General features: G+C 64.0%; 53 protein-coding genes and 2 pseudogenes (2 of these 55 only partly in view). 13 read left to right on the plus strand and 42 right to left on the minus strand.

What is annotated here, in order from left to right:
- Window positions 1-343, minus strand: partial view of a TetR/AcrR family transcriptional regulator C-terminal domain-containing protein gene (locus AC1RDS_RS09780; RefSeq protein WP_492226883.1) — the 5' portion only. 296 nt of this gene lie to the left of the window's left edge; 343 of the gene's 639 nt are visible here — the first part of the coding sequence; it begins with the start codon at window positions 341-343; its stop codon lies off the left edge, out of view.
- A gap of 99 nt (window positions 344-442) precedes the next feature.
- Between AC1RDS_RS09780 and AC1RDS_RS09785 the strand changes: the two genes are divergently transcribed.
- The 5 genes from AC1RDS_RS09785 (at window position 443) to AC1RDS_RS09805 (ending at window position 6,981) form a co-directional block, all read left to right on the plus strand.
- Window positions 443-1,924 carry an efflux transporter outer membrane subunit gene (locus tag AC1RDS_RS09785; RefSeq protein WP_492226884.1) on the plus strand — a complete coding sequence of 494 codons (1,482 nt, stop codon included), beginning with the start codon at window positions 443-445 and terminating at the stop codon, window positions 1,922-1,924.
- Between the two features lie 42 nt (window positions 1,925-1,966).
- Entirely contained in the window at window positions 1,967-3,148 is a 1,182-nt protein-coding gene (locus tag AC1RDS_RS09790; RefSeq protein WP_492226885.1) for an HlyD family secretion protein, read from the plus strand.
- 14 nt (window positions 3,149-3,162) lie between these two features.
- Complete coding sequence (locus AC1RDS_RS09795) at window positions 3,163-4,725, plus strand: DHA2 family efflux MFS transporter permease subunit (protein WP_492226886.1); 1,563 nt, start codon at window positions 3,163-3,165, stop codon at window positions 4,723-4,725.
- Between the two features lie 19 nt (window positions 4,726-4,744).
- Window positions 4,745-5,188, plus strand: coding sequence for a universal stress protein (locus AC1RDS_RS09800; RefSeq protein WP_492226887.1), 444 nt, complete (start codon window positions 4,745-4,747; stop codon window positions 5,186-5,188).
- A gap of 77 nt (window positions 5,189-5,265) precedes the next feature.
- On the plus strand, window positions 5,266-6,981 hold the full coding sequence (locus AC1RDS_RS09805) for an NAD(P)/FAD-dependent oxidoreductase (protein WP_492226888.1): 1,716 nt from the start codon (window positions 5,266-5,268) through the stop codon (window positions 6,979-6,981).
- A 69-nt stretch (window positions 6,982-7,050) separates the two neighbouring features.
- Here AC1RDS_RS09805 and htpX read toward each other — a convergent pair whose 3' ends face one another.
- The 9 genes from htpX to AC1RDS_RS09850 form a co-directional block, all read right to left on the minus strand.
- Entirely contained in the window at window positions 7,051-7,932 is an 882-nt protein-coding gene (gene htpX / locus AC1RDS_RS09810) for a protease HtpX (RefSeq protein ID WP_092697620.1), read from the minus strand.
- A gap of 72 nt (window positions 7,933-8,004) precedes the next feature.
- Entirely contained in the window at window positions 8,005-8,787 is a 783-nt protein-coding gene (locus AC1RDS_RS09815) for a DUF3025 domain-containing protein (protein WP_287877163.1), read from the minus strand.
- Window positions 8,772-9,824, minus strand: a complete 1,053-nt coding sequence (gene pyrC / locus AC1RDS_RS09820) for a dihydroorotase (protein WP_492226889.1) — start codon at window positions 9,822-9,824, stop codon at window positions 8,772-8,774. The genes AC1RDS_RS09815 and pyrC overlap by 16 nt, the downstream gene beginning before the upstream one ends.
- Before the next feature lie 72 nt (window positions 9,825-9,896).
- The gene (locus tag AC1RDS_RS09825; RefSeq protein ID WP_026436664.1) at window positions 9,897-10,088 is read right to left on the minus strand and encodes a DUF7706 family protein; all 192 of its coding nucleotides are present in this window, start codon (window positions 10,086-10,088) and stop codon (window positions 9,897-9,899) included.
- 164 nt (window positions 10,089-10,252) lie between these two features.
- Window positions 10,253-10,990: an amino acid ABC transporter ATP-binding protein gene (locus tag AC1RDS_RS09830; RefSeq protein WP_092697618.1), complete on the minus strand. Its 738-nt coding sequence runs from the start codon at window positions 10,988-10,990 to the stop codon at window positions 10,253-10,255.
- A 151-nt stretch (window positions 10,991-11,141) separates the two neighbouring features.
- Window positions 11,142-11,807 (minus strand): amino acid ABC transporter permease, encoded by a 666-nt coding sequence (locus AC1RDS_RS09835; RefSeq protein ID WP_092697617.1) that lies wholly within the window; start codon window positions 11,805-11,807, stop codon window positions 11,142-11,144.
- A 1-nt stretch (window position 11,808) separates the two neighbouring features.
- Window positions 11,809-12,564 (minus strand): amino acid ABC transporter permease, encoded by a 756-nt coding sequence (locus AC1RDS_RS09840; protein WP_092697616.1) that lies wholly within the window; start codon window positions 12,562-12,564, stop codon window positions 11,809-11,811.
- A gap of 108 nt (window positions 12,565-12,672) precedes the next feature.
- A complete protein-coding gene (locus AC1RDS_RS09845; protein WP_092697615.1) occupies window positions 12,673-13,572 on the minus strand; it encodes an amino acid ABC transporter substrate-binding protein in 900 nt (299 codons plus the stop codon).
- Between the two features lie 369 nt (window positions 13,573-13,941).
- The gene (locus tag AC1RDS_RS09850) at window positions 13,942-14,877 is read right to left on the minus strand and encodes a LysR family transcriptional regulator (protein ID WP_092697614.1); all 936 of its coding nucleotides are present in this window, start codon (window positions 14,875-14,877) and stop codon (window positions 13,942-13,944) included.
- Window positions 14,878-15,061: 184 nt separating this feature from the next.
- Here AC1RDS_RS09850 and AC1RDS_RS09855 point away from each other — a divergent pair, with 184 nt between their 5' ends.
- The 7 genes from AC1RDS_RS09855 (at window position 15,062) to dld (ending at window position 23,886) form a co-directional block, all read left to right on the plus strand.
- Window positions 15,062-15,619: a TRAP transporter small permease gene (locus tag AC1RDS_RS09855; RefSeq protein ID WP_092697613.1), complete on the plus strand. Its 558-nt coding sequence runs from the start codon at window positions 15,062-15,064 to the stop codon at window positions 15,617-15,619.
- Entirely contained in the window at window positions 15,616-16,914 is a 1,299-nt protein-coding gene (locus AC1RDS_RS09860) for a TRAP transporter large permease (protein ID WP_287877168.1), read from the plus strand. The genes AC1RDS_RS09855 and AC1RDS_RS09860 overlap by 4 nt, the downstream gene beginning before the upstream one ends.
- Before the next feature lie 21 nt (window positions 16,915-16,935).
- On the plus strand, window positions 16,936-17,970 hold the full coding sequence (locus tag AC1RDS_RS09865; RefSeq protein WP_492226890.1) for a DctP family TRAP transporter solute-binding subunit: 1,035 nt from the start codon (window positions 16,936-16,938) through the stop codon (window positions 17,968-17,970).
- 503 nt (window positions 17,971-18,473) lie between these two features.
- Window positions 18,474-20,165 (plus strand): L-lactate permease, encoded by a 1,692-nt coding sequence (gene lldP / locus AC1RDS_RS09870; protein WP_492226891.1) that lies wholly within the window; start codon window positions 18,474-18,476, stop codon window positions 20,163-20,165.
- A 22-nt stretch (window positions 20,166-20,187) separates the two neighbouring features.
- Window positions 20,188-20,985, plus strand: coding sequence for a transcriptional regulator LldR (lldR, locus tag AC1RDS_RS09875; protein WP_092697609.1), 798 nt, complete (start codon window positions 20,188-20,190; stop codon window positions 20,983-20,985).
- Between the two features lie 10 nt (window positions 20,986-20,995).
- Window positions 20,996-22,135 carry an FMN-dependent L-lactate dehydrogenase LldD gene (gene lldD, locus AC1RDS_RS09880; RefSeq protein WP_492226892.1) on the plus strand — a complete coding sequence of 380 codons (1,140 nt, stop codon included), beginning with the start codon at window positions 20,996-20,998 and terminating at the stop codon, window positions 22,133-22,135.
- Window positions 22,132-23,886, plus strand: coding sequence for a D-lactate dehydrogenase (gene dld / locus AC1RDS_RS09885; RefSeq protein WP_092697607.1), 1,755 nt, complete (start codon window positions 22,132-22,134; stop codon window positions 23,884-23,886). The genes lldD and dld overlap by 4 nt, the downstream gene beginning before the upstream one ends.
- A gap of 20 nt (window positions 23,887-23,906) precedes the next feature.
- On the opposite strand, the pseudogene AC1RDS_RS09890 reads toward dld, so the two are convergent.
- The 8 genes and pseudogenes from AC1RDS_RS09890 to AC1RDS_RS09925 form a co-directional block, all read right to left on the minus strand.
- A pseudogene (locus AC1RDS_RS09890) lies at window positions 23,907-24,026 on the minus strand (nucleotide pyrophosphohydrolase); the annotation flags it as partial.
- 101 nt (window positions 24,027-24,127) lie between these two features.
- Window positions 24,128-24,558 (minus strand): annotated as a pseudogene (locus AC1RDS_RS09895) (IS1595-like element ISAte2 family transposase); the annotation flags it as partial.
- Window positions 24,559-24,607: 49 nt separating this feature from the next.
- Complete coding sequence (locus AC1RDS_RS09900; protein ID WP_287877176.1) at window positions 24,608-25,501, minus strand: LysR family transcriptional regulator; 894 nt, start codon at window positions 25,499-25,501, stop codon at window positions 24,608-24,610.
- Between the two features lie 74 nt (window positions 25,502-25,575).
- Entirely contained in the window at window positions 25,576-26,553 is a 978-nt protein-coding gene (locus tag AC1RDS_RS09905; RefSeq protein WP_092697605.1) for an NAD(P)H-dependent flavin oxidoreductase, read from the minus strand.
- Between the two features lie 47 nt (window positions 26,554-26,600).
- A complete protein-coding gene (locus tag AC1RDS_RS09910; RefSeq protein WP_492226893.1) occupies window positions 26,601-27,593 on the minus strand; it encodes a Bug family tripartite tricarboxylate transporter substrate binding protein in 993 nt (330 codons plus the stop codon).
- Window positions 27,594-27,648: 55 nt separating this feature from the next.
- The gene (locus AC1RDS_RS09915; RefSeq protein ID WP_348683305.1) at window positions 27,649-28,110 is read right to left on the minus strand and encodes a MaoC/PaaZ C-terminal domain-containing protein; all 462 of its coding nucleotides are present in this window, start codon (window positions 28,108-28,110) and stop codon (window positions 27,649-27,651) included.
- Window positions 28,107-29,738: an AMP-binding protein gene (locus AC1RDS_RS09920; RefSeq protein ID WP_348683303.1), complete on the minus strand. Its 1,632-nt coding sequence runs from the start codon at window positions 29,736-29,738 to the stop codon at window positions 28,107-28,109. Before AC1RDS_RS09920 ends, AC1RDS_RS09915 begins: the two co-directional genes overlap by 4 nt.
- A 190-nt stretch (window positions 29,739-29,928) precedes the next feature.
- The gene (locus AC1RDS_RS09925; RefSeq protein WP_492226894.1) at window positions 29,929-31,743 is read right to left on the minus strand and encodes an ABCB family ABC transporter ATP-binding protein/permease; all 1,815 of its coding nucleotides are present in this window, start codon (window positions 31,741-31,743) and stop codon (window positions 29,929-29,931) included.
- Between the two features lie 43 nt (window positions 31,744-31,786).
- Here AC1RDS_RS09925 and AC1RDS_RS09930 point away from each other — a divergent pair, with 43 nt between their 5' ends.
- Complete coding sequence (locus AC1RDS_RS09930) at window positions 31,787-32,212, plus strand: acyl-CoA thioesterase (RefSeq protein WP_348683300.1); 426 nt, start codon at window positions 31,787-31,789, stop codon at window positions 32,210-32,212.
- A gap of 11 nt (window positions 32,213-32,223) precedes the next feature.
- Here AC1RDS_RS09930 and AC1RDS_RS09935 read toward each other — a convergent pair whose 3' ends face one another.
- From AC1RDS_RS09935 to AC1RDS_RS10050, 24 genes are all read right to left on the minus strand, one after another.
- Window positions 32,224-32,766: a bactofilin family protein gene (locus AC1RDS_RS09935; protein ID WP_092697599.1), complete on the minus strand. Its 543-nt coding sequence runs from the start codon at window positions 32,764-32,766 to the stop codon at window positions 32,224-32,226.
- Between the two features lie 137 nt (window positions 32,767-32,903).
- Entirely contained in the window at window positions 32,904-33,386 is a 483-nt protein-coding gene (locus tag AC1RDS_RS09940; RefSeq protein ID WP_092697598.1) for a thioesterase family protein, read from the minus strand.
- A gap of 34 nt (window positions 33,387-33,420) precedes the next feature.
- Window positions 33,421-34,197: an enoyl-CoA hydratase gene (locus AC1RDS_RS09945; RefSeq protein ID WP_092697597.1), complete on the minus strand. Its 777-nt coding sequence runs from the start codon at window positions 34,195-34,197 to the stop codon at window positions 33,421-33,423.
- 51 nt (window positions 34,198-34,248) lie between these two features.
- On the minus strand, window positions 34,249-35,073 hold the full coding sequence (locus AC1RDS_RS09950) for an acyl-CoA thioesterase (protein WP_092697596.1): 825 nt from the start codon (window positions 35,071-35,073) through the stop codon (window positions 34,249-34,251).
- Window positions 35,074-35,553: 480 nt separating this feature from the next.
- Complete coding sequence (locus AC1RDS_RS09955; RefSeq protein ID WP_092697595.1) at window positions 35,554-36,753, minus strand: acetyl-CoA C-acyltransferase; 1,200 nt, start codon at window positions 36,751-36,753, stop codon at window positions 35,554-35,556.
- A gap of 12 nt (window positions 36,754-36,765) precedes the next feature.
- Complete coding sequence (locus AC1RDS_RS09960) at window positions 36,766-37,272, minus strand: DUF4442 domain-containing protein (RefSeq protein ID WP_092697594.1); 507 nt, start codon at window positions 37,270-37,272, stop codon at window positions 36,766-36,768.
- 8 nt (window positions 37,273-37,280) lie between these two features.
- Window positions 37,281-39,701, minus strand: a complete 2,421-nt coding sequence (locus AC1RDS_RS09965; protein ID WP_492226895.1) for a 3-hydroxyacyl-CoA dehydrogenase/enoyl-CoA hydratase family protein — start codon at window positions 39,699-39,701, stop codon at window positions 37,281-37,283.
- Window positions 39,702-39,813: 112 nt separating this feature from the next.
- A complete protein-coding gene (locus AC1RDS_RS09970; protein WP_034712593.1) occupies window positions 39,814-40,248 on the minus strand; it encodes a DUF2147 domain-containing protein in 435 nt (144 codons plus the stop codon).
- Between the two features lie 45 nt (window positions 40,249-40,293).
- Complete coding sequence (locus AC1RDS_RS09975) at window positions 40,294-42,090, minus strand: acyl-CoA dehydrogenase C-terminal domain-containing protein (protein WP_026436710.1); 1,797 nt, start codon at window positions 42,088-42,090, stop codon at window positions 40,294-40,296.
- A 4-nt stretch (window positions 42,091-42,094) separates the two neighbouring features.
- Window positions 42,095-42,799 carry a TetR/AcrR family transcriptional regulator gene (locus AC1RDS_RS09980; RefSeq protein ID WP_026436711.1) on the minus strand — a complete coding sequence of 235 codons (705 nt, stop codon included), beginning with the start codon at window positions 42,797-42,799 and terminating at the stop codon, window positions 42,095-42,097.
- A 170-nt stretch (window positions 42,800-42,969) separates the two neighbouring features.
- A complete protein-coding gene (slmA, locus tag AC1RDS_RS09985) occupies window positions 42,970-43,638 on the minus strand; it encodes a nucleoid occlusion factor SlmA (RefSeq protein ID WP_092697589.1) in 669 nt (222 codons plus the stop codon).
- Between the two features lie 182 nt (window positions 43,639-43,820).
- Window positions 43,821-45,266, minus strand: a complete 1,446-nt coding sequence (locus AC1RDS_RS09990) for a sensor histidine kinase (protein ID WP_492226896.1) — start codon at window positions 45,264-45,266, stop codon at window positions 43,821-43,823.
- A gap of 38 nt (window positions 45,267-45,304) precedes the next feature.
- Window positions 45,305-45,997: a response regulator transcription factor gene (locus AC1RDS_RS09995; protein ID WP_092697587.1), complete on the minus strand. Its 693-nt coding sequence runs from the start codon at window positions 45,995-45,997 to the stop codon at window positions 45,305-45,307.
- Window positions 45,998-46,152: 155 nt separating this feature from the next.
- Window positions 46,153-47,061: an acetylglutamate kinase gene (argB, locus tag AC1RDS_RS10000; protein ID WP_092697586.1), complete on the minus strand. Its 909-nt coding sequence runs from the start codon at window positions 47,059-47,061 to the stop codon at window positions 46,153-46,155.
- Window positions 47,062-47,121: 60 nt separating this feature from the next.
- The gene (locus AC1RDS_RS10005; RefSeq protein WP_492226897.1) at window positions 47,122-48,267 is read right to left on the minus strand and encodes a hypothetical protein; all 1,146 of its coding nucleotides are present in this window, start codon (window positions 48,265-48,267) and stop codon (window positions 47,122-47,124) included.
- A gap of 3 nt (window positions 48,268-48,270) precedes the next feature.
- Complete coding sequence (locus tag AC1RDS_RS10010; protein ID WP_492226898.1) at window positions 48,271-50,286, minus strand: polysaccharide biosynthesis protein; 2,016 nt, start codon at window positions 50,284-50,286, stop codon at window positions 48,271-48,273.
- 11 nt (window positions 50,287-50,297) lie between these two features.
- Window positions 50,298-50,873, minus strand: a complete 576-nt coding sequence (locus tag AC1RDS_RS10015) for a NeuD/PglB/VioB family sugar acetyltransferase (RefSeq protein ID WP_348688839.1) — start codon at window positions 50,871-50,873, stop codon at window positions 50,298-50,300.
- Window positions 50,874-50,886: 13 nt separating this feature from the next.
- The gene (locus tag AC1RDS_RS10020) at window positions 50,887-51,447 is read right to left on the minus strand and encodes a sugar transferase (protein ID WP_492226925.1); all 561 of its coding nucleotides are present in this window, start codon (window positions 51,445-51,447) and stop codon (window positions 50,887-50,889) included.
- 18 nt (window positions 51,448-51,465) lie between these two features.
- A complete protein-coding gene (locus tag AC1RDS_RS10025; protein ID WP_492226899.1) occupies window positions 51,466-52,518 on the minus strand; it encodes a WaaS/CpsH family glycosyltransferase in 1,053 nt (350 codons plus the stop codon).
- Window positions 52,508-53,104, minus strand: coding sequence for a serine O-acetyltransferase (locus AC1RDS_RS10030; protein WP_492226900.1), 597 nt, complete (start codon window positions 53,102-53,104; stop codon window positions 52,508-52,510). Before AC1RDS_RS10030 ends, AC1RDS_RS10025 begins: the two co-directional genes overlap by 11 nt.
- Window positions 53,101-54,258 (minus strand): NAD-dependent epimerase/dehydratase family protein, encoded by a 1,158-nt coding sequence (locus tag AC1RDS_RS10035; protein WP_492226901.1) that lies wholly within the window; start codon window positions 54,256-54,258, stop codon window positions 53,101-53,103. Before AC1RDS_RS10035 ends, AC1RDS_RS10030 begins: the two co-directional genes overlap by 4 nt.
- 24 nt (window positions 54,259-54,282) lie before the next feature.
- Window positions 54,283-55,515: a glycosyl transferase gene (locus AC1RDS_RS10040; RefSeq protein WP_492226902.1), complete on the minus strand. Its 1,233-nt coding sequence runs from the start codon at window positions 55,513-55,515 to the stop codon at window positions 54,283-54,285.
- Between the two features lie 37 nt (window positions 55,516-55,552).
- Window positions 55,553-56,719 (minus strand): O-antigen polymerase, encoded by a 1,167-nt coding sequence (locus AC1RDS_RS10045; protein WP_492226903.1) that lies wholly within the window; start codon window positions 56,717-56,719, stop codon window positions 55,553-55,555.
- Window positions 56,706-56,843 carry the 3' portion of a flippase gene (locus tag AC1RDS_RS10050; RefSeq protein ID WP_492226904.1) on the minus strand. The gene runs 1,146 nt beyond the window's last position, so 138 of the gene's 1,284 nt are visible here — the last part of the coding sequence; its start codon lies off the right edge, out of view — the gene reads right to left on this strand; its stop codon occupies window positions 56,706-56,708. The genes AC1RDS_RS10045 and AC1RDS_RS10050 overlap by 14 nt, the downstream gene beginning before the upstream one ends.

The following is a 56,843-nucleotide window of genomic DNA, read 5'->3' on the forward strand; positions in this document are numbered from 1 at the left end:
AGCGCCCAGCCTCGGCCACGATCAGGCGGCGCACGGCCTGCACCTGGGGCGAATACAGCAGCGTAAGCAGCCCCCGTCCAAACTTCTCCAGCGCCTCGGTCATGTCCTGCAGGGTGGGGTCGAGTGCTTCCAGCGTGGCCTGGAATTCGGCCTCGGTGGCACCGAACACCACGGCCAAAAACAGCTCTTCCTTCGACGCGAAGTAGTTGTACAGCGTGGCCTTGGAATAACCCAGGCGCTCGCAGATGGCCGACATCGTGGCCCGCTCGAACCCCGTTTCCTGAAAAACCTCGGCGGCGGTCTCCAGGATGGCCTGCCGTCTTGTCTCGGTTTTGGCGCGCATGTCAACCTCTTTATTTTTGAACCAATGGGTTCAGTTTATCTTGATTTCACCAAAAACCAAAGCTAAACTAAACCGATCAGTTCATTTAATGGAGTATGGATGCTTCACCACAGCACGCAGTCCGCGCGCCCCTCGCGTCGGCTGACCTGGCCCCTCACCACGCTGGGCGCCGCCCTGTTTCTGGCCGGATGTGCCCAGTTGCCCGACCTGGGCGCCACGCCCCAGCCCCAATCGGCCGACGCTTTCCAGTCCACCGCCTCCCTGCAGGCGCCCAGCGCCCTATGGCCCGCCGAGCAGTGGTGGTCGGCCTACGGCGACGCCCAGCTCAACGCGCTGATCGACGAGGCGCTGGCCGACGCGCCCGACCTGGCTGCCGCCGCGGCGCGGCTGCAACGGGTGGACGCCGTGATGCAGATCACGGGTTCTGCCAACCAACCGCAGGTCAGCGCCAATGCGTCCGTCACCGGCGACAAACTCAGCTACAACCACCTGATCCCCCGCTCGCCCGCCACCGAGGGCCTGAACGACTATGGCCGCGCCACGCTGGATGTGCGCTGGGAGCTCGATTTCTGGGGCAAGAACCGCGCCGCGCTGGCCGCCGCCACGTCGGACGTCGAGGCCAGCCGCGCCGAGCTGGCGCAGGCGCGCCTGTGGCTGGCTACGGGCGTGGCCGCCAATTACGCCGAACTGAGCCGCCTGTATGCCAACCGTGACACCGCCGCCCGCGCGGTGGAGATTCGCCGCAAGACCGCCAGCCTGTTTGCCCAGCGCTTTGACAACGGCCTGGAAACGCGCGGCGGCCTGCGCAATGCCGACGCCCGCCGCGCCGTGACCGAAGGCGAGCTGCTGGCCATCGACGAGCAGATCGCGCTGCAGCGCAACCGCCTGGCCGCCCTGCTGGGCGCGGGCCCCGACCGGGGCCTGGCGCTGCAGCGGCCCACCCTGGTGCTGAACCGCGCTTTTGGCCTGCCCGCCGAGCTGTCGGCCGACCTGCTGGGCCGCCGCCCCGACGTGGTGGCCACGCGCCTGCGGGCCGAGGCCCAGGCCCGCCGCATCGACCAGAAGAAGGCCGAGTTCTACCCCAACGTGAACCTGTCGGCGCTGATCGGCGTGCAGTCGCTGGGGCTGGACATGCTGGCCAAGGGCGGCTCGGGCATCGCAAGCTTCGGCCCGGCGATTTCGCTGCCGATCTTCAGCGGCGGCCGCCTGCAGGGCGAGCTGCGCGGCGCGCACGCCGGTTATGCCGAAGCCGTGGCCCAGTACAACGCCACCGTGGCGCGCGCGCTGCAGGACGTGGCCGACAACGCGGTCAGCCAAAAGGCCCTGGGCCAGCGCCTCATCAAGGCGCAAGAGGCCGTGGACGCCGCCACCGAGGCGCACCGCGTGGCCAGCAACCGCTACGAAGGCGGCCTGGCGACCTACCTGGAAGTGCTGACGGCCGAAGACGGCCTGCTGGGCGCCCTCAGCGCCCAGACCAACCTGCGCTCGGCTTCGCTCACGCTGGACATCGGCCTGCAACGGGCCCTGGGTGGCGGCTACCAGGCGGCCCGGGCCAACACCCTGGCCAGCGCCCCAAAGTAAGCCTCGCCCGGCCACCCCAAAAACATCGAACAAGGAATTCCCATGTCTGACAACCACACCAGCTCTGCCGCCGACACCCTCGTCAAAAAGCGCCGCAACGCCCGCCTTGCCGCCCTGGGCGGCGTGGTGGTGCTGGCCGCCATTGGCTCCACCGCCTACTGGAAGCTGTACGCCTCGCATTTCGTATCGACCGACAACGCCTACGCGGCGGCCGAAGTCGCGCAGATCACCCCCGCCGTGGGCGGCACCGTGCTGGAAGTGAAGGTGAGCGACACCGACGCCGTCCAGCAAGGCGATGTGCTGCTGGTCATCGACCCCACCGACGCACAACTGGCCGTGGCCCAGGCCACGGCGGAACTCGACCGCGCCACGCGCCGCGTGAAGAGCCTCATGGCCAACGACACCAACCTCAGCGCGCAGATCAGCGCCCGCGAGGCCGATGCCCAGCGCGCCAGCGCCCAGCTGGCCGCCGCGCAGGCCGACTTCGAGCGCGCCAAGATCGATCTGCAGCGCCGCCAGGCGCTGGTGGCCTCGGGCTCGGTCTCGGGTGACGAGCTGACGCGCGCCAAGAATGGCTTTGATGCCGCCACCGCCCAACTGGCCGCCGCCAAGGCCGCCGCCGCGCAGGTCACGGCCAACCAGCGCTCTGCCGTGGCCGCCAAGGAGGCCAATGCCGCGCTGATCAGCCAGAGCACCGTGGACACCAACCCCGAAGTGCTTGCGGCCCGGGCGCGCCTGGACCAGGCCAAGGTCGATCTGGCGCGCACCGTGATCCGCGCGCCGCTCGACGGCGTGGTGGCCAAGCGCATGGTGCAGCTGGGCCAGCGCGTGCAGCCCGGCATGCCGCTGATGGCGGTGGTGCCCGTCAATGACATCTACGTGGACGCCAACTTCAAGGAGGTGCAGCTGGAAAAAGTGCGCGTGGGCCAGAGCGTGAAGCTGCACGCCGACATCTACGGCAAGGGCGTGACCTACCAGGGCGTGGTCGAAGGTTTCTCGGGCGGCTCGGGCTCGGCCTTCTCGGCCATTCCGGCGCAGAACGCCACGGGCAACTGGATCAAGGTGGTGCAGCGCCTGCCGGTGCGCGTGAAGCTCGATCCAGCCCAGCTGCAGGCCAACCCGCTGAAGGTGGGCCTGTCGATGCATGCTGAAATCGACACCCGCACGGGCGGCCAGCAAGCCGCTGCCGCCGCCCAAGCCCCCCGCACCGCCGCAGCGAACTGAGCGGGACCGCCACCATGAGTCAAGCGACGACGGCGCCCGACGCGCCGGCCCCCCTGGCCCACGACGGTGTGGCGCCCCTGAAGGGCCCGATGCTGGCCGTGGCCGCCCTGATGCTGGCTGCTGCCAACTTCATCGCGGTCCTCAACATGACCATCGCCAACGTGGCGGTGCCCAACATTGCCGGCGCGCTCGGTGCCGCCGCCAGCCAGGGCACCTGGGTCATCACCTCGTTCGCCGTGGGCGAGGCCATCACGGTGCCGCTGACCGGCTGGTTTGCGGCGCGCTTCGGCCCCGTGCGCGTGTTCGTGGTGTCGATGGTCCTGTTCGGCATCTTCTCCATCCTGTGCGGCCTGTCCACCTCGATCGGCATGCTGGTGGTGGCGCGCGTGTTCCAGGGCCTGAGCGGCGGCCCGCTGATGCCGCTGTCGCAAACGCTGATGCTGCGCATCTTCCCCAAGGACAAGGCCGGGGCCGCCATCGGCATCTGGTCGATGACGACGCTGGTGGCGCCCGTGGTCGGCCCCATCCTGGGCGGCTGGCTGGTCGATGACTTCACCTGGAACTGGGTGTTTTTGATCAACGCCCCCATTGCCATCGGTTTTGGCCTGGGCGCCTGGAAGCTGCTCCAGCACATGCAGGATGCCCCCGTGCGCAACCCGTTCGACAAGGTGGGCCTGGTGCTGCTGCTGGTGTGGGTGGTGGCGCTGCAGCTGGTGCTGGACGAGGGCAAGAACCTCGACTGGTTCGCCTCCGGCGAGATCGTGGCGCTGACCATCATCGCCGTGGTGGGCTTTGCCGCCTTCCTGATCTGGGAGCTGCACGAAAAGCACCCGGTGGTGGACTTGCGCGTGTTCCGCCACCGGGGCTTCAACGCTGCCGTCACCACCGTCAGCGTGGCCTATGCCGCCTTCTTCGGCGTCAGCGTGCTCACGCCGCTGTGGCTGCAGAGCTTCATGGGCTATACCGCCACCACGGCGGGCCTGGCCACCGCCTGGACGGGCGTCACCGCGCTGCTGGTCGCGCCCATCGTGGCGTCGAGCAAGCGCGACCCGCGCGCGCTGGTGTTCTTTGGCGTGCTCTGGATGGGCCTGGTGACGCTGTGGCGCACGCTGGCCAACAGCGACATGGCGTTCTGGGACATTGCCATTCCGCTGGCCGTGATGGGCTTTGCGCTGCCGTTCTTCTTCATCCCGACCACGGGCATCGCCCTGGGCAGCGTGGACGAGCGCGAGATGGACTCGGCCGCTGGCCTGATGAACTTTTTGCGCACGCTCTCGGGGGCGTTCGCCACCTCGGTGGTGACCACCGTGTGGGCCAACCAGACCACGCGCAACCACGCCGAACTGGTGGGCCTGACCGACCGCGATGGCAGTGTGCAGGCCCTGCTGCAACAGTCGGGTGCGCCGCCCGAAGTGGCCACACAGGTGGTGGACTATCTCATCGTGTCGCAAAGCGGCATGCTGTCCACCAACCAGGTGATGACGGGCATTGCGGTGATGTTCGTCATCGCCGCCTGCATCATCTGGATCGCACCCAAACCCACGCGCGTCATCGAACCGGGCGCCGGTGGGCATTGACCTCAGAAAGGAGCAAACCATGTTCAAACACATTCTGGTTCCCACCGATGGTTCGGAACTTTCTTTGCGCAACGTGGCGCGGGCTGCTGCTTACGCCCAAGAAACCGGCGCCCGCATCACGCTGTTCTACGCCCAACCCGAGGCGCCTTCGGTTTATGCCGGGATGGGTGCGGTCAGCAATGCGCACCTCGGCCAGGAACTCCAGACCCGGCTGGACGAAGCCGCCACGGAAATCCTGGATGCGGCAGAAAAGCAGGTGCTTGCGGCCGGCGCCAGCTGCCAGCGCGTGGTGCGGGTGGGCAACAAGCCGTATGAGCTCATCATCGCGGCGGCCGACGAGCATGGCTGCGACCTGATCTTCATGGCATCGCACGGCCGCTCGGGCGTCAGCGCCCTGTTGCTGGGCAGCGAGACGCAGAAGGTGCTGGCGCATTCGAAGATTCCGGTGCTGGTGTACCGGTAGAAAGTTCTGCGGCACGGCCGGTAAAATCGGCCTCTCCCGCATTGCCCCTCGCCCGATAACCACGGGCCCGCAAGACCATGATCCGCCTTTCTGAAATCCGGCTGCCCTTCACGGTGGCCGAAGCCCCCGAGGCGCCCCTGCGCGCCGCCACCACCCGCATCCTGGGTCTGGCAGATGCCGATATCGCCCAGCTGCAGGTCTTCAAGCGCAGTTTCGATGCGCGCAAGGCCGATCTGCTGGCGGTGTACATCGTCGACATCGCACTGGCCGATCCCGCGCAGGAAGCCGCCCTGCTCGAACGATGCGCGGGCAACCCGCACATCCAGCCCACGCCCGACATGGCCTGGCGCCCCGTGGGCCAGGCACCTGCCGACCTGCCCCTGCGCCCCGTGGTGGTGGGCTTTGGCCCCTGCGGCATCTTTGCGGCCCTGGTGCTGGCGCAGATGGGTTTCAGGCCCATCGTGCTGGAACGCGGCAAGAACGTGCGCGAGCGCACCCAGGACACCTGGGGCCTGTGGCGCAAGCGCGAGCTGAATCCCGAGAGCAATGTGCAGTTCGGCGAAGGCGGCGCGGGCACCTTCAGCGACGGCAAGCTCTACAGCCAGATCAAGGACCCGCGCCACCTGGGCCGCAAGGTGATGGCCGAATTCGTCAAGGCCGGTGCCCCCGAGGAAATTCTGTACGTGGCGCACCCGCACATCGGCACCTTCAAGCTGGTGAAGGTGGTGGAGAGCCTGCGCGCGCAGATCATCGCGCTGGGCGGCGAGATCCGCTTTGAACAGCGCGTGACCGACCTGATCGTGGAAAACGGCCCGCAAGGCCGCCATGTGCGCGGCCTGAAGGTGCTGAACCAGGCGACGGGCGCGACCACCGAGCTCGCTGCCTCCCATGTGGTGATGGCGCTGGGCCACAGTTCGCGCGACACCTTTGCCATGCTGTACGAGCGGGGTGTGCAGATGGAAGCCAAGCCGTTTTCCATCGGCTTTCGCATCGAGCACCCGCAGGGCGTGATCGACCGCGCGCGCTGGGGCCGCCACGCGGGCCACCCGCTGCTGGGCGCGGCCGACTACAAGCTGGTGCACCACGCCGCCAACGGCCGCGCGGTGTACAGCTTCTGCATGTGCCCCGGCGGCACCGTGGTGGCCGCCACCAGCGAGCCGGGCCGCGTGGTCACCAACGGCATGAGCCAGTACTCGCGCAACGAGCGCAATGCCAACGCGGGCATGGTGGTGGGCATCGACCCGCACGACTATCCGCGCGACCCCGATGCCTACGCGGCCGCGCTGGGCGCCACCCACGGGGTCGAGGCCCTGGCCGCCGACCGGCACCATCCGCTGGCGGGCATCGTGCTGCAGCGCCAGCTGGAATCGGGCGCCTATGTGCTGGGCGGCAGCAATTACAGCGCGCCCGGCCAGCTGGTAGGCGATTTCATCGCAGGCCGGCCCTCCAAGGATCTGGGCAGCGTGGAGCCCTCGTACAAGCCCGGCGTGGCGCTGGGCGATCTGCACGCCGCCCTGCCCGGCTATGCCATCACTGCCCTGCGCGAGGCCCTGCCGGTGTTCGGCCGCAAGATCAAGGGCTTTGACATGCACGACGCCGTGCTCACCGGCGTGGAGACACGCACGTCGGCGCCGCTGCGCATCGACCGCGGCGACCACCTGCAAAGCCCCAACACCCCCGGCCTGTACCCGGCCGGCGAAGGGGCGGGCTACGCGGGGGGCATTCTTTCGGCGGGCGTGGACGGCATCAAGGTGGGCGAGGCCGTGGCCCGCAGCCTGCTGGGCTTGGGCTGATACGCGCCGCCATGAAAAAACCGCCAGGGACCTGGGCCCACTGGCGGTTCGGGAAAGAAGCGGCCGCAATCAGCTGTTGGGCTGGCTGTTCTGCAGCGCAGCGATGCGCTCTTCGATCGGCGGGTGGGTGCTGAACAGCTTGCCGATGCCGCCGGCAATGCCCATGGCCGCCATGCTTTTCGGCAGCTCGGCCGGGTGCATGCCGCCCAGGCGGGCCAGGGCGTTGATCATGGGCTGGCGGCGCCCCATGAGCTGGGTGGCGCCCGCGTCGGCGCGGAACTCGCGCTGGCGCGAGAACCAGGCCACGATGATGGCCGCCACGAAGCCCAGCACGATGTCGAGCACCACGGTGGTGACCATGTAGCCGATGCCGGGGCCCGAACGGTTCTCGTTGTTCTTGTTGAGGAAGCTGTCCACCGCGTAGCCGATCACGCGCGACAGGAACACCACGAAGGTGTTCATCACGCCCTGGATCAGCGTCATGGTGACCATGTCGCCGTTGGCAACGTGGGCCACTTCGTGGCCGATCACGGCCTCGACTTCCTCGCGCGTCATGCCCTGCAGCAGGCCCGTGGAAACGGCCACCAAGGCCGAATTCTTGAACGCGCCCGTGGCAAAGGCGTTGGGATCGCCCTCGAAGATGCCGACCTCGGGCATGCCGATGCCGGCCTTGTCGGCGAACTTGCGCACGGTCTCGACGATCCAGGCCTCATCGGCGTTGCGCGGCTGCTCGATGATCTGCACGCCCGCACTCCACTTGGCCATGGGCTTGCTGATCAGCAGCGAGATGATGGCACCGCCAAAGCCCATGACAAAGGCAAAACCAAGCAACGCGCCCAGATTCAGGCCGTTGGCCGTGAGGTAGCGGTTGACGCCCAGCAGGCTGGCAACAATGCCCAGCACGGCCACCACGGCCACGTTGGTCAAGAGGAACAAAATAATGCGTTTCATGGGTTCTCCACAGAGGTGCGGGGGACTGGAACGGCACACATGGGGGTGGCTGCGCGCTCCTTCAAGCCGGGGTCACAGCGCTGCAGATCCCATGGTGTGGTTGTTTTTGCGGGGCGCGCTGCGGAATACGAGGGAATCATCATAGAAGGAAAAGTTCTCATTCCCGGGCCACCAGCCCGGTATCCCCAGCACGGGCAATGGCACAAAGGGCTTGGCCACCAGGTGCTCGGGCTGCAGCTGCTGCGCCAGCCAGGCATCGAGAGATGCTGCTGAATCCGTCGCTGCCTGCGCTTGATAGACATGCGCGGTGATGGGTTTGCGCGGATAAACCAGTTTTTCCAGCAGCGCGTGGCCGAACAACACCAGCCGGGCCTCGCACCACAGCGGGCGCAGTTCCACAAATAGCCGCCGCCAATCGCGCGCATTCAGCGCCTGCCACAGCGGCGCCGGAGCATCAAGCACGGCACCGTTTTCATCGAACACCGTGAGCGCATCCCGCAGCGCCCCCCGCACCGCCTGAACGCCATCGGCCGCGATCGCCCGGGCCTGCAACTGGTTCAGCCGCCGCTTGGTCAGCGGAAACTGCAGCCACACCAGGCCGTTGAAGAAGTCATGCAGGTTGTCGCGCGTGGGCACACGGCGGGTGTCGAAGATGAACTGTTCGTAGGCGGTGCCATCGGGCAGTTCGGACTGGGGGACAAAACGCATTGGCCCCCTGCCCGCACCCAGTGCCGCCTGGAGCGCACTGTGCACGGTATCGCCCCGCACAATCCGCTGCGCCACCGGTTCTCCCGTGGCCCGCCAGGGCGCAAGCCAGGCAGCGCCCCAATCCACGGCGGCTACACCAGCCGCCACGGCAGCGCTTCACCCGCGCGCAAAGGCTTGAGCTCGGCTTCGCCAAACGCAAAGCTGTCAGGCGGGGTCCACGATTCGCGGCGCAGGGTGATGGTGCCGGTGTTGCGCGGCAGGCTGTAGAAGTCGGGGCCATGGAAGCTGGCGAAGCCTTCCAGCTTGTCGAGCGCACCGGCGTTGTCGAACGCCTCGGCGTACATCTCGATGGCGGCGTGGGCCGTGTAGCAGCCCGCGCAGCCGGTGGCGTGTTCCTTGAGGTGCGCGGGGTGCGGCGCGCTGTCGGTACCCAGAAAGAACTTGCTGCTGCCGCTGGTGGCGGCCTGCACCAGGGCCACGCGGTGGGTTTCGCGCTTGAGCACGGGCAGGCAGTAGTAGTGCGGGCGGATGCCGCCCGTGAAGATGGCGTTGCGGTTGTAGAGCAGGTGGTGCGCCGTGATGGTGGCGGCGGTGAAGCGGTCGGCGCCTGCCACGTAGTCGGCGGCGTCCTTGGTGGTGATGTGCTCGAAGACGATTTTCAGCTCGGGGAAATCGCGGCGCAGCGGGATGAGCTGCTGCTCGATGAACACGGCCTCGCGGTCGAACAGGTCGATGTCGCTGCTGGTCACTTCGCCATGCACCAGCAGCAGCAAACCGGCCTTCTGCATGGCTTCGAGCGTCTTGTAGGTCTTGCGCAGGTCGGTCACGCCCGCGTCGCTGTTGGTGGTGGCGCCAGCGGGGTAGAGCTTGCAGGCCACCACGCCCGCCGCCTTGGCACGCACGATTTCTTCGGGCGGCAGGTTGTCGGTGAGGTACAGCGTCATCAGCGGCTCGAACTGCACACCACCATCTTCACGTGGCGGCGCGGCCGCCAGGATGCGCTGCTGGTAATCGAGCGCCTGCGCGGCCGTGGTCACGGGCGGGCGCAGGTTGGGCATGATGATCGCGCGGCCGAACTGGGCGGCGGTGTGCGGCACCACGGTGTGCAGGGGCTCGCCGTCGCGCACATGCAGGTGCCAGTCGTCGGGGCGGGTGATGGTGAGGGTGTCAAGGGCGGCAGTCATGGCCGCCATTGTCCCATCCCTGCCCGCTATCGGGAATTTGCCATCGCGTCCCGGATGGCGGCAGCCATGGGTTTATTCAGGGTCGTAACCGGCGAGATCCAGCGCCTCACGCAGCGAATCGAGCGCATCGCGCACGAGGAAGGTTTCCGCATCGTCCCGGGAACACGCCCGGATGCCCTCATGGCCGATGTTCTTGACGAAGCGCGCCAGCGCCTGGGCGTTTTCGGGTGTCAGCTCAGCGGTGATGACCACGGGTTGTTTCATTGTCAGTATCTCGTTCAGGCTTCAGGCCATTGCGGCCGCATGCCGGGAGATTCCGGCCAGGGGCATCTTACCGGCGGATGGGACGCGCATGGCACAGCCCGCCCCGGCCTGAAAAGGCCAACGGCACCCGAAGGTGCCGCTGGGCGACGGGACGTGCAGTGCCCTCAGTGCTGCAGGATCTTGTTGAGGAATTCCTTGGTGCGTGGCTGGCGGTTCTCGGGGTGGCCGAAGAACTCGTCCCTGGAGCAGTCCTCCAGGATCTTGCCGCCCACGTCCATGAAGATCACGCGGCTGGCGACCTTGCGCGCGAAGCCCATTTCGTGGGTCACGCACATCATGGTCATGCCTTCGTGGGCCAGGCCCACCATCACATCCAGCACCTCACCCACCATTTCGGGGTCGAGGGCCGAGGTGGGCTCGTCGAACAGCATCACGATGGGGTCCATGCTCAGCGCCCGCGCAATGGCCACGCGCTGCTGCTGGCCGCCCGAGAGCTGGCCCGGGAACTTGTCCTTGTGCGCCATCAGGCCCACGCGCTCCAGCATCTTGAGGCCGCGCTTCCTGGCTTCGTCGGCGCTGCGGCCCAGCACCTTGACCTGGGCGATGGTCAGGTTGTCCGTCACCGACAGGTGCGGAAACAGCTCGAAGTGCTGGAACACCATGCCCACGCGGCTGCGCAGCTTGGGCAGGTCGGTCTTGGGGTCGTGCACGGCCACGCCATCCACATAGATTTCGCCCTCCTGGAAGGGCTCCAGTGCATTGATGGTCTTGATCAGCGTGGACTTGCCGGAACCCGAAGGACCGCACACCACCACCACCTCGCCTTTCTGGATGGTGGTGGAGCAATCGGTCAGCACCTGCACGGGGCCATACCACTTGGATACATTTTTGAGTTCGATCATTTCTTTCTCCAATCTCTTCTCTCGTCACTTGTTCAGGGCACTGGCCGCCCAACCGGCACGGCCGTCGCCAGCAGACACCGTGGAACTGGCTTTGCCAGGCCACCGGTGTCGTCCCCCTGGAGGGGGAAGGCACGAAGCGACTCAGGGGGTGTCATCGAATAATTGCGATCTTCTGGTGCAGGCGCTTGACCATCCAGGACAAGGCATAGCACATCGCAAAGTACAGCACCGCCGCAGCCAGATAGGCCTCGATGGGGCGGCCAAAGTTCTTGCCGGCCACTTCAAAGCCCTTGAGCATGTCGTAGGCGCCAATGGCATAGACCAGCGAGGTGTCCTGGAACAGGATGATGGTCTGCGTCAGCAGCACCGGCAGCATGTTGCGAAACGCCTGCGGCAGGATCACCAGCTTCATGTTCTGGCTGTAGGTCATGCCCATCGCTTGGCCCGCATACACCTGCCCCCGCGGCACCGACTGGATGCCCGCGCGCATGATTTCGCTGAAATACGCGGCTTCAAAAGCGATGAAGGTGACCACCGCCGACACTTCGGCGCCGATGGGACGGCCAATGATGGCGGGCACCAGCAGGAAGAACCACAGGATCACCATCACCAGCGGAATGCTGCGCATGCCGTTGACATAGATGGTGGCGGGAATATCGAGCCACTTCTTGCCCGACAGGCGCATCAGCGCCAGCACGGTGCCGAACAGCACGCCGCCAACCGTGGCCACCAGCGTGAGCACGAGGCTGAAATACAGCCCCTTGAGCACGAAGTTGGAGATCAGGTCCCAGTTGTAGAAGGAGAAGTCAAGATTCATGTCAGTGCCCTCCCGATCCGCCGGCCACGACCATGCCCGGCACGCGGGCACGCTTTTCGATGAAAGCCATGATGCGGTTGATGGCAAATGCCGAGACGATGTAGCAGGCCGTGACGGCCAGGTAGACCTCGATGCCGCGCGAGGTTTCTTCCTGTGCCTGCATGGCGAACATCGTGAGTTCGGCCACCGACACGGCAAACGCCACCGACGAGTTCTTGAAGATGTTCATCGTCTCGCTGGTCAGCGGCGGAATGATGATGCGAAACGCCATGGGCAGCAGCACGTAGCGGTAGGTCTGGAAGGTTGTGAAGCCCATCGCCAGGCCTGCATAGCGCTGGCCGCGCGGCAGGGCCTGGATGCCCGAGCGCACCTGCTCGGCAATACGCGCCGACGTGAAAAAGCCCAGCGCCAGCACCACCAGCACGAAGCCGGGCACGCCCTGCATCACCGGAAACAGCGTCGGTACCACGTGGTACCACAGGAAAATCTGCACCAGCAACGGGATGTTGCGGAACAGTTCCACCCAGGCATTGCCCAGGCGCACGACCACCGGCCGCCCCTGCAATGTGCGCAGCGTGCCAATGACCGACCCCAGCACCAGCGCCAGCAACAGTGCCAACAGCGAAACCGACACGGTCCAGCCCCAGGCCGACAGCATCCAGTCCAGATAAGTGATGTCACCGCCCTTGCCGAAGCAGCCTTGCACCACCTCTTTATCCAAGGTGTCCTGGCAGAACACCTGCCAATCCCAACTCATAGGAGTACCCCCCAATTTCTGCATGAAGCCGGACAGCGCATGGCGCGCGTCCAACAAAAAAAGCCCCCCCGAACACGCATGGCTCGAAGGGGCGTTGCCGAGTGCCGATTATTTCTTGGCGTAGTCTTCCATGGGCTTGTCGTTGGGGTGGGCCCAGGCCGCCTTGGTGGCTTCCGACAGGGGCAGGCCGATCTTGGTGTTGGTGGGCGGCACGGGCTGCATGAACCACTTGTCGTACAGCTTGGCCAGCGAACCGTCGGCGATCTGGCGTTTGATGCTGTCGTCCACGGCCTTCTTGAAGGCCGGGTCGTTCTTGCGCAACATGCAGGCAATCGGCTCGACCGACAGCACTTCACCGACGATCTTGAAATCGGCCGGGTTCTTGGACTTGGAGATGTTGGCGGCCAGGATGGAGCCGTCCATCACGAACGCATCGGCACGGCCGGTTTCCAGCAGCAGGAAGCTGTCGGCATGGTCCTTGCCATAGACTTCCTTGAAGTCGATGCCGCCGGCGCGCTCGTTCTTGCGCAGGGTCTGCACCGAGGTGGTGCCGGTGGTGGTGGCCACGCTCCTGCCGTTCAGGTCCTTGATCGAAGTGATGCCCGAATTGGCCTTGACGACCATGCGCACCTCTTCCACATAGGTGGTCACGGCAAAGGCCACGTCCTTCTGGCGGGCCGCGTTGTTGGTGGTGGAGCCGCACTCCAGATCCACCGTGCCGTTGGTCACCAGCGGGATACGGTTTTGCGAGGTGACAGGCTGGTACTTGGTTTCCAGCGCGGACAGACCCAGCTGCTTGCGGATGTCGGAGATGATGACTTCGGCCATCTCGGTATGGAAGCCCACGTACTTGCCGTTGCCCAGCGTGTAGGACAGGCCCGAGGATTCACGCACGCCCAGCGTGATGCTGCCCGAAGACTTGATCTTGGCCAGCGTATCACCAGCCTGCGCAAAAGCGCTACCGGCCGCGAGTGTGACCACGGCCATCGCGAAAATGTGCTTCTTCATTTCAATCTCCTAGTTGTCATGTAAAAAAGGAATTCTAGAGACTTGCGTCCACCCGCATTGTGTGCGGGTGGCACAGTCCAGAACAGGGGGTTTACCTGCCGTGCCGTTCAGAACGGCACCTGGTCGGAAGGGTATTTCCAGAAATCGCGCGAAAGGCAGGGCCCTCGGCGGCCAAGCCCCATGCCCCCACCCATTGCCCAATCTGCATGCCGTGATGCCCTTGTGAATACCTGCCATGAGAACTTGCAATCTTTGTGCCACAGCGATGTTTTGCTGCAAGCTCCGCGGCCTGTTCCGACCCGCCCTGGACTGTTGCTGACAGTCCTGTGAATTTTCACTGCAGAAGGCCCGAAAAACCAACCGAGCAGTTTATATCTGCATGGAACCTTGCGCCTGCAAATAGGCCCACAAGGCCTGGGCTGTGCCTTTCGGCGCTTCTTTTGCGCCAGGTTTCTCGCGGTAGGCGCGCACGTCCATCACGATCTGCAGGCCCGCCTGGTCTTCAGGTACCGCGCTCACCAGTTTGCGCTCGCGCACATCCTTCCTGACGGCACTGTGCGGCAGGAACGCCACGCCATGCCCCTCCAGCGCCATGGCCTTGAGGCCTTCGGCCATGTCGGTTTCATAGACCCGCTCCAGATGGATGGCGGTGCCCGACTCCTTGAGGATGAGCTCGGTCATGCGCCCCAGGTAGGCGCCAGGCGCGTAACCCAGGTAGGGCAGCGGCTGGCCGGCGCGGCCGGGCAGGCGAAACAGCGGCTGCCCATCGGCGTCGGCCTTGCTGTAGGGCGACAGCACCTCTTGCCCCAGGTTCACCATCTCGTAGCGGTCGGTGTCCAGCTGGAAAGGTTGCGAAGCGTGGTGGTAGGCGATCATCAGATCGCAGCCCCCTTCCACCAGGCGCATCACCGCATCGTGCACATTGAGCGCAATCAGGCGGCTCTTGAAGGGGCCGAATTTCCCGTGCAGGCTTGACACCCACGCCGGGAAAAAAGTGAAGGCCAGCGTGTGCGGCACCGCAAACTCGATCATGTCCCGGCTGGCGCTGGTGTGCGCGCGCAGCATGGCACGCGTGTTCTGCATGGCTTGCAGCATCTCCAGCGCCTGGTCGTACAGCGTCTTGCCCGCCGATGTCAGCCGGGTGGGATAGGAACTGCGATCGACCAGATCGGTTCCGGCCCACGCTTCCAGCGCCTGGATACGGCGTGAAAAGGCCGGTTGCGTCACATGCCTCAGCTGGGCAGACCGGCTGAAGCTGCGCGTCTCGGCCAGGCTGACAAAATCTTCAAGCCACTTGGTTTCCATCGCCGCATTATCCGCGCGCGCAGGCGCTTTCGCCCCGGTTACTCGAAGGCAAGTGACCTCAGCAACACGCCCCATAATATGCAGCGGCGCACACAGCGCCCGCCCCGTCCAAGGCCCCTGGTGCACAACACTGCCGGGCAGAGCGACAGCATTCGCCCTGTTTGTTTCCCCGAGACTCTGCCCCATGCCACCCTCCTCCCCTCCCGGGCCGACGGCCTCTGCGCCCGCGCCCACGGCGCCCGAAGACAACGCTCCCCGCTCGCTGCGCATCGAAGACTGGCTCACGGTGATCGTGATGGCCGCCCTGGCCCTCATCACCTTCGCCAACGTGCTGGTGCGCTACTTCACCAATTCCTCGTTTGCCTGGACCGAAGAGATTTCAGTCTTCCTGATGATCGTGCTGGCACTGGTGGCCGGCTCGGCTGCAGTGGCACGCGACCAGCACATCCGCATCGAATACTTTGCCGAAGGCGGCTCCGTTGCCCGCCGCAAGCTGCTGGCACGGTTTGGCGCGCTCATGGTGGCGCTGCTGTTCGGCCTGATCGCCGTGCTGAGCGTGCGCGTGGTGTGGGACGACTACCGCTTTGGCGAAACCTCACCCGGCATCGGCGTGCCCCAGTGGTGGTATTCGATCTGGCTGCCCCTGATCTCGGCGCTGATTGCCGCGCGCGCCATCGGCCTGTTCATCCGGCGCGGCCGCCAGGCACCGCCCGCAGACCACCACGGAGACTTCCAGGCATGATCGCTACGCTCTTGTTCGTGGCCTTCCTGGCCATGATGTTCGTCGGCGTGCCGATTGGTGCCGCCCTGGGCCTGGCCGGTGCCGCCGCCATTGCGCTGGCCAATGCCGACAGCCAGTGGTTCGGCCTGCTGGCCGTGCCGCAGAACTTCTACGCCGGCCTGGGCAAATACCCGCTGCTGGCCATTCCCATGTTCGTGCTGGTCGGCTCCATCTTCGACCGCTCTGGCGTGGCCCTGCGCCTGGTGAATTTTGCCGTGGCCATCGTCGGGCGCGGCCCCGGCATGCTGCCGCTGGTGGCGATTGCCGTGGCCATGTTCCTGGGCGGCATCTCGGGCTCGGGCCCGGCCAACGCCGCCGCCGTGGGCGGCGTGATGATTGCCGCCATGTCGCGCGCGGGCTACCCGCCCTCGTTCTCGGCCAGCGTCGTGGGCGCTGCGGCCGCCACCGACATCCTGATCCCGCCCTCGGTGGCTTTCATCATCTACTCGGTGCTGGTGCCCGGTGCCTCGGTGCCCGCGCTGTTCGCCGCGGGCATGATCCCTGGCATCCTGGCCGGCATCGCCCTGATCGTTCCGGCCGTGTGGATGGCGCGCCAACACAAGATGGGCGCGCTCGAAGCCACCCTGCCCCGCCCCCCCTTCTGGCAGAGCCTGCGCGAAGCCCTGTGGGGCTTGGCCGCGCCGGTGCTCATCCTGGGCGGCATGCGCGCGGGCTGGTTCACCCCCACCGAAGCCGCCGTGGTGGCGGTGTTCTACGGCCTGTTCGTGGGCATGGTCATCCACCGCACCATCTCCGTGCGTGACCTGTTCCCCATCCTGCGCGAGTCGGGCGAGCTGTCGGCGGTGATCCTCATCGTGGTGTCGCTGGCAGGCATCTTTGCCTATTCGCTGTCCACCCTGGGCGTGATCGACCCGGTGGCCAACGCCATCGTGAATTCGGGCCTGGGTGAATACGGTGTGCTGGCGCTGCTGATCGTGCTGCTGATCACCGTGGGCATGTTCCTCGACGGCATCTCGATCTTTTTGATCTTCGTGCCGCTGCTGCTGCCCATCATGAACCACTACCACTGGGACCCGGTGTGGTTCGGCGTGATCCTGACCCTCAAGGTGGCGCTGGGCCAGTTCACCCCGCCGCTGGCCGTGAACCTGATGGTGTCCTGCCGCATCGCCGGCGTGCGCATGGAATCCACCGTGCGCTGGGTCGGCTGGATGCTGTTCGCCATGTTCCTCGTCATGGTGCTGGTGATTGCCTTCCCGCCACTGGCGCTGTGGCTGCCTGCCAAACTTGGCTATTGATTTCAACAAGGAGACTGAAAAATGAAACTGCGTACGTTCCTTACCTCGGCCGTGGCCGCTGCGGCCGCCCTGGCCTTTACCGCGCCCGCGGCCATCGCCCAAACCGCGTACAAGAGCGAATACCGCATGTCGCTGGTGCTGGGCACCGCTTTCCCCTGGGGCAAGGGCGGCGAGCTGTGGGCCAACAAGGTGCGCGAGCGCACCAACGGCCGCATCAACATCAAGCTCTACCCTGGCGTCTCGCTGATCCAGGGCGACCAGACACGCGAATTCAGCGCACTGCGCCAGGGCGTGATCGACATGGCCGTGGGCTCGACCATCAACTGGTCGCCCCAGGTCAAGCAGCTCAACCTGTTCTCGCTGCCCTTCCTGATGCCCGACTACGCCGCCGCCGATGCGCTCACGCAGGGCGAAGTAGGCAAGAGCCTGTTCCAGACGCTGGAGAAAGCCGGCGTGGTGCCGCTGGCCTGGGGCGAAAACGGCTACCGCGAGATCTCCAACTCCAAGAAGGCCATCAAGACGCCCGAAGACCTCAAGGGCATGAAGATCCGCGTGGTGGGCTCGCCCCTGTTCCTGGACACCTTCACCGCCCTGGGCGCCAACCCCACGCAGATGAGCTGGGCCGACGCCCAGCCGGCCATGGCCAGCAGCGCCGTCGATGGACAAGAGAACCCCCTGTCGGTCTATATGGCTGCCAAGCTGTACACCGTGGCGCAAAAGCACCTGACGCTGTGGGGCTACATGAATGATCCGCTGATCTTCGTGGTGAACAAGGACATCTGGAACAGCTGGACACCCGCCGACCGCGAGATCGTCAAACAGGCCGCCATCGACGCGGGCAAAGAGCAGGTCGCCATTGCGCGCAAGGGCGTGGTCGAGGCCGACAAGCCGCTGCTGAAAGAGATCGCCAGCCATGGCGTCACCGTGACGCAGCTCACGCCCGCCGAACGCGAAGCCTTCGTGAAGGCCACGCGCCCCGTGGTCGAGAAGTGGAAGGGCCAGATTGGTGCCGACCTGGTGAACCTGGCAGAAAAGTCGATTGCAGCACGCAAGTAAGCCAATTACTCCTGAAACCATAGCTTCTAGCGCTTGTGTATCAAGCGCTAGAAGCTTTTTTTATGCCAATCCTCGGTCTACCGCCTAGACCCCGGGGGCCAGCAACGCCGCGCACACCTGCCACAACGGCGGCTCACACACCGTACTGGCACCGTTGAGCCCCAGGCAGCACATCGCGCCAAGGTAAATTGGTACAACCAATAAACAAAAATTCAAACAAAAGACCACAACTAAGTATTTACCCTATAAATATCACCCACTATAAGACACAAAATCCAGCCAATTCGCATGGATTGGCTATATTGGTCATACCAATTAAGTCCAAAGTTTACCAATGAAGGCAAAGCACCAAGCCTGCTTTCATGCCAGCCCACCCCTCAGGCCCCCTGACCTGCGGGGCCAGCGGCCGGAGACTACGCCGCCCCAATGCGGCGCATCCACTGCGGTGAAGAAAGCCATGGGCCCCTGGCCTTTGTCTGCGTTTCAATGCCTCACTTACCGTTATGCAAACCCTCTGGCAACAAAACTACGACCCGGCCGGGAACATCTGGCTGTCAGCGCTCGTAGCCCTCATCCCCATCGTCTTTTTCTTTCTGGCCCTGACCAAACTGCGGCTCAAGGGCTACCAGGCGGGCACCGTGACGGTGCTGCTGGCCCTGGGCGTGGCGCTGCTGTTCTACAAGATGCCGGTCAGCGCCGCGCTGGCATCGGCGGTGTATGGCTTCTTCTACGGCCTGTGGCCCATCGCCTGGATCATTGTGGCGGCCGTGTTTCTGTACAAGCTGTCGGTCAAGACCGGGCAGTTCGATGTCATCCGCAGCTCCATCCTGTCGGTCACGCACGACCAGCGCCTGCAGCTCATCCTGGTGGGCTTTTGCTTTGGTGCTTTCCTGGAAGGCGCGGCCGGTTTTGGCGCGCCCGTGGCCATCACCGCTGCGCTGCTGGTGGGACTGGGCTTCAAGCCGCTGTACGCCGCCGGCCTGTGCCTGATCGCCAACACCGCCCCCGTGGCCTTTGGCGCGATGGGCATTCCCATCATCGTGGCGGGCCAGGTGTCGGGCATCGATCCCTTCATCATCGGCCAGATGGCCGGGCGCCAGCTGCCCTTCATGACCATCCTGGTGCTGTTCTGGATCATGGCCATCATGGACGGCTGGCGCGGCGTGAAGGAGACCTGGCCTGCCGTGCTGGTGGGCGGCGGCTCGTTCGCCCTGACGCAGTTCCTGACCGCCAACTACATTGGCCCCGAGCTGCCCGACATCACTTCGGCCATCGTCTCGCTGATCGCACTCACCGCCTTCCTCAAGGTGTGGCAGCCCAAGCGCATCTTCCGTTTTGAGAACAGCGACAGCGCCCCGCAAGGCAAAGCCGCGGCCGGGCAGGCCGCCCCGTCGACCAAGGCAGAGGCGCCCCTCACCGCGGGCGCCATCGTCAAGGCCTGGTCGCCCTTCATCATCCTGACCGGCATGGTCACGCTGTGGAGCATCAAGCCCTTCAAGGCGCTGTTTGCCGCAGGTGGCCCCCTGGCTTCCACCATCATCAACATCCCCGTGCCCATGCTGGACAAGCTGGTCGCCAAGATGCCCCCCGTGGTGGCGCAGGCCACGCCCTACGGCGCGGTGTACACCTTCAACTGGCTGGCCGCCACCGGCACGGCCATCCTGATTGCTGCCATCCTGACCATGGCCTTCGCCCGCTTCTCCCCGGCCAAGGCCGTGGTCACGCTGGGCGAGACGGTGCGCGAGCTGCTCATCCCGATCTACTCCATCGGCATGGTGCTGGCCTTCGCGTTCGTGGCCAACTACTCGGGCCTGTCGGCCACGCTGGCGCTGGCGCTGGCCCACACCGGCCAGGCGTTTGCGTTCTTCTCGCCCTTCCTGGGCTGGATCGGCGTATTCCTCACGGGCTCTGACACCTCGGCCAACGCCCTGTTTGGCGCACTGCAGGCCACCACGGCGCACCAGCTGGGCCTGCCACCCGTGCTCACGGTGGCTGCCAACACCACCGGCGGCGTCACAGGCAAGATGATTTCGCCCCAATCCATCGCCATTGCCTGCGCGGCCGTGGGCCTGTCAGGCAAGGAATCGGACCTGTTCCGCTTCACCGTCAAGCACAGCCTGACGTTCGCCGCCATCATCGGCATCATCACCACGCTGCAGGCCTATGTGTTTACGTGGATGATTCCGGGTCATTGAAACCCTGAATCCGAGAGCCCCCATGCGCCTAGCCGATCACGTTGTCGAAAAACTGCTGGCCCTGGTACAGACACGCGGGCTGCAGCCCGGCCAGCGCCTGCCAGCCGAACGCCAGTTGGCCGAAGATCTGGGCGTTTCGCGCACCTCGGTGCGCGAAGCCATCCAGAAGCTCACCAGCCAGGGTGTGCTCTCGGCCCGGCGCGGCGATGGCACCTACGTGCAGCAGTCCAACAAACCCGCGGAGTGGCTGCAGGAAGCCATGGTGCCGCTGGCGGGCCTGATCGAGTCCGACCCCCAGTACCGCTATGACGTGCTGGAAACGCGCCACGCCCTGGAGACCAGCACCGCCTGGCTGGCTGCGCAGCGCGCCACCGCCCAGGACAAGGTGCACATCCAGCGCTGCTTTGACGTGATGCTGCAGCACCAGCAAGGCGGCCATGCCGAGCTGGCAGCGCGCGCCGACGCGCAGTTCCACCTGGCCATCGCAGAAGCCTCGCACAACCTGGTGCTGGTGCAGGTGATGCACAGCCTGTTCACCGTGGTGCTCTCCACCGTGGAGCGCAACCGCCACGACATGTTCCGCCTGAGCGCACCCGTCACCCTGCAGGCGCTCACCGCGCAGCACCAGGCGCTGATGCAGGCCATTCTGGACGGCGACCCGCAACGCGCGCGCGAATGCATTGGTGAACACCTGGAGCATGTGCGCACCACCATCCAGCGCATGGACGAAGACCGCGCACGGCGCGAACGTTCCACGCGCCTTCCCCTTGACCTGGCGCCGACGCTGCTGCCTGCAGCGCAGCCGCCCCAACCGATTTGAGAGAGCCATCATGATCATCTCCTCCAGCGACGACTACCGCGCAGCGGCGCAAGAGTTTCTCCCGCCCTTCCTGTTCCACTACGTAGACGGCGGCGCCTATGCCGAGCAGACGCTGCGCCGCAATGTGGATGACTTCGCCGCCGTCGCGCTGCGCCAGCGCGTGCTCAAGGACATGAGCCGCCTCGACACCGGCATCGAGCTGTTCGGCGAAAAGCTCTCGATTCCCGTGGCCCTGTCGCCCGTGGGCCTGACCGGCATGTTCCGCCGCCGCGGCGAAGTGCAGGCCGCGCGTGCGGCCGACGCGCATGGCATTCCCTTCACCATGTCCAGCGTGTCGGTCTGCCCCATTGAAGAAGTGGCGCCCAAGCTCCAACGCCCCATGTGGTTCCAGCTCTACGTGCTGAAAGACCGGGGTTTCATGCAGAACGCGCTGGAGCGCGCGCAGGCCGCGGGCTGCACCACCCTGGTGTTCACGGTGGACATGCCCGTGCCCGGCGCGCGCTACCGCGACGCGCATTCGGGCATGAGCGGCCCCAACGCCGCCCTGCGCCGCTACTGGCAGGCGGTGACGCACCCCCGCTGGGCCGTGGACGTGGGCCTGCTGGGCCGCCCGCACGATCTGGGCAACATCTCGGCCTACCGCGGCAGCCCCACGGGCCTGGAGGACTACATGGGCTACCTGGGCGCCAACTTCGACCCATCCATCTCGTGGAAAGACCTGGAGTGGATCCGCGCCTTCTGGAAGGGCCCGATGGTCATCAAGGGCATCCTCGACCCCGAGGACGCCAAGGATGCCGTGCGCTTTGGCGCGGACGGCATCATCGTCTCCAACCACGGCGGCCGCCAGCTCGACGGCGTGCTGTCGTCGGCCCGCGCCCTGCCGGCCATTGCCGACGCGGTGAAGGGCCAGATCAAGATCCTGGCCGACTCTGGCATCCGCAACGGGCTGGACGTGGTGCGCGCCATTGCCCTGGGCGCGGACTGCGCCATGATTGGCCGCGCTTTCATCTACGCGCTGGCCACAGCGGGCGAGGCGGGCGTCAAACACCTGCTGGAGCTGCTGGAGAAAGAAATGCGCGTGGCCATGACCCTGACCAGCGTGGCCCGCGTGGCCGACATCACCGGCGACCTGCTGGTACGGGAAGCATGAGCGACGCCCCGCAAATCACCCGCGATGTCTTGCTGACGCAGTTGCGCGAGGCCGTGGGCGCCGCCCATGTACTGACCGACGACCAGGCCACCCGGCGCTTTCGCAAGGGCCACCGCACCGGCGAAGGCCCGGTGCTGGCCGTGGTGCGCCCCGGCACGCTGCTGGAGCAATGGAAGGTGCTGCAGGCCGCCGTGGCGGCCGACCGCATCGTCATCATGCAGGCGGCCAACACCGGCCTCACGGGCGGCTCCACGCCCGATGGCAGCGGCTACGACCGCGAGATCGTGCTCATCAACACGCTGCGCATCGCGGGCGTGCAGGTGGTGCGCGGCGGCGAGCAGGTGGTGTGCCTGCCCGGCGCCACGCTCGACCGGCTGGAGCAGACACTGATCCCCTTCAACCGCGAGCCGCATTCGGTCATCGGCTCGTCGTGCATCGGCGCCTCGGTGCTGGGCGGCATCTGCAACAACTCGGGCGGCGCGCTGGTGCGCCGGGGCCCGGCCTATACCGAGCTGGCGCTGTACGCCCGCGTGCGCGATGACGGCACGCTGGAGTTGGTGAACCACCTGGGCATCGCGCTGGGCGACACACCCGAAGACATCCTGACCCGCCTGCAAAACGGCAGCTACACCGAAGCCGACGTGCGCCACGAGCCCGAGCGCGCCGCATCGGACGCCCGCTACGCCCAGGACGTGCGCGCCGTGGACGCCGACAGCCCCGCCCGCTTCAATGCCGACCCGTCCCGCCTGTTCGAGGCCTCGGGCTCGGCTGGCAAGGTGTGCCTGTTTGCCGTGCGGCTCGACACCTTCCCCAAAGAACCCAGCACGGTGTTCTACATCGGCAGCAACACGCCCGATGACCTCACGGCCGTGCGCCGCCACCTGCTCACGGCGCTACCGCGCCCGCCCATTGCGGGCGAGTACATCCACCGCACCGCGTTCGACATTGGCGAGAAATACGGCAAGGACACCTTCCTGCTCATCGACCGCTTTGGCACGGCCCGCGTGCCTGCGGCGTTTGCACTGAAGAGCCGATTCGACGGCTTCTTTGAACGCCTCGGGATGCGCGGTTTTGTGGACCACGCCATCCAGGCCGTGACCCGGTTGCTGCCCAGCCACCTGCCGCGGCGCGTGCGCCAGTGGCGCGACCTGTACGAGCACCACCTGCTGGTGCGCGTATCGAACGACCAGGTGGACGCCACGCGCACGTTCCTGACGGAGCACTTTGCGAACAGCACCCAGGGCGGCTGGTTCGAGTGCGATGCCGACGAAGGGCGCAAGGCCTTCCTGCACCGCTTTGCGATTGCGGGCGCCGCCATCCGCTACCGCGAAGTGCACCGCAGCGAGGTGGAAGACATCGTGGCGCTGGACATTGCCCTGCGCCGCAACGACCGCGCATGGGTGGAACAACTGCCGCAGGACGTGGAGCGCGATGTGGTGCACAAGCTGTACTACGGCCACTTCTTCTGCCATGTGTTCCACCAGGACTACATCGTGAAGAAGGGCGTGGACCCGCTGGCCATGGAGCACCGCATGTGGGAGCTGCTGGACGAGCGCCGCGCCGAGTACCCGGCCGAGCACAACGTGGGCCACCTTTATGTGGCCAAGCCCGCACTGGCGGGCTTCTACCAGTCGCTGGACCCCACCAACACCTTCAACCCCGGCATTGGCCACACCCCGCGCGGGCGCGACTGGCAGGAGTGCAACCACGCCAGCGGCGGCTGGCCCAAGGGGTATTCAGAGAACGCGTGAGCACCCCCGCCCGGCTTGGGTCAATCGACAGAAGCCGGGCCACCGGGAGACACCGGGTGCTTGATGGCGTTCATCACCAGCTTGCGCTCCACGGCATCGCGCAGGTCCACGCCGGTGTGGTCGGCCAGTTGTAGCAGGTAGGGCGGATTCAAGTCCAAGCGCCAGAGGTTATTTTCAGGCTCTTCTAGCGAATCCACCCACACAGCCTGCTGACATAGGCATTGCCGTTCTGCACATGTCAGGGACCGCGCACGCCCTGGCTGATGTTCACGGCCTGGGCTACGCTGGCCAGCGTGACACGGCCATCGGTGCACAGGATGGTGTCGTGTGGCAGCAAGGGCTTGAGTGCAGCCTGCACGCTCACCGCCTTGTTCGCCTCCAGGATGAGGCTGGCCGTTACCCTCCGCGCGGTCCCGCGCCATGAGCACGGGTGTGTACTCAGAACCCTTGCAGCCTGCCTGCGCTTTGCCCCCTCGGTGGCGCGCCTTGCGCAGCAACCCTCTTTGTCCCTTGCAAGAGACCGGGAAAGAGGACTCGTCGGCCTCGGCAATACCGAGAAGCTGGCGAGCCTGCACGCTCTTGGTGCAGGCCAGGAAGCGGTGACTCCGGCGAAAGGCAGTGCTTTGTGCCACGCTCAGGCGGCTGGGCCATCTGGTTGAGCGTGAGCCCTTCGACGCCCGTCACTAGCATTCGCTAGACGAGCCTATATTTTCTTGAAATCTCAATGGATGAATTCCGCCTGCACGGTCTCGGCCAGGAACTGGACAAAGGCCTTGACCTGCGGCGGTGAATGGATGCCTGGCAGGGTCATGGCGTACAAGGTGCTGCCAGGCGTGGGCTCGATCTGGTAGTCAGCCAACACCTGGACCAGGCCGCCCTGGGGCAGGCCGCGGGACGCGACATAGACGGGCAGCAGGCACACGCCCAGCCCATCGCGGGCCATCTGCCCCAGCAGGGCGTAATCGGGGCAGGCGACGCGCGAGCGCAGCACCACGCGGTGCAGGGCGGCCTCCTTGCGCAACTGCAGCTCCATGCGGGTGCGCATACCCAGCCATGCATGGTGTGCAAGATCCTCGGGAAACTGCGGGGCGCCATGCTCGGCCAGGTAGTCCGGGCTGGCACAAAAAATCCAGTGTGTCTGCCCCAAGACCCTGGCCACCTGGTGTGGCGATGGCTCGTTGGTGAAACGGATCGCCACATCGATCCGCTCATCGATCAAATCCACCGCGCCCGACTTCAAGGTGATCTGCAGGGACACCGCAGGGTAACGGCGACAGAACGCCTCGAACAAAGACACCAGGTACAGCCGGCCAATCGCCGGCGGGCAACTGACATGCAGGGGTCCACGCACCCCATCGCCATGCGACAGCAGAAGGTTCTTGGCCTGCTCGATTTCGCTGCGCACCGCCAGGCACTGCTCGTAGAACGCAGCGCCCAGATCGGTCAGCACCATCTTGCGGGTGGTGCGGCGCAGCAATTGCACACCCGCGGTGTGCTCCAGCTCCTTGATACGGCGGCTGACATTCGAGCGGTCCATGCCCAGGCGCCGGGCCGCAATCGCAAAACTGCCAGCCTCCACCACTTCCGCAAAAAACAAATACGGCGACTGATCCACCGGCCCCTCCTTCGAACCGCGAGCATAAGGCTTCGTCATCGTGCCACCGCCCTGAACCTGGAAAGCGCCAGACGTCAACCCGTGCAAATGCGTGCGCGGGCCAGGTCGTATTCGGCGCGCAGCCTGGCCACGATCTCGCGCACTTCGGGCAGGTCGTGGATCTGGCCCACGCCCTGGCCTGCGCCCCAGATGTCTTTCCAGGCCTTGGCCTTGGATCGGCCATCGGCAAAGCTCATGTTGGCCTTGTCACCCACCGGCAGGTTTTCCGGGTCCAGGCCCACGCGCTCGATGCTCTCGCGCAGATAGTTGCCATGCACGCCCGAGAACCAGTTGCTGTAGATGATGTCCGACGCACCCGCCTTCACGATGGCCTGCTTGTATTCCTCGCTGGCGTTGGCTTCCTTGCTGGCGATAAAGCGCGTGCCCATGTAGGCAAAGTCCGCACCCATGGCACGGGCAGCCAGCACGGCGCCGCCGGTGGCCATGGCACCAGACAGGGCCAGGGGGCCATCAAAAATGCGCCGCACCTCGCCCACCAAGGCAAAGGGCGACTGGGTACCCGCATGCCCCCCCGCCCCTGCGGCCACGACGATCAGGCCGTCCACCCCCGCCTCCAGCGCCTTTTGCGCGTGGCGCACATTGACCACGTCATGAAAGATCACGCCGCCGTAGCTGTGCACGGCATCCACGACTTCGCGCGCAGGCGCGCGCAGCGACGTGATGATGACGGGCACCTGGTGCTGGATGCAGGTTTCCATGTCCTGCATCAGGCGCACGTTGGAGCTGTGCGCAATCTGGTTGACCGCGATGGGGCCGACCGGCTGGCCGGGGTGGGCGCTGCGGTAGGCATCCAGGTCGGCCTTCATCTGGTGCAGCCACTCGCCCAGCAGCTCGGGCTGGCGGGCATTGAGCGCCGGGAACGAGCCCACGATGCCCGCCTTGCACTGGGCCAGCACCAGCTCGGGGTAGCTGACGGTGAACATTGGCGAGGCAATGATGGGCAGCGCCAGGTTCTGCAGCGCGGCGGGGATTCGGGACGTGATGGCGTTCATGGTCAATCGCTCAGAAGGTCAGGAAACGAAGGGAAGACAGATGGGGCTCAGTCCAGCGTCACGCCAGAGGCCTTGACCCGCTCGGCCTGCAGCTTGCTGTTGCTGCTCAGATAGGTCTTGAACTCCACCGGAGTCGAGGCCACGGGCACGTAGCTGAAGGCATCGATGTTTTTCTGGCGAAAGTCCGGTGTGGCGATGATGGCCTTGGCGCTGGCGGCAACCTTGTCCACCACCGCCACCGGGGTGCCCTTGGGCGCCAGCAGGCCGATGCTGAAGATGGCGTGGATGTCCTTGACGCCCGCCTCCTTGAAAGTGGGCACCTGGGGCAAGGCCGCGCTGCGGGTCTCGGACGACACGGCCAGGGGCTTGAGCACGCCGGTCTTCACATGCTGCTCGATCACCGACACGGCCAGCACCGCGGCATCCACCTGGCCAGCGATCACGTCGGGAATCAGGTTGGCCGCGCCCCGGTAGGGCACATGGGTCATGGAAATACCTTCCTGCTTTTCAAAAGTCACCATGGGCAGGTGAGCAATGCCGCCCGCGCCGGAAGATCCGTAGCTCAGCGGCTTGCCCTGGGCCTTGGCCTTGCGGGCCAGCTCGACAAACTCGGTCACGGTGTTGGCCGGGGTGTTCTTGTGGGTGAAAAGCATCAGCGGCAAGCTGATCAGCTGGCTGATGGGTACCAGGTCGGTCTCCACGTTGTAGGGCAGCTTTTTGTAGAGGTGCGGGCCCATGGTGAGCGAGGCCTCGGTGCCGGCGAACAGGGTGTAGCCGTCGGGCGCGCTCTTAGCGACCTGGTCGGCGCCAATGATTTCGTTGGCGCCCGGCTTGTTGAGCACCACCACTGGCTGCTTCCAGCTGTCGGACAGCTGCTGGCCCAGGGCGCGGATGAAGTTGTCCACCGGCCCACCCGCGGAATACGGCACGACGATGGTCACGGGCTTGCTGGGGTAGGCCTGGGCGTGGGCCTGGGTCACCGCCGTGGCGGAGCACAGGGCCAGGGTCACTGCGGCAAGGGTGGAAAGGCGTTTTTTCATGTTGTCTCCTGAGGATGGGAAAGGGAAGCGTGCAAGGCCGGGAAATCAGACGGGATCAGGCGTGACTTGTGGGCGGGCGCTTGAGGATGAGCAGATCGCTGCTGCCTTCCTGCACCACCTGGCCGTGCTGGTCGCGCAGCTGCAAATGCCGGCCCAGGCGACCCATGCGGGCGCTGCTGCCAGGGTCCAGCTCGGTCACGGTGAGCTGCAGGCGCAGGGTCTGTCCCATCAGAATGGGGGCCTTGAAGCTCCATTCCTTGAGCGACAGCATGGCCACCGCCGTGCCCTCGAAAATCCCCATCTGGTGCATGAAGCCTGTCAGCAAGGCCACGCCAAAGGCGCCGTGGACGATGCGCTGGCCGAAGCGGGTGCCAGCGGCAAACTCAGCGTCTGCGTGGATGGGATTCCAGTCACCCGAGATCATGTTGAACAGGGTCAGATCGGCTTCGGTGACGGTGCGGCCCGAGCTGGTGAACTGCTCGCCCACGGTGAAGTCTTCAAAGTAACGGGGGTTCATGCGGGCTCCTTGGGCTGGGCGGTTTCGGCGGCCAGGCGCTCCTGCGCCATCTGGCGCAACTGCGCACGGGAAATCTTGTTGCCGTTGGCGCCCTGGGTCAGCGGAAAGGCCGCCAGCATCCACACCCGCTGCGGCACCTTGTAGCTGGCAATCGACTGGCGCAACTGGGCCAGCAAGGCCGCCGTGTCGGGCCCCGCACCCGGCTCGGGCACGATGAAGGCCACGGGGCGGTCCTGGCCCTGGATCGGCACCGCCACCACCTGGGCTTCGCGCACGCCGGGATCGCGCTGCAGGAGTTCTTCGATTTCCGCCGGGTTGACCAGGTTGCCGCCCAGGCGCACGGCATCGCCCAGCCGCGTCTCGAACACCAGGCTGCCATCGGGCCGCAGATGGCCCAGGTCGCCGGTCTTGAAATAGCCCTCGTGCATGGCTTCTTCCGTGGCCGCCGGATTGCCGAAGTAGCCCTGGAACAGGCTGGGCGCCTGAATTTCGATCTGTCCCGACTGTCCGCTTGGCAGCAACTGGCCCGTGGCCTCGTCGCGGATGCGAATGCGCGCCTGCGCCCCGGCCACGGGCATGCCGCCACCTTCCAGGCGCTGCGCCAGGGGCAGGTCGCCGGCCTGGGCGGAGAAAACCGCCAGCACCTCGCTGGAACCGTACAGGCCGTGCAGCGGGATACCCCGCGCACAACAGGCCTGGGCGATTTCGGTGAAATTCGACGTGAAGGCACCAAAGCCAAAGAAGCGCAGCGACGCAAAAGGCTGCGCCGCCTCCGAGCTTTCCGCCAGGCGGCGCACCATCTCGTCACTGCCAAAGCAATGCGTCACCGCATGGCGTGCCAGCAAGGCCGCGGCCTCGTCAGCTTCAAACAAAGCCGGCAAGACGACCGGCGCGCCCGCGGCGAACGCGGCCAGGGTGCTGTTCAAGCCAAAAGCGCCGCACAGCGGCAGCAGGGTCAGCAGGCAGGCACCGGGTGCATCCAGGCGGTAAGCCGCCGTGCAGCGCAAGGCATGGTCCACCAGGGTGCGCTGCGGGTGCATCACCAGCTTGGGCGCCTTGGTCGTTCCCGAGGTGGAGAACAACACCACCGTGGCGTCGGGGTCCGAATCGTCCGGCCCGGTATCGAGCGCGCATGGCTGCCAGTCCAATGGAACCAGCCGCCAGGCCAGGCCGGCGGCAAGGTCGGCCACGCCAGCAGGCGCGGCGCTGCCGCTGCCCAATACGGCCACCTGCTGCAAATCGGGCACTTGCGCGGGGTCCAGGCCTGCCAGGATGGCCAAAAAGTCCAGCCGTTGATGGGGCAGCTGCGTCACCAGCAGACGGGCGCCGCTGGTGCGCAGAATGTGAGCCACCTCCTCCCGGCGGTAGCGGGTATTGACCGCCGCCACCGTGGCGCCGATGCGTGCGGCGGCCATCAGCAGCGCCAGCCATTCGACCCGGTTCACCAGCCACACGGCCACCCGGTCCCCGGGACCGATACCCGCGGCACGCAACCAGGCCGCCATGCACTGCACCTGATGCGCCAGCGACGCCACCGTGGTGACGCCCTCGCCGTGCACAAAGGCCGGAGCCTGCGGGTCGGCCGCCAGGCGGGCCTGCATCAACTGAGAAAAACGTAAATCCGACACAATCCGGGCTCCTCCAGGGACAACGGGCTTCGTGGGCCATCACGCTCCCGTGCTTTTTGGTGCAAGGAGAGCATCGATCGCGACTCGGCTCGATTGTTTCACCAGAGCGCCCCGTCAGTAAGACGGTCGGATCACAATGGATTGGTGCTTAATTCACATCAATCATTCGGGTTTGTACCAGGCATCACTGTCACTCCATTCCACTTTGCTGCAGCGCCCACATGCTGGCATAGCGCCCGTCCAGCGCCAGCAGCTCGCCGTGCGTGCCGCGCTCGACGATCTGCCCCGCGTCCATCACCAGGATCTGGTGCGCATCGACCACGGTGGACAAGCGGTGGGCGATGAGCAGCGTGGTGCGGTTGCGCGCGGCGCTTTGCAGTTCGGCCTGGATGGCGCGTTCGTTGGCCGAATCCAGCGCGCTGGTGGCCTCGTCGAAGATCAGCACCGGCGGGTTTTTCAGCAAGGTGCGCGCAATGGCCACGCGCTGTTTTTCACCGCCCGACAGCTTCAAGCCGCGCTCGCCCACCTGGGTGGCGTAGCCCTTGGGCGTGGCGGCGATGAAGTCGTGGATGCGTGCCGCGCGGGCGGCTTCCTCGATCTCGGCCTGGCTGGCGCCGGGGCGGCCGTAGGCGATGTTGTAGGCCACAGTGTCGTTGAACAGCACGGTGTCCTGCGGCACGATGCCGATCGCCTGGCGCAGGCTGGCCTGCGTGACGTCGCGGATTTCCTGCCCGGCCATGGTGATGCGGCCCTGCTGGATGTCGTAGAAGCGAAACAGCAGCCGCGCCAGGGTGGACTTGCCCGAACCCGAAGGGCCGACCACCGCCACCGTCTTGCCCGCCGGAATCTCGAAGCTGATGCCTTTGAGAATGGGCCGGGCCGGGTCGTAGGCAAACTGCACATTCTCAAAGCGCACCGTAGGCTGTGCCAGCCCCACGAGCGGCTGCGCGCCGGGGGCATCGGCCACCTCGCGCTCGCGGTCCATGAGGGTGAACATCTTGTCCAGGTCAGTCAGGCTCTGCTTGATCTCGCGGTAGATCACGCCCAGGAAGTTGAGCGGGATGTAGAGCTGGATCATGAAGGCGTTGACCATGACCAGGTCGCCCAGGGTCATGCGGCCATCGACCACGCCCTGCGTGGCGCGCCAGAGCATGGCCACCAGGCCCGTGGCAATGATGAGCTGCTGGCCGGTGTTGAGCAGCGAGAGCGAGCTTTGCGCCTTCAGGCGCGCGGCACGCAGGCGCTGCAGGCTTTCGTCGTAGCGGTGGGCCTCGAAACTTTCGTTGTTGAAATATTTGACGGTTTCGTAGTTGAGCAGCGAATCCACCGCCTTGCTGTGCGCGGCCGAGTCGAACTCGTTGGCCTGGCGGCGGAACTGGGTGCGCCACTCGGTCAGCAGCACCGTGAAGGCGATGTAGCAGGCCAGCGCAGCCAGCGTGATCCAGGCAAACCAGGCATCGAACTTGACGGCCAGTACCGTGAGCACCATGGCCACTTCAATCAGCGTGGCGCCGATGTTGAACAGCGTGAACGAGATCAGCGACTCGATGCCGCGCACGCCGCGCTCGATGTCGCGCGTCATGCCGCCGGTCTGGCGCTCCAGGTGAAAGCGCAGGCTCAGCGCGTGCAGGTGCTCGAAGGTCTGCAAGGCAATCGAGCGCGCCGCGCCCTGCGTGGCCTTGGCGAACACCAGTTCGCGCAACTCGGTGAACAGCGAGGTGGACAGGCGCAGCAATCCATAGGCCAGCAGCAAGCCGGCCGGCACCACCAGCGCGGCAGCCGGGTCGCCGGGCCTGAGCGCCATGGCATCGACCAGGTTCTTGAGCAGCACCGGCACGCCCACATTGGCGACCTTGGCGCCCACCATGAACACGATGGCCAGAACGACGCGCCCCTTGTACTGCCACAGATACGGCAGAAGGCGTGAGAGCGTGGCCCAGTCAGAGCGTTTGTGCGCGGGGTCGTTCGGAGAAGGAGGGGGGGAAGAATCGCCGTGGTGGCGCATAAGGGACAATTCCGGGGGTTGCTTATTCACCCCGATTGTGCCCATGCCTGATTTGCCCCACCTCCCCGCACCCGCCTTGCCCTCCAGCCATGAACTGGTACTGAAGGTCATTCCCATGCCCGCCGACAGCAACGCCAACGGCGATATCTTCGGCGGCTGGGTGATGGCGCAGGTCGATCTGGCCGGTTCGGTGCTGCCCGCGCGCTATATCCAGGGCCGCATGGCGACCGTGGCGGTGAACGAGTTCATCTTCAAGCAGCCGGTGCGGGTGGGCGACATCCTGTCCTTCTTCGCCACGGTCACGCGCATTGGCCGCACCTCCATCACGGTAGAGGTGGAGGTGTATGCCGAACGCTTCTCGGACCAGGGCCAATACCTGAAGGTGACCGAAGCGCGCCTGACCTATGTGGCCATCGACGCCGACGGCCGGCCGCGCCCGGTGCCGGTGCCGGTGCCGGTGCCTACCTGAACGCCCTGCGTTCAGGCCAGAGCCACGGCGGGCACTGGTGCGTCCATGGGCCGCGCTGCGGCCGCCGGACGGGCACTGGTGGCGGTGCCCACGCCCACCTCGATTTCGCCCGACAGCTGGCCACCCTCTTCCACCACCAGCTTGCCATAGCGGATTTTCCCGCTGACCTTGCCGGTGGCAAAGACGACGAGCTTGTCGCGCACGGTGAGCGTGCCATTGAACTCGCCGCGGATTTCGGCGATATCGATGTCGGCCGAACCACGGAACGCACCCTGCTCGGCAATCTGGATGACCCGCGAATCCATGGTGGCTTCCACCGTGCCTTCCACCACCAGGGTGTCGCAATCGGTGATCTCCACCCCCTTGAGCTTGATGTTGGGGCCCACGGTGAGCTTGCTGCCACTGCTTTCTGCCGGCGCCTTGGCGGCAGCGGCTGCCACCGCTGCACTGGCACTGGGTGACACATTGCTCACGGTGCTGGGGGTGACCGTGTTGTGGCGGGGCTGGAAGGTTTCAGTTTCGCGCTTGCCAAAAAAGGGGTTCTGCACAGCCATCGGATCTCCTTGAAAAGAAGGCATCGTAGGAGTGCCGGGGCATTGCACCTTGGCGTCTTGCGCAAGATCAGTAACCAAATCGTTCGCTGGTTGCATGCACTTGCATCACTTGCATGGACACACCAGATCGGGCGCGTTCAGGACACGATATAGGCTGCGGCGGCCGCTGACATGAGCACGCCATCGGGCCCCAAAAACTCCATGCGCGTGGTGGCCACGCGCGAGCCCAGGCGCAGCACCTCGGCGCGCAACTCGAAATGGCTGCCGATGCCCGGCCGCAGATAGTCCACGCGCAGATCAATGGTGCCCAGCCGGGCAAAGCGGTGCAGGCGCTGTTCGGGCGTCTCGTCCATGTGCTTGGCGCCCATGGCGGCCATCACGGCCAGGCCGCCCATGGCATCGAGGCCCGCGCTGATCACGCCGCCGTGGATGCGGTTGTAGGCAAAGTGGCCGACCAGTTCGGGCTTCATGTCGATGCGGGCCACCACACGCTCGGGCGCGAGACTGACCACCTTGAGGCCCAGCACCTGGTTGAAGACAATCTTTTCCTCAAAAATGGTTTTCACGCCGGCAATGAACTCGGGCTCGAACGCGACGGGTGTTGCTATGGTTTTTGTCATCGGTGTCCCTGGGGCGGCGGGCGCAGCGCTGGTTTCAGCATTGGCTGAAGTCGGGCTTGCGTTTTTCCATGAAAGCGCCAAAGGCTTCGCGCGCTGCGGGCTCGCGCAGCATGCGGCCAAAGCTGGCGCCTTCTTCGGCCATCACGGCGAGCACCTGGGGGGCCTGGCTTTTTTTCATGAGGCGCTTGGTCTCGATCAGCGCCGACAGCGGCTTGGCGGCCAGCTTGCGCGCCTGTGCCTGTGCCACGCCATTGCATTCCGTGGGGGGCACCACGCGGTTGACCAGGCCCACTTCGAGCGCCGCCTCGGCCATGAAGGGTTCGCCCAGCAGCAGGGCTTCGGCAGCGCGGTGGTAGCCCAGCATCTGCGGCACCAGCAGGCTCGATGCTGCCTCGGGGCACAGGCCCAGGTTGACGAACGGCATGGAGAATGCGGCGTTGTCGCCCGCATAGACCAGATCGCAGTGGAACAGCAGGGTGGTGCCTATGCCCACCGCCGGGCCGCAGACCGCTGCAATCACGGGCTTGGGGAAAGCGGCCAGGCCGCGCAGGAAGCGGAACACGGGCGAATCCTGGGTGGCGGGCGGCTGCTGCAGAAAATCACCAATGTCATTGCCGGCGCTGAATACCGCCACGTCGCCCTGGAACACCACGGCGCGCACGCTGGCGTCCGCCTCGGCAGCAGCCAGCGCGTCGGCCATGGCGGCATACATGGCGGTGGTGATGGAATTTTTCTTGTCCACGCGGTTGAAGGTGATGGTGGTCACGCCCGCTTCGGTGTGCACGAGGATGTCTTGGGTGGCTTCGGTCATGGTGGGTCTGGGGGTGGTGAGGGGAAACGAGGGCGACACAGTGCCCGCTTCTTATTCCTTGTAGTAAACGATCTGGTGGCTGGTGGCCAGCATGGTGCCCGCCTCGTTCCACAGCTGCACGGTCTGGTCAAAAAAGCCGTTGCGAAACTCCTGCCCGCGCGCCTGGCCCAGCAGGTAGCCCATGCCGGTTTGCTGCAACTGCTCGGCGCTGGCGTGAAAGTACACCGTGATGGACACCGTGCCCGCTGGCACCCGGTGCGCACGGCGCAACCAGACACGGGGAAAGAACACATCGGCCAGCGCCGCCAGCGCGCAAAAGTCGAGCGGGCGCGGGGGTGCATCGCGCATCCACAGCTGGGTCAGGCTGTGGTCGCCACTGCCATCCCAGGCGCGTGGCAGCGTTCCAGTCACGGGTCGCATCTCATAGCGGCTGAGCCACTCCGAACCAAAGCCCGGCGGAATGGCGGGCAGGTCCGCCGGCTGCGGCACGTCGGGCAGGGGCACATCGCCCGCGCTCCAGGTCTCGCGGCGCACGGCCGTCACGGCGGTGGCGGTGGTGGTGACCACCTGGGCGCCATCGGCATCGGCCTGCAGGATCGACAGCGTCCAGTGCTGGGTAGAGCGATTGGTGCGCACCGGCGTGGCCTGCACGGTGAAAGGCCCCGCCACCAGGGCGCCTGCGTAGTTGACGGTGAGCGACAACGGGTCGCCCAGCCGCGCCGGGTGCTGCATGACGGCCTGCAGCAACGTGGCTGCGGTGATGCCGCCAAAGGGGCCCACCATGTTCCAGTAGCCCGCATGGGTCTGGCCCTGGTACTGGCCGGGGATTTCGGCGTGTAGCTGTATGGCTTGATCGAATGGGTGTGGGTCGGTCATGGCTGCAAGTGTGCCGCGAAACGGGCGGAGGGAGGGTCGTGGAGGGGACTGGGTTGGGGGTGGGTTGGATTGTGGTGGTGTATTTGAGGGTGGCTGGTCCTGGTTGAGGGCGGAGGCCGGGTCTCGCTCGAACTCGCTGCGCTCGGCCCCACCTCGCGGGCGCAAGCGCCTCGCGCTGCGCAGCCTGGGCCGAGCACAGCGATGGCCCGTGTGGCTGTTGGGTTGTTCAAACCCCTCCTGGCTGCGCCTGCGGCGGGGCGGTTGCCCCGAAGGGGCCGCAGACAGCAGGGTCGCCTTTTCTTTGCTTACTTTCTTTTGGCGAAGCAAAAGAAAGTGAGGCGCCCGCCGGGGCGAGACCCGGCCTCCGCACTCAACCAACGCACACCGCCCAAACCAGCGCACCAGCCCTGGCTTCGACAAGCTCAGCCCGAACGGGTGGGGAAGGCATCTCAGGCATGTAGCCAGTCAAGTCAAATCAAATCAAACAGCCTCAAAAATCCCCGCAGCCCCCTGCCCCATCCCCACACACATCGTCACCATCCCATACCTCAACTTGTTCCGCTTGAGCGCATGCACCACCGTCGCCGACCGGATCGCCCCCGTCGCCCCCAGCGGATGCCCCAGCGCAATCGCGCCCCCCATCGGGTTCACCTTGGCTGGATCCAGCCCCAGCGTGTTCATCACCGCCAGCGACTGCGCCGCAAAGGCTTCGTTCAGCTCGTACCAGTCGATGTCCTGGTGCTTGAGGCCTGCATAGCGCAGTGCGGCCGGAATGGCTTCGATAGGGCCGATCCCCATGATGTGCGGTGGCACGCCCTTGGCCGCGTAGCTCACGAAACGCGCCAGTGGCGTGAGGCCAAAGCGCTTCACGGCCGCTTCGCTGGCCAGGATCAGCGCACCGGCGCCGTCGCTGGTCTGCGAGCTGTTGCCCGCCGTGACCGAGCCGCGCGCAGCGAATACCGTGCGCAGCCTGGCCAGGCCTTCGAGCGAGGTGTCGGCGCGCGCGCCTTCGTCCAGGCTCACGGTGCGGGTGGTGGCGATGGACTCGCCGGTTTCGAGGTTGGCCGTGCGGTCGGTCACCTCGATGGGCGTGATCTCGTCGGCAAAGTAGCCGGCCTTTTGCGCAGCCAGGGCCTTCAGGTGCGACTGCAGCGCAAACTCGTCCTGCGCTTCGCGGCTCACCTTCCACTGCTGCGCCACTTTCTCGGCCGTGAGGCCCATGCCATAGGCAATGCCCACATCGCCTTCGCGCTCGAAAATGCTGGGCGACAGGCTGGGGCTGTTGCCCATCATGGGCACCATGCTCATGCTTTCCACACCGGCGGCGATCATCACCTCGGCCTCGCCCACGCGGATGCGGTCGGCGGCCATCTGCACGGCCGACAGGCCCGATGCGCAGAAACGGTTGACGGTGATGCCGCCCACGCTGGCGGGCAGGCCGGCCAGCACGGCGCCAATGCGCGCCACGTTCAGGCCCTGCTGCGCTTCAGGAATAGCGCAGCCGCAGATGATGTCTTCAATCGCTGCCGGGTCAAGACCCGGCGCAGCCGCCAGCGCCGCCTTGAGCGTGGTGGCCAGCAGATCGTCGGGGCGCATGTTGCGAAAGAAGCCGCGGTGCGAGCGCCCGATGGGCGTGCGCGTGGCTGCGACGATGTAGGCTTCCTGGATGGGTTGGGCCATGGGGTAACTCCTTCAATTCTTGGCGGGGCGGCTGGCTGGAACCCAGGCCCACGTAAAAACACATTCGACCGGCTCCACGCCGGCTTCATCGGTCACGGTGACCGCGACCTGCACCTCGCCCTGGTCGCTGGCCTGCAGGGTGGCGCGCTGCTCGGCGCTGAGCGTGGCCACGGCCTTGAGGCCACCCGTGGCGCGCTTCCTGAACGCCATGCTGAACTCCTTGGCCAGCGGCGTGCAGTCGTCGCGCACATTCATGCCCACCACCATGCCGGTGGCGGTTTCGGCCAGCAGGTTCATGGCCGAGGCGTGCACGCCACCGATGTGGTTTTGCACCCGGTGTTCGTTGGCGAGGCGCACTTCGACACGCTCGGGCGTGAGCGTGTCGAAGCGGATGCCCGCCGTGCCCGTGAAGGGCACGGCACGGCGCAGGATGATGTTCTGCACAAAGCCGCGCATGAAAGCGGGTGCCTCGTCCAGGCGCATCAGCGAACGCTGCAGCTTGTTGGGTGCGCGGTCCATCGTGGCGCTCAGTTCCTCACCGGCTTGCCGGTGTTGAGCATGCCCAGGATGCGCTCCTGCGTCTTGGGGTGCTCGATGAGCGCGCAGAACGCCTTGCGTTCCAGCGCCATCAGGTACTCCTCGCTCACCAGCGTGCCCGCATCCACGTCGCCGCCGCACACCACTTCGGCGATCAGGCTGGCGATGTGGAAGTCGTGCTGGCTGATGAAGCCGCCATCGCGCATGTTGACCAGCGAGCCCTTGATGGTGGCGATGCCGCTGCGGCCCGCCACGGGAAACAGGCGCTTGTGCGGCGCACGCCAGCCGCCGCTGGCCAGGGCCTTGGCTTCGTTGATGGCCACGAACAGCAGCTCGTCCTTGTGCGGCACGATCACGTCGCTGTGCAGCACATAGCCCAGCTTGCGCGATTCGAGCGCGCTGGTGCCCACCTTGGCCATGGCGGCGGCGGTGAAGCCTTCGGTGAGAAACGGCAGCAAGTCCTTGCCGGTCGAGGCCTCGGCGTTCTCGGCCGCACGGCGGGCGATGTAGGTCAGGCCGCCAGCGCCGGGCACCAGGCCCACCCCCACTTCGACCAGGCCGATGTAGCTTTCCATGTGCACCACGCGGCGGGCCGAGTGCACGGCCAGTTCGCAGCCACCGCCCAGCGCCATGCCGCGCACGGCAGAGACCACGGGCACGTTGGCGTAACGCAGGCGCAGCATGGTCTGCTGCATTTCGTGCTCTGCCCCTTCGACCGCGCTCACGCCGGCGATCATGAAGGCGGGCAGCATGGCCTGCAGGTCGGCACCCACGCTGAAGGGCTCGTCGCCCGACCAGATGACCACGCCCTGGAAGTCCTTCTCGGCCATCTCGACCGCCAGGTTCAGGCCCTCGCACACGTCGGGGCTGATGGCGTGCATCTTGGTCTTGATGCTGGCGATGAGCACTCCGCTACCGGAGGGACGGTCATCGCCGTCCAGCGTCCACAGGCGGATGGCGTCGTCTTCGTGCAGCGTCTTGCCAGCCGTCTTGTAGTCGGGCAAGGCTTCGCCCAGCAGTCTTTCAGGAAAATGCTGCCTGGCGTACACGGGCAAAGCGCGACGCGCTACGAATTTGGCAGCGGATGCACTCCACGAGCCTTGCGCGGTGTGCACGCCACCGGCCTCGGCCACGGGGCCCTTGAAGACCCACTCGGGCAACGGCGCACGGCTCAATGCCTTGCCGGCATCGATGTCTTCCTGGATCATCTTCGCCACTTCGAGCCAGCCGGCTTCCTGCCACAGCTCGAACGGGCCCTGCTGCATGCCGAAGCCCCAGCGCATGGCCTGGTCCACGTCGCGGGCGTTGTCGGCAATGGTGCCCAGGTGCACGGCCGCATAGTGAAAGCTGTTGCGCAGGATCGCCCACAGGAACTGGCCCTGCGCGCCTTCGGCATTGCGCAGCAGCTTCAGGCGCTGGGCGGCAGGCTTCTTGAGCATGCGGCCGTACACCTCGTCGGCCTTCTGGCCGCCAGGCACGTAGTCTTCCGCCTCCAGTTCGAAGCGCAGCACATCGCGACCGACCTTCTTGTAGAAACCGGCCTGGGTCTTCTGGCCCAGGTGGCCCAGCTCCAGCAGCTTTTTCAGCACGGCGGGCGTTTCAAAGCTGGCGTAGAACGGGTCGCTCTTCTCGTCCAGGTTGTCCTGCAGCGTCTTGATGACATGGGCCATGGTGTCCAGCCCCACCACGTCGGCGGTGCGGAAGGTGCCGCTGCTGGCACGGCCCAGCTTCTTGCCCGTGAGGTCGTCCACCACATCAAAGCTCAGGCCGAAATTCTCGACTTCCTTCATGGTGGCCAGCATGCCGGCGATGCCCACGCGGTTGGCGATGAAGTTGGGCGTGTCGTGCGCGCGCACCACGCCCTTGCCCAGGCCGCTGGTCACGAAGGCTTCGAGCTGGTCGAGCACCTCGGGGGCGGTGGTGGGGGTGTCGATCAGTTCCACCAGCGTCATGTAGCGCGGCGGGTTGAAGAAGTGGATGCCGCAAAAGCGCGGCTTGATGTTCTCGGGCAGCGCCTCGCTCAATTTGGTGATCGACAGGCCCGAGGTGTTGGACGCCACGATGGCGTGCGGCGCCACGAATGGCGCGATCTTCTTGTACAGGTCGAGCTTCCAGTCCATGCGCTCGGCGATGGCCTCGATGATGAGGTCGCAGTCGCGCAATTGCTCCAGGTGCTCTTCGTAGTTGGCCTGGCCGATCAGGGCGGCGTCGTCGGCCACGCCCAGCGGTGCGGGCTTGAGCTTCTTGAGGTTGTCGATGGCGCGGGTGACGATGCCGTTCTTGGCGCCTTCCTTGGCGGGAAGGTCGAACAGCACCACCGGCACCTTGACGTTGACGAGATGCGCTGCAATCTGCGCGCCCATCACGCCTGCGCCGAGCACGGCGACTTTCTTCACTTGGAATCTGGACATATTTTGATGAGTTTCAATTCCGTTCGGGCTGAGCTTGTCGAAGCCGTGGCGAGGGTTTGCATCCAGGCCCTTCGACAAGCTCAGGGCGAGCGGGGGTTAAGAGCGTGGGCGTTTACTGCACCCGGATCCAGGTCTGCGTGCGACCAAAGGGGCCGATGGAGCCGCGCACTTCGAGTTTTTTGCCGCCCTCGATGGGCGTCAGGCGCAGCGTGTAGTTGCGGCCGTTCTCGGGATCGAGAATCTTGCCGCCTTCCCACACATCCTTGTCCTCGGCCTTCTTGGCGTTGCGGATGATCTCCAGGCCCTGCAGCGGCTTGTCCTTGCGGTCGTCGCTGCATTCCTTGCACAGCTCGTCGGGCTTGGCGTCCTTGGCCAGGCGCTTTTCGAGCACGCCAGACAGTGCGCCACCGTTGTCACGGATGCGGATTTCCGCCTTGGCCTCACCGGTCTTGTCGTCGATGTTGCGCCACAGGCCCTCGGGCGTCATCTGCGCCCATGCGGGCACCGCAGACGCTACCAACACAATAGCTGCTACCGCTTTATACATAGAGGCTCCATTGCAAAAAGGCTTGAAATCCGCCCCACCTGCCGGTCAGGCCAGGGCCAGGTCGGTGTCCATCAGCACCTGGCTGCCCGCACGCGCCGTACGCATGAGCGTGGCGGTCTCGGGGAACAGCTTGGCGAAGTAAAAGCGTGCGGTCTGCAGCTTGGCGCCATAGAACGGGTCGGTGTTGCCGGCGGCGATTTCGCGCAGTGCCACCTGGGCCATGCGGGCGAAGAAATAGCCAAACACCAGGTGGCCGGCCACGCGCAGGTAGTCCACGGCGGCGGCGCCCACTTCGTCAGGGTTCTGCAGGCCCTTGAAACCGATCTCGGTGGTGAACTTGGTCATCTGGTCGCCGAGGTAGGCGATGGGGTTGATGAACTCGGCCATCTTTTCGTTGACGCCCTCTTCCTCCACCAGCTGGCCCACCAGCTTGCCAAACTTCTTGAGCGAGGCGCCGTTGTTGCCCAGGATCTTGCGGCCCAGCAGGTCCAGCGACTGAATGGTGTTGGTGCCTTCGTAGATCATGTTGATGCGCGCATCGCGCACATGCTGCTCCATGCCCCATTCCTTGATGTAGCCGTGGCCGCCAAAGACCTGCTGGCACATCACGGTGGCTTCAAAGCCGTTGTCGGTGATGAAGGCCTTGACGATGGGGGTCAGCAGGGCCAGCATTTCGCCGGAGTCCTTGCGCACCTTCTCATCGGGGTGGCTCAGTTCCTTGTCCAGCAGCACGGCGCAGAAGCACTGCAGCGCACGGGCGCCTTCGGCGTAGGCCTTGGCGGTGAGCAGCATCTTGCGCACGTCGGGGTGCACGATGATGGGGTCGGCCGGCTTGTCCTTGGCCTTGGTGCCCGAGAGGCTGCGCATCTGAATGCGGTCCTTGGCGTAGGCCAGCGCGTTCTGAAAGGCTACTTCGGTCAAACCCAGCGACTGGTTGCCAACGCCCAGGCGGGCGGCGTTCATCATCACGAACATGGCGGCCAGGCCCTTGTGCGGCTGGCCCACCAGGGTGCCGGTGGCGCCGTCGATCACGATCTGCGCCGTGGCGTTGCCGTGGATGCCCATCTTGTGCTCCAGGCCGCCGCAGTAAATCGCGTTGCGCTCGCCCAGGCTGCCGTCGGCATTCACCTGGAACTTGGGCACCACGAACAGGCTGATGCCCTTGCTGCCCGCGGGCGCATCGGGCAGGCGGGCCAGCACCAGGTGCACGATGTTGCGGGTCATGTCGTGCTCGCCGGCCGAGATGAAGATCTTGGCGCCGGTGATCTTGTAGGTGCCATCGGGCTGGGGTTCGGCCTTGGTGCGCAGCAGGCCCAGGTCGGTGCCGCAGTGGGGTTCGGTCAGGCACATGGTGCCGGTCCACTCGCCGCTGGTCAGCTTGGGCAGGTAGATCTTCTTTTGCTCTTCGGTGCCGTGGGCGTGCAGGCATTCGTAGGCGCCGTGCGAGAGGCCGGGGTACATGGTCCAGGCCTGGTTGGCCGAGTTCATCATCTCGTAGAAGCACTGGTTCACCACGAACGGCAGGCCCTGGCCACCGTACTCTGGGTGGCAGGAGAGTGCCGCCCAGCCGCCTTCGACGTACTTGGCGTAGGCTTCCTTGAAGCCCTGGGGCGTGGTCACTTCATGGGTGGTCTTGTCGAGCGTGCAGCCTTCGGTGTCGCCGCTGATGTTGATCGGAAAAGCCACCTCGGCCGCAAACTTGCCGCCTTCTTCGAGCACGGCGTTGATGGTGTCCGCATCCACGTCGGCATGCGGCGGCAGCGCCTTCAATTCATCACTGACCTTGAGCACTTCGTGCATGACGAATTGCATGTCGCGCAGGGGCGGCGTGTAGGTAGGCATGGGTTTACTCCTTGGGGGTTTGGGTGGAAACGGGGCGGCCCTTGGCCGCAGCCGGTTGGCTGCAGCGGGCCAGAATGTTGTTGAACCCCGTGATGGCGCGATCGATGGCCCCCGGGGTTTGCAGGAAGCGCGCTTCGTAGTGCAGCGCCAGGATGAGGCCGTGGATTTCAAACAGCATCTGTTCGGGACTCACCTCGTCGCGCAGCTGGCCCAGCTCCTTGCAATGCTCGATGGCGCGCTGCATGGCAGCCAGCCAGGTTCGCACCGAATTGACCAGCGCATCGCGCACCAGCCCGGTACGGTCGCCAAACTCGATGGCGCCGCTGATGTAGATGCAGCCCGAATCGATCTCGATCGAAGTGCGCTTCATCCAGTTGTCGAACAGGGCCCGCAGGCGTGGCACGCCGCGCGGTGCGCTCATGGCCGGGTAGAACACCTCTTGCTCGAAGCGGGTGTGGTATTCGCGGATGACCGAGATCTGCAGCTCTTCGCGCGAGCCGAAATGGGCAAAGACACCCGACTTGCTCATGCCGGTGATGTCTGCCAGCGCACCAATCGACAGCCCCTCCAGGCCAATGTGGGTGGCCAGCCCCAGGGCGGCCTCCACGATGACGGCCTTGGTTTGCTGGCCTTTTTGCAGGGCGCGGCCCGTGCCGCCGGCAGCGCGCGCGATACGGGTGGCCTGACGGGAGTTGGTAGGTAAGGGCATATGCAAAATAAAACGAACGTTCGTTCTATTTTGCAGCATTTTTGATGCTGCGTCCAAAGCCCCACCAAAGATTTGGGCTTATTTTTGCGGGCGTTGTTCGCACGCCACCGGCCGCCACTGTCCGATGTGGCCGCCAGAGACGGCCAAGTTGCGGCTGCCGGCCTATGCCGTCACAGCATCAGCGCAAGACTAGCGTCCAGATGCTCGGTTGGCAACCGCCGAAAACCCGAACGGGCATAGCGCTGCAAGCGGCCCAGCGTGAAGGCCGTCAGCACACTGGCCGCCACCTGGGCGTCCACCGTGGGCGTGGCGGAGTTCGCCGTGCCCGCTGCCGCGCGCAGGCACTGGCGCAGCGAGGATTCGATGCGCTCGAAGAACTGGTTCATGCGCTGTTGCAGGCGCTCGTGCTCCAGCACCAGCGCATCGCCCACCATCACCCGCACCAGGCCCGGATTGCGCTCGCCAAACTGCAGCAGCAGCGCCACCACGCGCGCCGCCTGGTGGGCACCGCCTTCAATGGCTTGCCCACCATCGGCCAGGTCGCGCCCGACGATCTGCGCCACCCGCGTGAACACGGTCTGCTCGATGAAATCGATCAGGCCCTCGAACATCTGCGCCTTGCTGGCGAAATGGCGGTACAGGGCCGCCTCGCTGACCGACAGGCGCGCCGCCAGCGCCGCCGTGGTGATGCGCTCGGCCCCGGGCTGCTCCAGCATCCCGGCCAGCGCCTGCAGGATCTGCGCCCGGCGCTCGCCGGGCTTGGGCCGCTTGCGCACAGCGGTGCCGTCGCCCGCATCGGCAGCGCTGACTGGCTCGGAGGTGGGCGATGGTTCAGACATGCAGCAAACAAGAAGTGGAGGCACCGGCCCCGTGCACGCAACCCACGTACCGGGGCGCGCAAGGCAGGCAATCCATGGGGTGGGCAAGTGCGTAAATCATGTATGGAAATGATTCTCGCACAGGCATTCCACGGTGCCGGCAGGCGCGGCAGCGCAGCCATTCAGGCGCCGGCAACCGGCGGCTAGGGCGGAAACACCACCGTGACCACCAGCCCACGCCCTTGAGCGCCGGCCCCCAGGGTCAGCGTCGCATGGTGCACGCGGGCAATCTCATCGGCAATGGCGAGCCCCAGGCCAGTGCCCTCGCCCACCGAGCCGGGCACGCGGTAAAAGCGCTGCATCACCCGCCCGCGCTCGGCCTCGGGGACACCGGGGCCATCGTCTTCCACCTGCAGGAACACCCGGGGCAGACCCATGGCATGGCGCACGCCGCAGCGAATGGTGACGATTCCGGCAGCCGGCGTGTACTTGATGGCGTTGTCCACCAGATTGGAGAGCAGCTCGCGCAGCAACCAGTCGTGGCCTGTGACGTGCGCAGACTGCACATCGAGCCCCAGATCCAGCCCCTTGCCGGTGGCGGCATCGAGAAAGGATTCGAGCAGGGTTTCACACAGGTCCTTCAGGTCCACGCGCCGGGACGGCTGGGCATCCAGGCTGCGCGCGTCGGCCCGCGACAGGGCCAGCAACTGGTGCGCCAGCTGCGAGGTGCGGCGCGTGGCATGGCGCAGCTTTTCGATCTGCTCAACGCCTAGAACAATAGCGCCTTGCGCCTGCCCACCCTGGGCTGGAGGGTGTTTTTTATCAAAGTTCAACGACAGGGATGCCGGCACGGAGGCGCGGGCCACCATAGCCCATGCCTCCACCTGGGCCTGCAGGCCGGCCAGCGGTGTGCGCAGCTGGTGGGCCGCATCGGCCACAAAGCGGCGCTGTCCTTCTGCCTGCGCATTCACCAGGGCGAACAGGCGGTTGAGCGAGCGCACCAGCGGCCGCACCTCGGCGGGCGATGCGGCTTCGTCAATCGGACTCAGGTCGCGCGGCGAACGGCGCTCCACGGCGTCGGCCAGGTCCACCAGCGGCTTGAAGGCCCGGCGCACCGCCCAGTGAATGGCCAGCCCCGCCGCCGCCACCAGCACCAGGTTGGGCAGCAACACCCGCAGCAGCAGCTGCTGCGCCCATTGCTGGCGCGGATCGGACCCATCGGCCAGCGCCACCACCAGCTCGCCAGCCCCCGTGCGCCCGCGCTGCACCGCCACGCGGTAGGTGACGCCGCCATATTCCAGGCTGTGGAACTCGGGCGCCTGCGTGGTGGGCACGGCAGGTTGCACCCAGGCATCGCCCAGCAACAGGCGGCCGGAGGTGTCGCGCACGCTGTAGGCCGCGTAGCCTGGGTGCTGGCGCAAAAAATCCTCCACCGGCGGCGCCAGCAGCAGCAAGGGCGGTTCGCTGTCGCGGATGGGCGGAGCCAGTACGGAATCGGCCAGCGCCGGCAGCAGGCGCAGCAGGCGCTGGTCGTGCCGCTCTGCGGCCTCGTCCGCCGAGCGGTAGTCGAGCCAGACACCCACCAGCGCCAGCGCCAGCAGGGGCAGCACCAGCAGCATCAGCAGCCGGTTGCGCAGATCGGAAGTCATCGCGCGAAGTCGGGGCCGCTGCATGGTGGAGCCCAGGTTTACTGCGCGTGCAATTCCAGCCGGTAGCCAAAACCGCGAATCGAGCGCAGGGCCACGCCATGCGGCTCCAGCTTGCCGCGCAGCCGCGACACATAGACCTCGACGGCGTTGGGCGTGATTTCCTTGTCCCAGCCGGTCAGCGCCTGCAGCAGCTTGTCCTTGCTGGCCGGCTTGGGGGCGTGGATGAGCAGGTATTCCAGCACCGTCCATTCCCGCGGGCCGAGATCGATCACCTGTTCGGCATCGTCCGTCCGGATGCTGGCGCGGCGCCCGGCCGTGTCCAGCGCCAGCGGGCCAAAGCTCAGCACCGCCGTGGTGGCGGCCTGCGAGCGGCGCAGCAGGGCGCGCAACCGCGCCAGCAGCTCGGGCAATTCGAAGGGCTTGACCATGTAATCGTCCGCGCCCCAATCGAGCCCCTGCACCCGGTCGTGCAGGGCATCGCGGGCCGTGAGAATCAGCACCGGCATCGCGGGGCTGGCCATGCCGGGGCGGCGCAGGCGGCGGGTCAGCTCCAGCCCGTCCATGGCGGGCAGGCCGATGTCGATGATGGCCGCATCGAAAGACTCGGTGCGCAGCACCTCTTCGGCGCGCTCGCCACTGCCCACCCAATCGACCGCGTAGCCGGCATCGGTGAGCCCCAGCTTGATGCCGCTGGCCACCATGACGTCGTCTTCGACCAGCAGCAAGCGCATGTCAATGCTCCACCGGGCCGCGCACGGCTCCCGGCCCCAGCAACTGGCGCGGCCAAGGCCAGTGCACCCGTGGAACTGGCTTTGCCAGGCCACCGGGTGCGTCCCCCTCCCGAAGGAGAGGGGGAAGGCGCCAAAGGCGACTCAGGGGGAGCATCTCAATGACTGCGGATCATGGTGCCGTAGGCCTGATCGGTCAGGATTTCCAGCAGCATGGCGTGCGGCACGCGGCCGTCGATGATGTGCACGGCATTCACGCCGGCCCGGGCGGCATCGAGCGCCCCCGCAATCTTGGGCAGCATGCCGCCTGAAATGGTGCCATCGGCAAACAGGGCATCGATCTCGCGCGCGGTGAGGTCGGTGAGCAGCTGGCCCGCCTTGTCCAGCACGCCGGGGGTGTTGGTCAGCAGCATGAGCTTTTCGGCCTGCAGCACCGTGGCCAGCTTGCTGGCCACCACGTCGGCGTTGATGTTGTAGCTCTCGTTGTTTTCGCCAAAGCCGATCGGGCTGATGACGGGGATGAAGGCATCGTCCTGCAGGGCCTTGACCACGCTGGGGTCGATGGACACGATGTCGCCCACCTGGCCCACGTCGTGCTCGATGCTCGGGTCCTTGCTGTCCACCATCTTGAGCTTTTGCGCGCGGATCATGCCGCCATCGCGCCCGGTGAGGCCCACGGCCTTGCCGCCGGCCTGGTTGATCAGGCCCACGATATCCTGCTGCACCTCGCCGGCCAGCACCCACTCCACCACTTCCATGGTTTCGGCGTCGGTCACACGCATGCCCTGGATGAAATGGCCCTTCTTGCCCAGGCGGTTGAGCGCCGTCTCGATCTGCGGGCCGCCCCCGTGCACCACCACCGGGTTCATGCCCACCAGCTTGAGCAGCACCACGTCTTCGGCAAAATCGGCCTGCAGGTCGGGGTCGGTCATGGCATTGCCGCCGTACTTGATGACCATGGTCTTGCCATGGAACTTGCGGATATAGGGCAGCGCCTGCGCCAGGATTTCAGCCTTGTCGCGCGGGCCGATGTGGGACAGGTCGGGGTCGGGGGAAGGGTCGGTCATGGAAGCGGGCCATTCGGTGAAAACAATGAGGCACAAATTGTGCCGCATCCATGGGGCCGGTCAGGCCTTGGGGCCCTGGGGCTCGCGCAGCAGCTGCACCAGCGCATCGCGCCAGGCAAACAAGACGGCCAGCACACCCGCCAGCACGGCCACCAGCGCAATCACCATCAGCGGGCGCGGACGCTCCGGCCGGCTGGGCACGGACGGCTGGGCGATGAACTGCGCTTGCGACAGAAAACGGGCGCTGATGGACGACATGTCTGCCGCCAGCGAGGACAGTTTTTCCCGCTGTGCCTCGGTGTTGGTCTCCTTGGAAAACCGCACGATCACATCGGCCAGCTTGAGTACGCTCTCGCTGCCACTGCGCGCCTGGCCCAGCGCGGCCTGTGCGTCTGTGATGAGCGCCTTGGCAAACGCCTGTTGCTCCATTTCGCGATCAAGTCGCTGGAGTTTTTCGCGAATATCGATCATTTCAGACTCTGCGCCCACCAGCTGTGCCACGGGCGACATGAACTTCTCGTTGTCCTTTCGCACATCCACCACCTGCTGGTTTTCACGCCGCGCAACGTCGGGATAACTGGACATGACCTTCTTCAACGCCGCCACGCGGTTCTGCGCCTGCTCGATGTCAAACTCGTACTTGAGCTTGCGCTCCAGCGCGCGGTCGGAGAACTGGCGGTTGTCCGCCGCCCAGCGGGAAACCTGGTCGCGTACCGTCTCGCGCGTGGCCACGTCCTTGAAATACGCCCCCAGCCAGCCCGCCACACCGGCGGCCTGGTGGGGGTCGGGTGCCGAATAGCTCAGCTGCACACCCAGGTAGACCGAGGCCTTGCCCTCCTTGCCTTCCTTGCTGAGAAGCAGCTTTTCACGCTCTTGTTCGATCTGCAGCAAAATATCCGGCAGTTGCTTGGCATCCACCTTGCTGACCTTGGGCACGGGCATAAGCCATTCGCCGCGCGGCATGTCACGTACCAGTTTTTCGACCTGGGATGGATCCAGCCCCGGCGGCGGCACCACGCCAACATACTGCTGCACCGTGTGCCCGTCCACGGCCAATTCCGCAAATCGCTTGTATTCCGCCGTACCGATTTCCATGCTGAGCACGCCCTCGGATTTGTAGCGCAGCAGCGGGCCATAGCCCAGAGCCGCTCCAACACCCGCACCAACCACCATGGCAACCAACACGGCCACGACTTTTTTACGCATTCTTCACTCCAAAATTTTCAGTTGACCCGATGTACAGGGTGTGTGCCGTTGCGGGGCAGCCCCGTTCGCTTTCTCCGTGGTGGATGCCCGCAAAGATTCGGGGCTGTATCCATGCACCAGTTGCAGCAGGATGCTTCTCATGGTTTCCTGATCGCTCTGTATGGCGGCGTGCCGCATTTCCACCAGTACCGGTGCCAGTTGCGGCCAGGGCAGGAAGTCTTCGTGCGCCTTCATGATGCGCGCGTGGGCGGTGCCTTCGGGATTATCGCTAATGAGCAGTTCCTCATAGAGCTTCTCTCCGGGCCGCAGGCCGGTGATGCGGATTTCGATGTCGCCACCAGGATGGTCTTCGTCGCACACCGTCATGCCCGACAGCTCCACCATGCGCCGTGCCAAGTCCATGATCTTGACCGGCTGCCCCATGTCCAGCACAAACACATCACCGCCGCGCGCCATGGCACCGGCCTGCAGCACCAGCTGGGCGGCCTCGGGAATGGTCATGAAGTACCGGGTGACTTCCGCGTGCGTCACCGTCAACGGGCCACCATCGCGCAATTGTTTGCGAAACAGGGGCACCACGCTGCCGCTGCTGCCCAGCACATTGCCGAAGCGCACCATGGAAAACAGAGTGCGGTTGCGAACCTCGGGGCTTTGCGATCCGTCGGGCAGATGAAAAACCACCGAGGCGCTGGCCGACAACGCCTGCAGCACCAGTTCGGCCATGCGCTTGGTGGCCCCCATCACATTGGTGGGGCGCACGGCCTTGTCGGTGGACACCAGCACAAAGTGGGCCACTTCGCTTTCCATGGCCGCACGGGCCATGTTCAAGGTGCCGAACACATTGTTCAATACCCCCTCGGATGGATTGCTCTCCACCAGCGGCACATGCTTGTATGCGGCCGCGTGGTAAACGGTGGCGGGCCGGTACAGGTGGCAAATTTCCTTCAGGCGCCCAAAATTGCCGACGCTGGCGAGCAGCGGAACCAGGTCCACCGGCAACGCATGCTCGGTGCACAAACCCTCCAGCTCGCGGTGGATGGAGTAAAGGCCAAACTCGTTGTGCTCCACCAGCACCAGCTGGCGCGGTTTCTCTTGAATGATCTGGCGGCACAGCTCGCTGCCTATGCTGCCGCCGGCGCCGGTCACCAGCACGACCTTGCCAGCCAGGTTCTTGGCCAGCAACGACGAATCGGGCGGCACGGGTGGGCGCCCCAAAAGGTCTTCGACATCGAGCTCCTGAAAATCCTGCATCGTCACCCGGCCCGATGCCAGGTCGCCCATGCCGGGCAGGCTGCGCACGTGCACATGCAGCTTGCGCAACATGGCAACGATTTCATTGCGGCGCGTGCGGTCGAGCGACGGCATGGCCAGCAAAATATCGGTAACGCCCATGCGCTCCACGGCATCGGCCACCTCGTCGGGTGCGATGACGTCAACACCGTTGATGCTGCGCCCCGCCTTGGCCTGGTCATCGTCGATAAAACCCAGCAGCACAAACTGGTGTGCCAGACCCAACGCGTACGCAGTCTGGACCCCCGCATCGCCGGCCCCGTAGATCAGCAAGCGGCCCTTGGCATGGCGCGCCTTGCGGGTGCCACCCGCCAGCCAATAGCGTGCAATCGCCCGGCTGCCCCCTACCAGCAGCAAAAAAATCAGCGGCTGAATCAGGCCCACGCTGCGCGGCACCCCATCCCACTTCAACACCAGCAGGGCAATAAAAAACAGTACCGCATAGACCCCCACAGCCTTGGCTGTAGTGAACAGCGCCGCCATGCCGGTGTAACGGAAAATGGCGCGGTACAGCCCAAAGCGCACAAACAGGGGCACCGCCAGCAAGGGCGCCAGCAGGTAGACATACTGTTGCTGCGCTTGCGGCAGACCCGTCTGGTCGATGCGCAAATAGAAAGCGGCCCAGACCGAAAGCAACGACAGCACCAGATCGATCGCTACCACCACCAGGCGTTTGACAGGGCGCGGCAGCACCAGCAATGGAGTCACCATGAATTTATGAATTGGCATTTCTCGACTTCTTATTTCGCGGCCACAGCCTGACCGGGTTGCAGCACCACCCCGGCCACCACCGTTACCCCATAGCCCAGAACAGCCCCCGCCTGCATCCAGGCGCCATGCCCCAAGACCGAGCCACCCGCCATGCCCGCCTTCACACCCAAATGGCCAAAGTTTTCCACCTGGCAATGGTGGTCTACCACCGCACCGCAATTGACAATAACGCCAGTACCCAACTGTGCTTCGGTTCCGACAATGGCACCGGCCATGACAGCACTGCCAACGCCAATGCGCGCCCGGGGCGACACCATGGCCTGGGGGTGAATCACCGTAGCCAGCTCGAAACCCGCTGCACCCAGCCTGTGATGCAGTTCCTCGCGCAAGCGGTTGTTGCCTATGGCCACAATGGCAGCATCTGCATGCGGGCGGCACCGGTCCAGGTCAGCCGTGCTGCCGAATACCGGCCACTCCCACACCTGGCCCAAACCAGGCGCCGCATCGTCCACGAAACCCGCCAACGTGAAGACACCACCGGCCAGCACCGCCTCGGCCACCGAACGGCCATGGCCACCGGCTCCCACGATCAACAAACGTTTCATTGCAGGCATTCCATCAATGGGTGATTCCGTCGCGCCGAATGACCTTCACGAACGTCAGCCACAGGATACGAATATCAAACCACAGCGACTGGCGCTGCAGATACTCCACATCCAGCTTCACCTTGTCAGGTATGGGCAGCTCGTCGCGCCCATTGATTTGCGCCCAGCCCGTCAACCCCGGCACCAATGCATGCACACCCAACTGCGTGCGCAATTCAATCAGGTCATGCTGATTAAAAAGCGCAGGCCGGGGACCGACAAAGCTCATGTCGCCGACCAGAATGCTCCAAAGTTGGGGCAATTCGTCCAGACTGCTCTTGCGCAAGAAGCTGCCAATCGGCGTGAGGTGCGCGTTCGCATCCACCAGCAGATGCGTGGCCACGGCGGGCGTGCCAACCCGCATGCTGCGGAACTTGGGCATCCGGAAAATTCTGTTGTTTCGACCCACGCGGTCCGACCAGTACAAAGCCGGGCCGAACGAAGTCAGACGCACAGCCACCGCGACCAAGAGCACCGGCAGGGCCAAAATCACAGCCGCCGCACAAGCCAGCAAAAAATCAAACCCTCTTTTCACATCAACCTTCTTCATTTTTCAAACCCGGGTACGTCGATTTTTTCTTGCGGAATCTTGAAGTGCCAGTAGTTCAGAAATCCAGCCTTCGCAGGAATAGTAGTTTCTGAGCACTTCTGGGACAGCCAAGTAAGGTTTTTCAAGAAATTCAGCCGGAATCTCAGGCGCAGACCTGTCGATTACGCAGACACGGGACGGATCATAAAGATTGCTGGTCAAAATGTACTTGTTGGTGGTGATCAGCTTCTTTTCCGCCAGCAACGTTTCAATGGTGCGCATGGTGAACCCACGTTGGCGTGGATGCTCCACATCCAATACGCTCCTGGAACGCTCGACGTACTGAGCAACCTCAGCTGCAGGCATGGGCTTGGTTGACAATGTTCCCTTCGGAGCCCGCCACAAAGTCCAGTCCAGCAAGCGACGCATGAAGAGCATCAAGGGGCTTTGGAAGTAGCCAAACACAAAACTTCTGACTTGCTGGCCGTAACGCTGGCGCAAGCGGTGAATCACACGATGACGATCAGAGTGGATGGTGCCGATAAAGCACCAATCAAACACCACCTGCATCGACATATCATGATCTGCTGAAATATTGCGCCAAAACAATGGCCTATAGTTCCAAGCAAATTTCTTCGCATCAACAGGATCGAAAGTTGCTACTGAATCGAATGCCGGAAAAATACTCGCCACACCCTTGACGTTTTCAACGCCATCCCAAAGATAAAGCCCCATACTGGCCGAAGCCAATTTTTTGCGCATCTCCAGCACAACCCGCCGCGACAGCCCTTCACCCTTAATCACCAGAACGTGGGAAACTGAGCCCGGTTCAAGTTTTTCCAATCGCGAAAGAAATGAGCGCTCGGACCAACGGACCGTCATTACAGGAAGCAATCGGAGTGCGAGTTTGTACCAAGTTGCGCTGCTGGCTCGCTCATCCCACCACGTTACGTCGTAGCCCATCGAGCGCAGCGTCTCGGATATGGACAGATGGTAAGAAAAAGTGAGCGGAGACACCAGAAGTACATGGCCGCGCAAGGTACCCTGCACACGTTTCAGGCCACCATCAGGCTGCATGGTCGGATTGCCCCTTGTCTATTACTTTCGCTGGGATACCGACGGCCAGCAAACCTGGCGCAACATGGCTTAACACAACCGCATTCGCACCAATACGTGAATCGGACCCCAATATAACCCCGCCCAGCACTTTTGCACCAGAGCCAATAGTAACGCCATGCCCCACCGTGGGTCGTGATGACTCTTGGTAGGAAAAATCCACTTCACGCGCACCCAAAGTAACGCCCTGAAAAATAGTGGCATTTTCACCAATAGACCAAGCACCAATCACCGTGCCCTGGGTATGCGGCAGGAACAAACCTTTGCCAATTGGGCACCGGACGGCTATTTCGATACCGAAAAAAAAGAAATTCAGCAGCGAAACCAATTTCGCGATTGGCCCCAATTTCAGACGATATAAGCCATGCGCCAGCCTGCAAAGTAGAACGGGGATAAACCTTGGTGAAAAAATCCCAAGCCAAAGCCGTAGACCTGACACACCATCAGCCGAGCCATGCATGACGACAAGAGCACGGCGTAAATCAGCAGCCAAATAAGGCAGCAGCCTGAAATTCTCTGTCGGCATAATTGAAACCGTCTTTTTCATGTTGCCGAGATGTTTCCCATCAATCCTCTTGCCGCCAGCTCACTCACAGAGCGCAAGTAGGCCGCCTTGTCCTCTGGCGCTTGCTCCGCAGCCCAGCCCAGAAAATTAGCCAAACCCTGCTTGAAACCCATACCAGGAACAAAGCCCAAGATCTGTTCCAGCATCCTCACGTCAGCGATATTGTGCCGAATATCACCCATTCGGAATGCTCCAGTGACACCTATGACGCTTTCACTCTCAAAAAATGATTTAATCTCTTGCGCCACCATCATCACACTCGTGGCTTGGCCGGATCCCACGTTCAGAGCCCCGACAAATTGACCCGGATAGTTAACGCTGCGGACGGTCGCTTCAACGACATCATCGATGTAAACAAAATCGCGCGACTCCAACCCATCCTCATAAATCTCAATAGACTGATTCTGACGTGCCAGATTGGAAAAGACTGCAAGAATACCGGTATAGGGATTCTTGAGAGACTGGCCGGGACCATACACGTTTTGATAACGCAGTCCAAACCCATTGATGCCTCGTGTCCGGGCAAACAGTAAAACCGCCTGTTCCTGAACCTGCTTCGTCAAGCCATACATCGACATGGGGCTGAAAGGCGCCAACTCAGGAGTCGGCAACAAAACTACGGGGGATCCACAATCTGGGCATACTGGCTCAAACAGGCCATCAGACATGCGTGCACGGCCACGTTGCTCCGGAAATACCATGCCGTGATTCGCGCACTGATATGCACCTTCACCATAAACAGCCCGACTTGAGGCAACCACAATTGAGCGAAGCGATTTCGCGCAGTCTTCGTTTTGCAACAAGTCCAGCATCGTGGCCGTGCCTTGCACATTGACGCTGAAATATCGATCAATCTCGTACATGGATTGGCCAGTACCAGTCTCAGCGGCCAAATGCACCACGCTATTGACTCCTGTCAACGCCCGCCTCATCGCATCCCGGTCACGCACATCGGCCTTGATTAGCTCCACATGTCCTTCCAAATCCGCCGGCAACGTTTGACTGGCGTGAATTTGAGGACTGAAATTATCCAGAACACGAACTCGATTTCCCAGCTTCAACAAAGCGCGCGCAAGGCGCTGTCCAATGAAGCCCGCACCACCCGTTATCAATATCTGTTGTGCATCCGAAGTCATAAATAATTCCTTGAGATTAATTTCTTATTTCAACCGAATTTTCCCGAACATATCAACTTGATTGCGCAGTGACGATATATGGGCCAAATATCGCATTAGATTAAAATACCGCTCGGGCCCCAGAAGAAAAAGAGCCAACCTTAGTATTTTATTGATCACCGCAATCTGGGATCCATAAGCGTTCATGTCCTTGAAAATTTTCCGTCGGGCCGTCTCATTACGGGAACCAACTAAGCGATGGGCCTTGCCGAAGCGCATCACAGGCCCGTCGGTTCGATAGGGGTTCACTTCTGAAGAGAAAGCGCTTTCTCTGAGCGACGCATAAAACCTGCGCAAAGCAGGAGTCACATATGAGCCATCATCAAAATAGTCAAACGAGTAGCGATGGCTAGAGAACTCTTTCGAGGAATTTGCCATAAGCTCAAGTGCATAGGTCGTCGCAAGCACTGTGAAATCGGGACGGCTTCCGGCGGCATAACGCGTCTGCTTTTTTGCTACCACCTCAGGCGTGTTCTCGCTGAAAGAGCTGAAATGAATAAAGCGCAGCGGCGTCGTTTCATTGACAAACCAGGCCCCATCGCGCTCCGTCAATTGCCGCTCGTGCAAATTCCAGAAAGCCACATTCAAGCCGGCATCATGCAAAATTCGCATTTTAGGAAAGTAGATGGGAGCCAAACTAACCCACTTCTGATCGACCGCCAGGCCAAGTTGGGGTTCATAGAAACCATGATTCAGGCAGCGCTCGGACCACCAATCCAGAAATGCCAAACCCTCCTGGCATCGGGCAACCCCCACGAAGCCCAGATTAAAAGCACCAAACTTGAGAAGTTCAAGATCGTCAGGCTTGTAACCGTCCAGAATTGGTGTATTGCTGTGAGGCGTCACAACAAGCGAAGCGCCATTTTGCAGCGCGTCAAAAACCTGCACCAGTGGCGCATAGACCTTGATATCCGGATCGAGATAGATTGCGAACTCATGCCTCTGCAAAAGCATCTTTAGCGCAGTTGGCTTGACATTAGTATTGAACTCGATCACGTCATAGCTGAACGCATGCTGCAGGAAATTTTCAATTGGCAAATCTTCAACCCAAATCACAGTCAAATCTGGGCGATCAACCACGACCTCCGGCGTTTTTCGGTCTACCAGCACAAGGTACATGCTGTGATCGGGGTGATGCTGGATGTAAGAATCAACCAGCACCAAGGCTTTCCCGATGTAATTGATAGAGCAAATGGTCAGTGCGGCGTGCGAATTCATGGCTGATGTCCTGGGAAAAATCGTGTCATTTATGATTTTATTGTAATTCGTATACCCGAACCATGTGAAGTCTGCGAGCGATCAGATAACAAACTGGCGGCACCCAAAGCAGCAGCCAAAAACCCGGAGATGAGAAGTAAGCATCTTCAAAAATCGACATGAAAAGCGGATAAAGGGAAACGCTGTAGAGATACCACCAGACCGGATTATTAGCATTCTCATACCGCATATAAAGATACTGATGAAAAATTCCAAGAATCAACAGCCCTCCAGCCACGCCCATCAGCGCACCATCGTGAAACAAGGGAAAAAACACCGTGTAGGTATTGCACTGGATTGGTACTTCGACAAACGGGTTTAACGAGGGCTTGGGAGGGATTTCAAAAAACAACACACTCCAGAGTTCCCTAAGCGGGTTGGGAAGCAGTGCTCCACCAGCAATTTCCTGGCTTCTTGAAGCAACAAAGTCGTTAAAACATGAAACACTGCTCATCACATAGACCTGCGCATTCCAGAGAATGTTTCCTGTGACCGAGTTGGACTCCTCTCCCTTTTTGAAAACCAGCGCAATAATAAAAAAAATCGTCAAAAAACTCAGCGCTGACGCAACAACAGTTCGAGCCGAGATAACTTTGTTGCGATACAAAAGCGCAATGGATGCAACAAAAAAGAGCAGCAAAAACAAGCGCCCCGTCGTAGCGACCGCTGAAATCAATCCAACCAGAAAAATAACGACTACCTGCCTTCGCGAAAGAGATTTTGCAAAAGCCAGAAAAAAAATACTGAATCCGACACCCACATAGAGGATGCGGAAAAAAGCATAGAGGCTTCTCTCCCCGTTGAAGTCGTCAACAACAAACTGCCGGATCGATGGGGCACTTAGTTCAGCCAAACCACCGCCAATCATTAATGTATAGATGGAGTACACCGCAAAAACGCCAGCGAAGGAATATATCAACAAGAAAAGTTGAAAATAGCGTTCGAACTGAAAACACTGATCCCGTTGTACCGCTTGCGCCGAATGGTCGTACTGCAGCCCAGGCAAATAACTGGCAATCAATGTACCCAGAGTAAAAAACAAAACCCCCAGAAAAATCGCAACCCAGGTAATAACTTCAAACGGAAAAAAAAGGTCGTAAAACCCGATATGCAAGACAACCTGCAACCCCCAAAGAGTGAGAAAAATAAATCTAGGAGAGAACATATCTCGTCCTCTTTCGTCGATACAAAACAAAAAGCGCCAGTGCATCACAAGATGTACGCGCAGTCCAGGCGATTGCCGCACCGGTTAAACCTAAATAATGCACAAGCAAGAATAAAACCGGCAA

The organism is Acidovorax sp. GW823-FHT02H02 (assembly GCF_058797075.1).

Bases quoted from the DNA above. Each gene is read 5' to 3' on its own strand.
- AC1RDS_RS09785 (WP_492226884.1), top strand. From the start codon at position 443: ATGCTTCACCACAGCACGCAGTCCGCGCGCCCCTCGCGTCGGCTGACC.
- AC1RDS_RS09790 (WP_492226885.1), top strand. From the start codon at position 1,967: ATGTCTGACAACCACACCAGCTCTGCCGCCGACACCCTCGTCAAAAAG.
- AC1RDS_RS09795 (WP_492226886.1), top strand. From the start codon at position 3,163: ATGAGTCAAGCGACGACGGCGCCCGACGCGCCGGCCCCCCTGGCCCAC.
- AC1RDS_RS09800 (WP_492226887.1), top strand. From the start codon at position 4,745: ATGTTCAAACACATTCTGGTTCCCACCGATGGTTCGGAACTTTCTTTG.
- AC1RDS_RS09805 (WP_492226888.1), top strand. From the start codon at position 5,266: ATGATCCGCCTTTCTGAAATCCGGCTGCCCTTCACGGTGGCCGAAGCC.
- htpX (WP_092697620.1), bottom strand. From the start codon at position 7,932: ATGAAACGCATTATTTTGTTCCTCTTGACCAACGTGGCCGTGGTGGCC.
- pyrC (WP_492226889.1), bottom strand. From the start codon at position 9,824: ATGACTGCCGCCCTTGACACCCTCACCATCACCCGCCCCGACGACTGG.
- AC1RDS_RS09825 (WP_026436664.1), bottom strand. From the start codon at position 10,088: ATGAAACAACCCGTGGTCATCACCGCTGAGCTGACACCCGAAAACGCC.
- AC1RDS_RS09830 (WP_092697618.1), bottom strand. From the start codon at position 10,990: ATGATCGAACTCAAAAATGTATCCAAGTGGTATGGCCCCGTGCAGGTG.
- AC1RDS_RS09835 (WP_092697617.1), bottom strand. From the start codon at position 11,807: ATGAATCTTGACTTCTCCTTCTACAACTGGGACCTGATCTCCAACTTC.
- AC1RDS_RS09840 (WP_092697616.1), bottom strand. From the start codon at position 12,564: ATGAGTTGGGATTGGCAGGTGTTCTGCCAGGACACCTTGGATAAAGAG.
- AC1RDS_RS09845 (WP_092697615.1), bottom strand. From the start codon at position 13,572: ATGAAGAAGCACATTTTCGCGATGGCCGTGGTCACACTCGCGGCCGGT.
- AC1RDS_RS09850 (WP_092697614.1), bottom strand. From the start codon at position 14,877: ATGGAAACCAAGTGGCTTGAAGATTTTGTCAGCCTGGCCGAGACGCGC.
- AC1RDS_RS09855 (WP_092697613.1), top strand. From the start codon at position 15,062: ATGCCACCCTCCTCCCCTCCCGGGCCGACGGCCTCTGCGCCCGCGCCC.
- AC1RDS_RS09860 (WP_287877168.1), top strand. From the start codon at position 15,616: ATGATCGCTACGCTCTTGTTCGTGGCCTTCCTGGCCATGATGTTCGTC.
- AC1RDS_RS09865 (WP_492226890.1), top strand. From the start codon at position 16,936: ATGAAACTGCGTACGTTCCTTACCTCGGCCGTGGCCGCTGCGGCCGCC.
- lldP (WP_492226891.1), top strand. From the start codon at position 18,474: ATGCAAACCCTCTGGCAACAAAACTACGACCCGGCCGGGAACATCTGG.
- lldR (WP_092697609.1), top strand. From the start codon at position 20,188: ATGCGCCTAGCCGATCACGTTGTCGAAAAACTGCTGGCCCTGGTACAG.
- lldD (WP_492226892.1), top strand. From the start codon at position 20,996: ATGATCATCTCCTCCAGCGACGACTACCGCGCAGCGGCGCAAGAGTTT.
- dld (WP_092697607.1), top strand. From the start codon at position 22,132: ATGAGCGACGCCCCGCAAATCACCCGCGATGTCTTGCTGACGCAGTTG.
- AC1RDS_RS09905 (WP_092697605.1), bottom strand. From the start codon at position 26,553: ATGAACGCCATCACGTCCCGAATCCCCGCCGCGCTGCAGAACCTGGCG.
- AC1RDS_RS09910 (WP_492226893.1), bottom strand. From the start codon at position 27,593: ATGAAAAAACGCCTTTCCACCCTTGCCGCAGTGACCCTGGCCCTGTGC.
- AC1RDS_RS09915 (WP_348683305.1), bottom strand. From the start codon at position 28,110: ATGAACCCCCGTTACTTTGAAGACTTCACCGTGGGCGAGCAGTTCACC.
- AC1RDS_RS09925 (WP_492226894.1), bottom strand. From the start codon at position 31,743: ATGCGCCACCACGGCGATTCTTCCCCCCCTCCTTCTCCGAACGACCCC.
- AC1RDS_RS09930 (WP_348683300.1), top strand. From the start codon at position 31,787: ATGCCTGATTTGCCCCACCTCCCCGCACCCGCCTTGCCCTCCAGCCAT.
- AC1RDS_RS09935 (WP_092697599.1), bottom strand. From the start codon at position 32,766: ATGGCTGTGCAGAACCCCTTTTTTGGCAAGCGCGAAACTGAAACCTTC.
- AC1RDS_RS09940 (WP_092697598.1), bottom strand. From the start codon at position 33,386: ATGACAAAAACCATAGCAACACCCGTCGCGTTCGAGCCCGAGTTCATT.
- AC1RDS_RS09945 (WP_092697597.1), bottom strand. From the start codon at position 34,197: ATGACCGAAGCCACCCAAGACATCCTCGTGCACACCGAAGCGGGCGTG.
- AC1RDS_RS09950 (WP_092697596.1), bottom strand. From the start codon at position 35,073: ATGACCGACCCACACCCATTCGATCAAGCCATACAGCTACACGCCGAA.
- AC1RDS_RS09955 (WP_092697595.1), bottom strand. From the start codon at position 36,753: ATGGCCCAACCCATCCAGGAAGCCTACATCGTCGCAGCCACGCGCACG.
- AC1RDS_RS09960 (WP_092697594.1), bottom strand. From the start codon at position 37,272: ATGGACCGCGCACCCAACAAGCTGCAGCGTTCGCTGATGCGCCTGGAC.
- AC1RDS_RS09965 (WP_492226895.1), bottom strand. From the start codon at position 39,701: ATGTCCAGATTCCAAGTGAAGAAAGTCGCCGTGCTCGGCGCAGGCGTG.
- AC1RDS_RS09970 (WP_034712593.1), bottom strand. From the start codon at position 40,248: ATGTATAAAGCGGTAGCAGCTATTGTGTTGGTAGCGTCTGCGGTGCCC.
- AC1RDS_RS09975 (WP_026436710.1), bottom strand. From the start codon at position 42,090: ATGCCTACCTACACGCCGCCCCTGCGCGACATGCAATTCGTCATGCAC.
- AC1RDS_RS09980 (WP_026436711.1), bottom strand. From the start codon at position 42,799: ATGCCCTTACCTACCAACTCCCGTCAGGCCACCCGTATCGCGCGCGCT.
- slmA (WP_092697589.1), bottom strand. From the start codon at position 43,638: ATGTCTGAACCATCGCCCACCTCCGAGCCAGTCAGCGCTGCCGATGCG.
- AC1RDS_RS09990 (WP_492226896.1), bottom strand. From the start codon at position 45,266: ATGACTTCCGATCTGCGCAACCGGCTGCTGATGCTGCTGGTGCTGCCC.
- AC1RDS_RS09995 (WP_092697587.1), bottom strand. From the start codon at position 45,997: ATGCGCTTGCTGCTGGTCGAAGACGACGTCATGGTGGCCAGCGGCATC.
- argB (WP_092697586.1), bottom strand. From the start codon at position 47,061: ATGACCGACCCTTCCCCCGACCCCGACCTGTCCCACATCGGCCCGCGC.
- AC1RDS_RS10005 (WP_492226897.1), bottom strand. From the start codon at position 48,267: ATGCGTAAAAAAGTCGTGGCCGTGTTGGTTGCCATGGTGGTTGGTGCG.
- AC1RDS_RS10010 (WP_492226898.1), bottom strand. From the start codon at position 50,286: ATGCCAATTCATAAATTCATGGTGACTCCATTGCTGGTGCTGCCGCGC.
- AC1RDS_RS10015 (WP_348688839.1), bottom strand. From the start codon at position 50,873: ATGAAACGTTTGTTGATCGTGGGAGCCGGTGGCCATGGCCGTTCGGTG.
- AC1RDS_RS10025 (WP_492226899.1), bottom strand. From the start codon at position 52,518: ATGCAGCCTGATGGTGGCCTGAAACGTGTGCAGGGTACCTTGCGCGGC.
- AC1RDS_RS10030 (WP_492226900.1), bottom strand. From the start codon at position 53,104: ATGAAAAAGACGGTTTCAATTATGCCGACAGAGAATTTCAGGCTGCTG.
- AC1RDS_RS10035 (WP_492226901.1), bottom strand. From the start codon at position 54,258: ATGACTTCGGATGCACAACAGATATTGATAACGGGTGGTGCGGGCTTC.
- AC1RDS_RS10040 (WP_492226902.1), bottom strand. From the start codon at position 55,515: ATGAATTCGCACGCCGCACTGACCATTTGCTCTATCAATTACATCGGG.
- AC1RDS_RS10045 (WP_492226903.1), bottom strand. From the start codon at position 56,719: ATGTTCTCTCCTAGATTTATTTTTCTCACTCTTTGGGGGTTGCAGGTT.